Here is a 57,671-nt window from a genome sequence, read left to right as displayed (position 1 = left end):
CATTCACCAAAGTACCGGTATAATTGCCGTGACCGGGATGTACCACCAGCCCCGGCGGTTTGTTAATCACTAACAAAGCGTCGTCTTCATACACAATATTGAGCGGAATGTCTTCGGGAATGATGTGATTTTCAAACGGCGGATGCTCGAGCATCACACGCACCACATCAAACGGTTTTACCCGATAATTGGATTTCACCGGCACATCATTTACCCAAATGTTGCCTCTTTCGGCTGCTTGTTGGATTTTGTTTCGGGTGGCATTCTCTATGAGTTGCATTAAAAACTTGTCGACCCGCAAAAGCGATTGTCCTTTGGGCGAAACAAACCGATGGTGTTCGAACAACTCCTCTTCTAAATCGTTGATTTCATTACTGTTATTCATTTGGCATCACGATATCAGTAGAATCAACTGCGGTAGAATCGATGGTGGTATCGTCAAAAACCACTTTGCCGTCACCCAAAACCAAATCGATTTTAGAGGACTTCAACACCTTGTCTCCGGCTTTTATTTTTTTTCCGTTCATACGCATCTCCAACACCATATCTTTTCCCAAATACGGTTTGTAGGTAATGGTACCTTCTTTTAATCCCACGGCTTCAAGCGTCGGCACCGCCTGACGATACGTCTTCTCAATCAAATCGGGAACAGCGACCATGGTATAGGTGGATGCATTTATTTTGATATAAATCTTACGGCCTTCTTTTACCTTAGCACCGGCTTTGGGCTCCTGCTCTACTATACTGAGTTTGGGAAACTCCGGTCGGAAATCGACGGTATCTAAAATGATGTAATCCAAGTCTAAGGCCTCTAATTTTTCCTCGGCTTGCTCGGCAGAGAGTTTGGCCAAATCGGGCACTGTAATTTCCTGACCGTGGTGCGTGGTGTAGGTAATCCAGTGGAAGAACAAATAGGCCAAGGCGGTAAAAATAGCCATGGCGGCTAGAATTTGGGCAAAGAAAACCCGACTGGTTAAATAGTGTCGTAGGCTCATAAAAATTAATTTGAGCAAAGATATAAAAAAGATGCGCTTCGCTCTTAGATTTTTAGACACGCCTTTTTAGACTTTTAGAGTCGCTTTGCTTTTAGATTGTTAGATAGGCTTCGGTTTTAGAGAATTAGAAAGCACACGAAACCTAACAATCTAAAAGCCGCAGGCAAGTCTAACCTTCTAAGAAGTCTAAAAATCGAAACCACATAGTCGTATCTCAATAAAAAATAATAATTTTGTTTCATCAGAGACCAACCTAACTCCATCTACCAATGAAAAAAGTAGCCATCATCATGGGCGGATATTCGAGCGAATATCAAATTTCACTTAAAAGCGGCAATGTAGTCTATCAGTTTTTAGACAAAACCAAATACCAAGGCTACCGCATTCACATCTTTAAAGAAAAATGGGTGTATGTGGATGACCAAGAGAACGAATTTCCTATCGATCGCAACGATTTCTCGGTGATGGTGAATGGTGAAAAAATAAACTTCGATGTGGTGTTTAACGCCATACACGGGACGCCGGGCGAAGACGGTTTGATGCAAGCGTATTTTGAATTGTTGGGCATCCCGCAGAGCTCGTGCGATTACTACCAAGCAGCACTTACCTTCAACAAAAGAGATTTGCTATCGGTGTTAAAACCTTATGGTATTAAAACAGCCACTTCTTACTATTTAAATCAAGGCGACGAAATTGATGAAGAGGCCATCCTCAAAACCGTTGGCTTGCCTTGTTTTGTAAAACCCAACAAATCGGGTTCGAGTTTCGGAATCTCTAAAGTAAAAACGGCTGCCGAACTCGACTACGCCATTGTGAATGCTTATAAAGAAGACAACGAAATCATCATTGAAAGTTTCCTAGACGGTACCGAAGTGTCGGTTGGGGTGATTAATTATAAAGGAACCGTAACTGTGTTGCCGATAACGGAAATCGTTTCGGAAAATGATTTCTTTGATTACGAAGCCAAGTATTTAGGTAAATCTCAAGAAATTACGCCGGCCCGAATTTCACCCGAAATGACGGAGAAGGTTTCGGCTGTAGCCAAAAAAGCGTATGAAGTACTCAAGATGTCGGGCTTTTCGAGAAGCGAATTTATCATTGTGAACGGCGAACCGCATATGTTGGAAATGAATACCATTCCGGGCTTAACCACCGAAAGTTTGATTCCGCAACAAGCCAAGGAAGCCGGGATTTCACTGACGGATTTGTTTACTAATGCCTTGGAATTGGCGTTAAAAAAATAATGTTCAAAAGTTCCGTGTTTCGAGTTTCGAGTTATAAAACGTTAACTTTAAACCCGAAACGCGTAACGTTAAAACTAAAACATGAAAAGAAAAGCAGTATTTCCCGGTTCGTTTGACCCCATCACTTTGGGCCACTACGATATTATTAAAAGAGGCGTTTCCCTTTTTGATGAAGTGGTGGTAGCCATTGGTATCAATGCCGATAAAAAATACATGTTTTCTTTAGAAGACCGACAGCGCTTTATCGAAGATGCCTTTAAAGACGAACCTAAAGTTACGGTGATTACCTATGAAGGGCTGACCATCGATTTGTGTCGAAAATTAGGAGCCGATTTTATCCTGCGCGGATTGCGCAATCCGGCCGACTTTGAATTCGAAAAAGCCATTGCCCATACCAATCGGAAATTGTCCCAAATTGAAACGGTATTCCTGTTGACTGCCTCTAAGACCTCCTATATCAGTTCGAGCATCGTACGCGATGTCATCCGAAACGGTGGCGATTATACGGTTTTGGTACCCGAGAGCGTGGTCGTAAAGAAAGAAAAATAGGCTAGTTTTTCAATAGTTTCTCCTCCTCAAAAAGCAATTTGATATTCTCATACGAATTCTTCAACGCTTCTTTGATTTGTTCGGGGTTGAGCCAAGCCACTTTTTCGATGCCTTCGTTGGCCTGCGGATGCAATGCCCCTTCAAAATTGGTTCTCATCTCAAACCAATGGGTCACTTTTAATTTATATTTTCCGCTGCGCTTAAAAACGTGATAGGTTTTTTGCAACTTTTGGGTAATCAGCAAGCCGTTTACGCCGGTTTCTTCTTCAACTTCGCGCAAGGCGGTATTTTCGATGGCTTCATTTTTTTCAATGCCGCCTTTGGGCAAATCCCATTTTCCGTTTCTGAAGATGAAAAGCACCTCTCCTTTTTTGTTATACACCAATCCGCCGCCGGCTTTGCACACCGGAATTTTTTCTTTTACCTTTTTCAGAATGGCTTTTTCATCCGGATAGTACAAATAGGCTTTTTGAATTTTATTTTGGAACATTTTGATGATGACTTGCTCAATATCAACACTTTCCAGCAAAAACAACTGAAAATCGGTTTCCTTAGCCACCTCATTGGTTAAAAAAAGAGGTTTATCGTTGACAAAAACTTTATACATTTGTACTATGATTTTTAATAAAGATACAGCCGAAAAAACAGCCGAATTGCTTTTACAAATAAATGCAATTAAATTGAATCCAAAAAATCCTTTTACCTGGGCTTCGGGTTGGCACTCTCCTATTTATTGCGATAACCGATTAATCTTGTCGTTTCCGGCGATACGAAATTTTGTGCGCGAAGAATTTGCCAAGCATATCGAAAAAGAATTCGGGAAACCCGACGTTATTGCCGGAGTGGCCACGGGTGCCATTGGTATCGGAATGTTAGTGGCCGAATACATGGGCTTGCCGTTTGTGTATGTGCGTCCCGAACCCAAAAAACACGGACGTCAAAATCAGGTGGAAGGCTTTTTGCAAAAAGGACAAAACGTGGTCGTGGTAGAAGACTTAATCAGTACCGGCAACAGCAGTTTGTTGGCCGTTGACGCCCTAAAAGCCGCCGGTGCACATGTGAAAGGAATGGTCGCTATTTTTACCTATGGGTTTGACGTGTCGACGGAAAACTTTAAAAAAGCCAATGTCGACTTACACACTTTGGCCGATTATGAGCATTTATTGCATTTGGCCGTAGCCAAAAACTACATCACCGAAAAAGAATTGACCACTTTACAAGAATGGCGCAAGAGTCCTTCTACGTGGCATATATAATGGCGAGTACCGGGTTACGCGTGCAACCCAAAACCTTAAACCCAAAACCTTAAACCCGAAACCTTAAAACCTGAAGCATGAATTTAGAAAGCCCGAAAGTAACTGTAGCACAATCTGCCGAGTACCTGTACAACGCCTTGTGTGATGTAAAAAATTACGAAAAATTGATGCCCGAAAACATTGCCAAGTTTGAGGTGTTGGGCGATGATATCTTTAATTTCGGATTAAAAGGCATGCCCGAAATCAAATTGCGATTAAAAGAAGGCGTACCGCATTCCCAAGTCAATTTGGCTGCTGCCAGCGATAAAATCCCTTTTACGCTGACCGCCCATTTAGATTCGGTTGCCGATAACGCCACCTCGGTGCATTTGATTTTTGAAGGCGAATTCAACCCTATGATGGCCATGATGATTAAAGGCCCGATTACCAAATTTATTGAAACGTTAGCGCAGAATATGTCTAAGTTGTAAGAAACAAGAGCATTGTCATTGCCGCGAGGGCGGCAATCCAAATAATAAAAAAGCGACTTTTCAGTCGCTTTTTTATTTTGAATGTATTTGTCATTTCGAACGTAGTGAGAAATCTCATGACTAATTCAAAAATGATAAAAAAATTATGTGATTTCTCCCGTTGGTCGAAATGACAATTCAGACGCTATTTCACTGTCGTCAATCGTTTATCGATAACGCGTTCCATATAATCTTGTATAAACGCCTTGCAATACAGCTCAATCTTATCCATTTCGGCATTGCGTTGGCCAATCAAATTGCGGGTCATACCCTTGTCGTTTTTATCATAAAACCCCACGGCTTTCTTTCCGTCAAACGTACAAATGTAATTACCGCACATAAACTGGTACACATTGGCACTGTATTTTACCACAAAAGGTGGCACCGTTTTGTCACTAATCAAACTTCGGCCCCAACTTCGGAAAGGTTTTTGGTAGCCCATCATGTCCAATAAGGTCGGATAAATATCGATTTGTTGCGCCCATTCGTCATTCACCCCGGTATACTTTTGATTCGGACTGAAAAATAAGATGGGAACGGTATGTTTGTTAAACTCTTTGCGATACTCATCGTAGGCGATGGTATTGCCATGATCGGCTACCAAAACAAAAATGGTATTGGCGTACCAAGGCTGCTTTTGGGCCTCCGCAAAAAAACGTTTCAACGCATAATCGGTATACCCGATACATTGGTTGATATTGACCTTTCCTTTCGGAAATTTTCCTTCATACTTTTCGGGTACTTTGTAGGGTTCGTGCGAAGAAACCGAAAACATCGTCGCCATAAAAGGCGGCTTCTTTTGGGTCAGGGTTTTGTTAAAATACTGAAAGAACGGTTCGTCCCAAATACCCCAAACCCCGTCAAAGTCGGCATCGTTATTATACTCGGTTTTCCCGTAATAATGGTCGTACCCCAATATATTGGCAAAGCCTAAAAATCCCATAGAGCCATTGGGGGCTCCATGAAAAAAGGAGGTATCATAGCCTTCGCTTTTTAAGGTCGACACCAAGGATTCTATTTTTTGTTTCGGATACGGCGACGAGGTAAACGCATCCTTAAACGACGGGATGCCGGCAATCACCGAAGACACGCCGTGTATCGATTTCCAACCGTTGGCGTACGCATTGGTGAAAATCAAACTGTGCTGTGCCAGTGAATCCACAAAAGGCGTGTATCCCTCATAATCGGGAATGGTGGTGTTTTTATTAAACGCACCGCTGTACTCCCGGGCAAAACTTTCTAAAATAAAAATCACAATATTCGGCTTAGTAGGCGGATTGTTGCGGTATTGCTTAATGGGAACCAATAAGCGGTCTACGGTGGCTTTAGGTACCAAATTGACCTTTTTAAAGGTATTGGTATTCCAGGTACGGATGATGGCAAAGGGCGTATTCAAAACCACATCGGCCTGACCCGCATTTTTAACATACCGACTCGCATCCAACAAATTAATGGGACGGGTACTCTTTTTAAAATCGCCGCGAATTCCGCCCACGCACAACGTTACAATCAGCAAAAGACTGGCCGTAGAGGTTGCAAAATACTTTAGCGAAGGCTTTTCGGTATGAGGCGTGATTTTTATTCTTTTGTAGGCTAAAATCCAAATGTAGGCCAGCGCAAAAAACAACAAAAACACATGCCAGTAATTGAGCAGGAAGTTAAAAAACAAAGCCGCTTTGTTGCTCTCGTGCTCTAACGTATCCAGCGAGGCTCTGGTACTTCGGCTGAAGGTGTAGCGGTAATAAATAAAGTCGATAAAATTAGCCGAATACACCAAAAGATTGGTGGCGAAATACACATAAAACAAGACTTTCTGATACGCCTTTTTCGTATTGATGAGTAGCGGAAAAACAGACAACAGGATAAACAACCCGTTGGTATACAAAATGGTCGTGGTATCAAACGCCAAACCGTGATAGCAGAGCGCCACAAAATCAAAAAAACCGTCTACGGCGATAAGATTTCGGTTGTAAACATAAAATAAGATACGGGCGACAAAATAGAAAATATACGCCAGTAAAATTCTGGCTCCTAAAACCTTGTATTCGTTAATACGCGGGTATTTTTTCATAAAAAACAATATCTGTGTTGCAAAACTACATATTTACCTACTATCTTTTTAAATTAATATTGTATGTGATGCTAATATTATTTAATTTGCGTAAAAATATGACTCATGACGCCTATCACCCGACTTTTTGACTTTCCGTATTACCAACTTTCCAAAAACAATCTCGAAGCCTGTTTGGTAACCAAATACAACGGGGTTTGGGTAAAAACCTCTACGCAGGAATACCTCGATAAAGCCAATGCGATATCCCGGGCGTTGTTGCGTTTGCAGGTTCAGAAAAACGATAAAATTGCGATTATCTCTTCCAACAACCGCACCGAGTGGAACATTATGGATATCGGGGCTTTACAGGTTGGCGCGCAAACCGTGCCTATTTATCCAACCATAGCCTCCGAAGATTACGCCTATATTTTGAACCACTCCGAGTCGAAGTATTGCTTTGTTTCAGACGAGGTGGTTTATGAAAAGCTCATGGCCGTTAAAAATGAAATTCCGTTGCTGGAAGAAGTATACAGCTTTAACGACATCGAGGGATGTAAAAATTGGAAACGTTTATTGGAGTTGGGCGAAGACCAAAGCAATCAGGATGTGGTGGAAGACCGAAAAAACAATGTAAAGCCCGAAGAATTGGCGACTATCATTTACACTTCGGGCACCACCGGAAAACCCAAAGGTGTGATGCTTTCACACCACAACATTGTGTCGAATGTGCTAGACAGTTCCCCGCGTATTCCGTTTGAAGAAGCCACCAGTGTAGCCTTGAGTTTTTTACCCATCTGCCACATCTTCGAAAGAGTGATTTTATACATTTACCAATACTATTCGGTCTCCATCTATTTTGCCGAATCCATCGAAAAACTCTCCGACAACATCAAAGAAGTAAAGCCTACCGTGTTCTCGGTAGTACCGCGTTTGTTAGAAAAAGTATACGATAAAATCATCGCCAAAGGCGAAGAACTCACCGGCATAAAAAAGAAATTGTTCTTTTGGGCCATCGATTTGGGCTTGCGTTACGAACCCTACGGGGCCAACGGTTGGTGGTACGAATGGCAGCTCAACCTGGCGCGCAAACTCATTTTCAGTAAATGGCGAGACGGTTTGGGCGGCAACCTTAACGTTATGGTCTCGGGGAGTGCCGCTTTACAACACCGCCTGATACGCATATTTGCCGCAGCCGGTATGCCGGTCATGGAAGGCTACGGACTAACCGAAACCTCGCCCGTGATTGCCGTTAACGATCAACGAAACGGCGGGTTCCGCATCGGGACCGTGGGTCGGGTAATTCAAAATGTAGAAGTCAAAATAGCCGAAGACGGCGAAATCTTGTGCAAAGGCCCTAATGTCATGATGGGCTATTACAAAGACCAACAACTCACCGATGAAGTCATCCAAAACGGGTATTTTCATACGGGAGACATTGGCGAACTGGATGCAGACGGTTTTCTGAAAATTACCGACCGTAAAAAAGAAATGTTCAAAACCTCAGGCGGCAAGTATATTGCGCCGCAGCTCATCGAAAACGCCATGAAACAGTCGTTGTTCATCGAACAAATCATGGTAATCGGGGCCGGCGAAAAAATGCCCGGTGCTTTTATTCAACCCAGCTTTGACTTCATCAAAGAATGGGCAAAGCGAAAAAACCTCCAAATTGGCGATACTCCGTCCGAAATAGCTTCGAATCCGTTGGTCGTGGCCCGCATCGAAAAAGAGGTGGAAAAAATTAATGACAAATTCGGAAATTGGGAAAAAATCAAACGCTTTGAACTCACCCCTGAGGTGTGGTCTATTGATGGCGGACACCTCACGCCTACCCTTAAACTGAAGCGTAAAATAGTCATGGAAAAATACAAAGACCTGTATCAAAAAATCTATGGTTAACCGTGTTTTTACACGTTTCTTCACCCCGTTACCCGGCCTGGCCGCATACCTTTTTCAGCGCTGATTTTAGGAATTATGTTATCAACAATTGCATTTATTAAATAGTTGATAATTAATTTCTTAATAAATTATTACATTCTCAATATAATGGTATTTTTATACTATTAACCAATAACTATAAATTATGAATGTAAAAAACTTTATTGTTGGAGGTATCGTGGGTGGTATCACTGATTTTTTAATGGGCTGGCTTCTGTACGGAATGCTGTTAAAAGATTATTTTCCCAAGCCGGAAGGCGCCGGAGAAGAAAACCTTGTTTTTATCTTTTTAGGTTGCATGAGCTTTGGTTTTATGTTGTCGTTTATCTTTAACCAAGGCGAAGGCATCAGCAAATGTGTTCCGGGTGTAAAGTTAGCAGCCGGTATTGCCTTGTTTATGTCGCTTTGCAATAACTTCTTTTACAACATGTACAACGCCACCATTAACTGGTCTATGCTAGCCACCGATGTGGTCGTATCAATTGTTATCGCTTCTGTAGTGGGAGCCGTTATCGCTGTGGTAAATGGCAAGATGAAGTAAAGTATTCGATTTTCATAGTGTGAAAGCGTCCGAAAGTGATTTCGGGCGCTTTTTCATTAGTTCCTACTCCAAAATGTGAATTTTGAAAACATATCGTGTTATTATGTAACAAAAACAAAAGGGGTAGTACCGAAATTTGTGATATAAATCCATTGAAACTAAAAACACTTTAACTATGAAAAAAATCATTCTAACAGTAGCGGTAGCCATCCTTTTATTTGGTCTACCATCGTGCAGTAGCGACAATGCTGCTTCAGGAAATTATTCGTACAAAGTGCGATTGACCGACGACCCGGGTCCGTATAGCGAAGTTAATGTGGATATTCAGGCGGTTGAAGTAACCGGAGGAAACGGACAAACGGTAACGTTAAATACCAATGCCGGGATATATAATTTGTTAGATTTTACCAACGGTGTAGATACCCTTATTGCCACCAGCACTTTAACCGACTCCAGAGTCAACCAAATTCGTTTGATATTGGGGACCAACAACACCATCGTGGCGAACGGAGTTACCTACCCGCTGAGTACGCCCAGTGCCGAACAATCGGGGCTTAAATTATTGGTGAATCAAACCCTGCAAGCCGATATCGACAACAGTATCTTGATTGACTTTGATGCCAATGCCTCGGTGGTGCAAACCGGCAACGGCACTTATAAATTAAAACCGGTGTTGCGTACCGTAGTAGCCGCCATCTCCGGAAACATTACCGGCAGCATCACCCCGGCCGGTGCCTTGGTAACCGTAAGTGCTACTTCAAACACCACCGGACTGATTTACACCAGTAATGTAGATGCCGAGGGTAATTTTACCATTACCGGGCTGCCTCCGGGAAGTTACAGCGTTACACTTACACCGCTGTTGCCATTGCTTCCGGTAACCCAAACCGATGTGGTGGTACAAGCCGGTGTGAATACCAGCATAGGCGTCATCGCCTTTTAGCATTATACTGTACAGTATAATATTCTTGAATTTTTTGAAAAGAGATTGCTTGTGGGTTAGTGCATCATTATCGGCTACCATATTGTCCTCAAAATAATGTCATTCCGATAAGCGAAGTTGGTTTATTCAAACGATGCGACGGCAATCTCTTTTCATCATTCAAAACACAAAAACCACTCGCCTACTCGAGTGGTTTTTTGTTGCCCTTCCGCTTAATTGTTAAAATAGTTCCCTTTTTTGAATTCGTCGTAGGAGTAATAAAAACAATTGCTATATTTACTTCCCTGAATCTCATTTAAATGACGGATTACCCCACCCTAACGGATCAATACAAAACGGAAGTTTTTTTTGATATCTCTGCCGACCTTTTTTTTATTGCCGGTTACGATGGCTATTTTAAAAAAGTAAATCCTGCGGTATGCCACCTATTGGGCTATACCGAAGCTGAATTGTTGGCCCAACCCATTAATGCTTTTATCCATCCCGACGACCTGGAGCGGACCTCTCAGGCCCGAGAATCGGTCAAAAAAGGCAATCCGTTACTGCATTTTGAAAATCGCTACCTTACCAAGAGCGGGGATGTGGTTTGGCTGTCCTGGACCTCTACGCCCCACCAAGCGCACGGTTTGGTGTATGCCATTGCCAAAGAAGTCACCCAGCGCAAACAGCTCGAGGAAGAGCGCAATAAGCTATTAACTACTATTCGCAAAATCAATCACGACTTAAAGAAAATTACCTATACCGCCTCGCACGATTTGCGTTCCCCGGTGAATAACTTACTGTCGGTTTTTGAATTGCTCGATGTGAGCAAAATTGAAGACCCCGAAACGCTGGATCTTATCAACATCCTTAAACTCACCACCACCAGTTTAAAAGAAACGCTCAACGACTACGTCAGTAACATCAGCCATCAGGATGATTTGACTGTCAGCGTCGAAAAATTGTCGTTGACTGAGGTGGCTCAAAAAGTACTGCAATTCATTCCGCTGCAAAGCAACGGAACCAAAGTAACCGTAGACCTCAACTTTGACGCCTTCGATACCGTATCGTTCAACAAAGTGTATCTCGAGAGTATTTTTATCAACCTTATCACCAACGCCGTCAAGTATACCCAACCGGGGGTGCCTTTGGTGATTACCCTAAAAACCCAAATGGAAAACGGTGTACACCAATTGGTCATTGCCGACAACGGTTGCGGGTTTGACATCGAAAAAGTAAAAGACAAAATATTCGGGCTTCATCAAAAATTTCACCAACACGAAGACAGCCATGGTATCGGACTCTACTTGGTGTACAACCACGTGACCGATATGGGCGGACAAATAGCCGTAAGCAGCGAAATCGGCAAAGGCACTACGTTTACCATAACTTTTAAGTAGACCATTCGTGTGGCTCGTAGAGCGCTTCTCGATACTATTTTACAACCTAAAAACTACCGTTTTTAGATTGCAAAATCACTCGAAGTGACGCATCTAGTAGTAAAAAAAACAGGGTCGTCAGTTCGAGTGTTGCGAAGCAACGTATCGAGAACCAACCCTTCGATACTCCCGATACTTCGGGGTTGGCTTCGCCAAAATACTCCCGGTGACCTCCTGCAATATAGACGTCAGTTCGAGTAGCCCGAAGGGCGTATCGAGAACCAGGAGCCAACAGCTATTTCCCAAAATCTTTTTTTGCCAAATTGGGCAAGGCATCGAAGTCCCCATTAATCAGCGCCTTCTTTTTGGCTTTAGACCATTTTTTAATTTGTTTTTCTTTTTCAATGGCAATACAGATATTGGTAAATTCCGCATAAAAGACCAAAGAGACCGGTCTTCTTGTAACAGTATAGCACGTAGGATAAAACCCGGTTTCATGTCGAAAAAGTCTTTTCGTTAGGTTACTCGTGACACCGGTGTAATACGTGCCATCTGCGCATTCCAGGATATAAACATACGATAGTTTCATAGTGTAAAAGTAGGAAACTTCTTGATACTATTTATAAATCACTCGAAGTGAAGGCTTCTCGATACCATTTTACAACCTAAAAACTACCGTTTTTAGATTGCAAAATCACTCGAAGTGACGCGTCTAGTAGTAAAAAAAACAGGGTCGTCAGTTCGACCCTTCGATACGTTTTGGCTTCGCCAAAACACTCAGGGTGACGTTGTTCACTGTAGTCGTCAGTTCGAGTGTTGCGAAGCAACGTATCGAGAACCCATTTTGACTACATCAAAACACACTAAACCACTCTAAATGAGCCGTATACTACAGAGCCTCCATCGCTGTTAAACGTTCTCGGGTCTCACTTTTCTACTTTTCAACCCCCATTTTAGGTTGTTCATCTAAAATATTTTCATTTTCCCTCCAAAAGTGAGAGCTTTAACTACCATTTCACAACGCTATCCCTCCCCATTTATAGCGCAACACTAGTGTGAATCCAACGCCCCAAAAATACCAACGGTAACGCTTAACCTATGTTATAGGTTGTTACAACCGTTTAGGTGGTAATACCGTGGCATTCGAAATAACCTTTAAACCAATACAAATATGAAAACAAGAATTCTTTTACTGTCCTTTGTAGCCCTCTTTTTCCTGAGCTGCAGCCAATCGGAAAACACCTCAGACGATGCGGCCCAAAAAGCCGTTTTTAAAAAACAAGTGCAGGAGCTTCTCCGCAATCCGGAGTTTAGAAACACCGTTACCCAACAGTATCATTCGGCTACCCTACGCGATGGCAACCCCAACCAAGGAGCCTTTACGGTGAGCAACAATCAATTGTTCCTCTTTTTCTTTTACCTCCCTAACGATCAAATTTTGTTATGTGGCGGCATGGAAGATTACGGTACCATAACCGTGTTGCCCAACGGCACAGCCCGTTTTAACATTAACAGCCGCGAACCCTATGCCGCCATACTCGATGTGAATACGTTTGCCTATGTCTGGTCTAATGAAGCCGATGCCTACAAAACCGGTTCCTTATACACCAATTTTGTGAGCGAATACGAACTGGTAAACTTTGGGTTTGGCGATATGTACTTCCCGGGCGCGCCGCAAGCGGCTTCGGTATTCCGCATGCAAACCTCGGTGAGTGATGCCCAACCGTTGTACGACGAGAACTTTAATTTTATCGGCTTTTCTCCTGAAACAGCCCGTAAAAACTTAACCGTACGCAGTGTTACAGTTCCCAACAGCAATAGCGATGGCCATTTTGACATTCGATTAAACTAATACGGCGGTCGTTTTCCTATAGCACACCTTTTACTCCTAAAAGGTGTGTTTTTTTTTAGGGGGTCTCATGCTCTTTTGCATTCCCGTTAACCGTCAGTTCAAGTAGCCCGAAGGGCGCTTCTCGATACTATTTACAGCTACAAAAATGCCAATTTTTGTAGCTGTAAATCACTCGAAGTGACGCTGCTGGAATTTATCACGTGACAAATTAAAACGACTCTCGTCAGTTCGAGTGATTTTCACGAAGTGAAAATTGTATCGAGAACCGACCGTTCGAGTAGCCCGCAGGGCGTATCGAGAACCCCCAAAAAAAAAAGTTGCCCATCGGACAACTTCTCTCTCATAAAAAGGCAGCCTTTATAACGCTGCTTTCCTTGCCTCTACGGCGATCACAAAGGCATCAACCTCGGCCATTTCCCGTTCTACACGTCCCAGCTCCGATTCTTTCTGCAGCAAGGCTACCGTGCCGTAATTCTCTTTGCGGTTCTCCAATACAAACTTGCGGTACTCGAGTGTGGTTTTTTTGTCCATCGCGGCTTCCTTAGAAGGCCCTTCGGGCAAGGCGGCAATGATGGTCTCGGTGGCGGCAATCTCGGCAATAACCCCCAGGATTTCGGCATCCAGCCCCTCCGAAGTCTCGGCGTACTTTTGGGTCACGCGCTCGTTGGTGATTTTTTTGTAATTCAGGTCGGCTCTTTCTCGGGCCGCCCAGGCTAATAACGCGTTACAATCGGTAACCTGCGTTAAATTGGAAATTGAATACTCCATGATTAAAAGTTTTTTAAATTAATGATGGAGTGCCATGGACGAACACTGTGCCGAAAAATCTATTTTAAGAAAACTTTAGTATTATTTTGATACAATTTTAACAAAATGCATGACGAAATCACAATATAAACACAGCTATGATGCCTTATTCGCATTGGGCTTCCCGGCCATTTGGTGCCGTTTGCGCTCCAGCAGCATTTTTTGGTACACCAATAAATCGACCTGCAATTCCAATTCCAGGACCGCGGCCTTCCCTTGCTTTTGCAGCGTAGCCGCTACCCTACGCTCCAACATTTGCAACACCTCCGGGGCTACTTCGGGCAACACCTCGGCGTGTTCTTTCAAGAAATACAGGAGCTTCGCGGCTTTTTCCGCATGCGAATAGCGGGTCTGTGCCTTGTGCAACAGGCGGCTCAGCCGCTCGTATTGGTATTCGTTTTCTTTAATCAGTTTCTCCAATTTCTCGGCCTGCTGTACCTCTTGCTCCTGCAGCATAGCGGGCCGGTCGGCCGCGGCTTCGGGCGATTGGATGTAAGTGAGCATGGCGCCCAGCAGTACCGTGGCATGGTGTGGAAAATGTCCTTTCCCCGACTCAAAACGGGATACCGAACAGCGGTGCAAATTTAAAAGCTTGGCCATTTCGTCTTGGGAAAACCCCAGCAAGCCCTTTATTTCCTCAGATTTTCTTCTCATATCATACAAATTTAAACCTTGTATATCAATCTGTTACAAGGTAAGTGCATGACTATTAAAACGAAAAAACAAGCGAAAATATTGTGCACATGTTTTTCAAAACTAAAAAGTATGTGCATGGTTTGTGCGCATGTTTTTTAAATCTAAAAAGTATGTGCAAGGTTTGTGCGCATGTTTTTCAAAAAAAAATAGGATGTGCACGTTTTGCATACCTATTTTGCAAAAACAAAATGTGGGCACCAAGGGATGCCTTCGTTTCCCGAAGCTACGGAACCGGGTAAACGATTTTGGGGTGGTGACGCTGCTTTTATCGATAAACCGCCCGCGAAAATCGCTAAAGTGTAAAATTCCGTCGGCATTATACCTCCGTAGCCTCGGTTTGCGTATCTTTAAAAACGTCTTTACGATGTTTAAATACCACACGATATAGGAAAGAGACCAACGGGTATTCTTTGGGAATACTCCCGGCACTGTAACTTTTAAAACGATAATAGGTATGAGAACACGATTACTAATATTTTATTTATTAACGAATTGTTTAATTGGATACTGTCAGGAAAAAAAATCAATAAGTGTTAAAAAACCACTAAGCACTACTGCTTTTGATTCTCTTATTATTGGTGAATTAAATTTTATGGTCCTAGGAGACGATAACGTCAAGCAAGGTATTAGTTATGAGTATAAAGAGGACAACACAGAGCTCAATGCAAGTGGAAAACTTTATAGTAAAAATTCGTTTATCATGACTTTAGATGGAAAGTTTTCTGTTAATAGTGGTGCTTTTATTTTTGATGAAAGTGATGGTAGTAAAAAGGGTAAATTAACCACAAATTTCTTCTTCAGTTTAGGCGGGAACTCTAAGTTTTTCAGTGTTGAGCATTTAGATATTCCAAATGATATTGATACACAAAGAGCACTGATACAAAACAAAATTCAAAGCAGAGCATTGGCGGACAGTGTTTATTATGGAATAATGGAAGCCGAAATCATTATGGAATTGTTTGATTTACCGCACGTTTCAATTGATAAAGATTCCTTTCGAAAACAAAAAGACTTATTGAATAAAATTGCAGAAATCAAGACTTATGAATTTAATACTACAGCCTTTACCACAAAAAATAAAGACCGCTTACTGAAAAAATTGCGTAAGTATTATAAGATGAAACCTGAAATAGTAGACTATGACGCTTTAGTTAATATTCTTAATAAAGAAAATAAAGTAAAATATGACCTTATCATTGAAAAGAATCATGTTGAAAAAATTATAAAAACCTGCGACATACCCGAAAATTTCAAAATTGAAAAACTTTTAACTGATTATGAAGTAGCTTATTCTAAACTCGAAAATTACGAAAGTGAGAACAACAAACTAGAAATTGCAACATTTAAAAAATATTGGACAGCATCACAGACCAACTATTTTGGGGTAAGCCCTTTTTATGAAAGACAAAGTTTTGACATTTACAATCAAAATGCAGAAAACACAATAAGCTTTAAGAATCGATTTCAAGAAATACGAAGTGATTTGTTTGGTATAAACATAGGATGGAATTATCTTTTCTTGTGGAAAAATAAATCTTTTGTGTTAATCAGACCTTCTATTGGCTTAGGAAGATCAAATAATTTTGTTGAATATGATAAAAATGATTATAGTTTCACGTATTCATCCGAAAATGTGAATGGTGTTCCGATTGAAGTTAATAAAACCAGAACGGGGTACATTAATAAGAATAATCGAAATTATGAGTATGGAACATTTACCAATTTTAATTTAGAATTATATTACGCACCTATTAATATCGCAGGACTATTCACAAAGATTGGATATTCCAAAAACGATGCATTGTTAAATAAGGAGGCTTACCCGCTGGAAAGCGGAATATTAATTAATTTAAAATCAAAAGACAAAAAGAATATTGTTGCCATACAATTATTTATGAGTAGACTTAATTTAAATGAGCACCCTGATGATGATATGAATTTCGGGCTTAAGATTGGATTACCAATTAATATTTCGAAGAATTAAATAGTCGAAAATACCTACTACTATTGATTGCATGAGTGAGAGATTTTTGGTATGTTTGGTGATACTCCTATCCAACTTATGATTACTACTAAACATCAAATTATACGCTACAACAAACTTGATCGCTGTTTTCAAAATTATGGAAAAGAATACAGTATAGATGACCTGCTTGTAGCGGTTAATGATGCTATATTGGAATATGACCCTAAAAGCTCCGGAGTTGAAATACGAACTTTGCGCAAAGACATAAGTTTTATGCGAAGCGAATCGGGGTATAATGCTCCCATTGAAACTTACAAAGGGGCTAACGGTTTTTATTATCGTTATGCTGATAAAAACTTCTCTATTAATAAGAGTCCGCTGAACGATACTGAAGCGGAACAATTGAAAAATGCCATTGCCATACTGCAACGTTTTGAAGGCAGTCCTGAATTTGAATGGATTAATGAATTAGGGCCCTTATTGAATGATAAGTTTGGACTGGTGAACCACGAACAAAAAGTAATTTCACTTGAGACCAATATTGATTATAAAGGGTATGAATATATTACCCCGCTCTTTAATGCGATAGTTAATAAAACGGTTTTAAAGATTACCTATGCACCCTTTGGCAAAGCGGAATATGAAATTTACTTCCACCCCTATTTTTTGAAGCAATACAACAACCGTTGGTTTGTTTTTGGTTACAATGAATATAATGACGTTCCTCAATGGAATTTGGCACTCGATAGAATAAAGAACATTGAAAAAGCCAATCATTTGTACAAAAAGGATGAAACCGATTGGTTTGAGTTTTTTGACGAAATCATTGGGGTTTCCAAAGAACCGGGAAAGGAGGCAGAAAAAGTAGTGCTGCACTTTGACAAAGAACAGGCTCCTTATGTGCAGACAAAACCCTTACACGGCAGTCAGAAATCAAAAGTGCTAGGAGATGGCTCCTTAGAGGTTACAATTGAGGTTATTCTAAACTATGAACTTGAAATGCGATTACTGTCTTTTGGAGAGAAGGTCAGAATACTAAGCCCAGAGCAATTGGTTACCACAATTTCTAATCGAATAAAAAAATTAAATCAATTATATTAAGGAACTGTGCACTTATGCTGCATACTAAGATTGTAAATTTGCACAGTAATTAAAAAAGAAATGACTTTACACGAAGCTATAGAACAGGTGCTCCAAACAAATGGCAAACCCATGTCTACCAGTGAAATTGCGGAAGTAATAAACAGCCAGCAGCTTTATGTTCGTAAAGACAATGTGCCTATTCATGCCACTCAAATTGCTGCAAGAGTTGGAAATTATCCCAATTTATTTACGAGAGACAACGGGAAAGTTAACTTGGTTAAAAATGACCTCGCTACTCTTTTGTTTCAAAAAGTTAGGAATAATTTGGTTCATAATTACAGTAATAACAGCATAACAAATTCTATTTTGCCTTTTGAACCTTTAAAACAAGGCATTAATGAGTTGTTAGACAAACTGGACGACGAAAACCTTGTACAGGAACCTATAGCTGAGTATGGCGAAAGCAACAAATCTTACGAGGCAAAATTAGAGGCATTATATAAATTATGCCATTGGTATTTGTTACAGGAATCTCATTCCAAAAGAATCCATTACGGCATACTCAATGATGGATTTGTTGCCCTATTAGCCCAACTTACTTGTTTTAGCAAGCTTCATAATACTATCATCACTAACAGCTATTTTGCCAACTATTATTTACTTAAAATTCTTAAAGAAAATAGTAGTTCTTTGTTTCAAATATTGGATGATAGTGCCGACAGTTATATCTCCCGTGAGGTTAAAAACTTTAATGAGTTTCTTGCTACAGTATACAACAGTCATTTTATCAAAGAATCAAAGGTTACAGACGCACCTTTAAGAACCGAAATCATAATTCCACCATTAGGAATGCGATCGTTTGAACCGACACCTATTGAATTTACAGCAGTTTTAAATGAAATAACAACCAAACAAAAGAAACTGGATATTGCTGTGTTACTCGTTGCTGTAGGTAGTTTAACCTCTTCAAACAAGCGCCACATAGAAGCAAGAAGAATCATTACAGAGTCTAATTTTTTGGATACTGTAGTAGAATTACCAACAGGTATCATTGAAAATACCGGTGTAAAAATGGCTTTACTCCTTTTTGATTTTAGACGAACATCAAAAGACAAGCTATTTTTTGTGAATACTTCTCATCTTTCGCTACCTGAACTATCCACTGTAGCCAAAACAATTAATGATAAAAATGTTGTTCAAGAATATTCAATAGAGGTTAGTCCTGAAAACATAGTACCTGATTATTATAATTTACTGCCAACAAGTTATCTATTTACTAAGCCCTTTGAAAAAAAAGAAGGTTATGAAATTTATACTTTAGGACATCTGTTGTCAGATAAAAAGACGGGGAGAAATCTTAATTATAAAACGAGTAGTTTCTACTCCGGTGGTGAGTATAAATTAATTCGGAATAGCGATTTAAATAAAAACAGCATTTATTTTACACCGTCCGCAGACGCCATTGGTATTGATGCAGACCAATTAGCGCTTGAAAAATTGAGCCTTGTCAAAGGTGGCTTAGCACTAAGTGCCATCAATCAAAACGTTAAAGCCAATGTTTTACCCGAAAACGAAAATTTTGTAATAGGCAACTTTATTCATTGGCTTAAACCCAACCCATCCATTGTATTTGATGAATACTTAGCCCTAGAACTGTTGCAACCTTATGTATTAAAACAATTTAATCTCTATACCAGTGGTTCGTCTCAAGTTCCCTTATTACGTTTAAATGATTTACTCAAAATAGAGGTTCAAATACCTTCCTTGGAAATACAAAGGGAATTATTACTGCAGGAATTAAGAAATAATGAGGTCATACAAAGAAAGAACGAAGCTGTTTCAGACAGGGAACTTGACTTTATAAAAACATTAAAGCATTCCCTAAAACAACCTACCGCCGGTTTAGGAAATGATTTTGCGGCTTTAAAACACTTTTTAAACACTAAAATTACTACTCAGCAAACTTTAGATTTAGCCGAAACTATAGTGCCGATTTTTGAAGATGATGGTCCTGAAACTATTGAACGATACACTTTAGCAAGTACTTTGGCTCGTATGGAACGCTCTTTAACCGATATTGATTACATACTTGAACAAGCTATTCAATTGATCACAATTGCTAATCCCCATAAAAAAGAGGTTGATTTAAAAGCGATACTCAATCAAATAAAAGGGGAATACTCAAATGTAACCATAAAGGTATCGGGCGGAGTAACCAATTTAATTGCCGATGAGAGTCAGTTAAAAATTGTATTACACAATCTAATTGATAATGCCATTAAACATGGCTTTAAAGACCTGAAAATGAATCCAACTATTTGGCTTGAAATCCGTAAAAAGGATAAAAGTTTCATAGAACTGTCTGTTAGAAATAACGGAAAATCGCTACCTCCTCAATTTACAATCGAAGATTTTCTTGCCAAAGGAAAATCAACTAAAGCCGATGTTGGCAGTGGATTTGGTGGTTTTTTGATAGGACAAATCATAAAAAATCACAAAGGAAAAATCATGTTGAATAATAATGTTGGTAATGAAATTTTACCGCATAATGTAGAATTTATAATCTCTTTACCAAGATAATCATGGCAGCAATTATAAAGGTTTTATTAGTGGATGACAAAGAAGACTACTGTCAATCTCTAGTTGGCGTTGGAAGATTGAGCAATTTAAACATAGTGTACCGTTTGGATTGGGAGACCGGTTTTGAAGTGCTTACAAATAATCCTTCCATTGAGTTTGTTATTCTTGACGGAAAAGGAAAAATTGAAGAAGATCAAGAAGTTGAAAAAGATAATTTTGTTTTTAAAGCCATCAAAGATATTACGCAATGGTCGGAAAAAAACAAAAAGCACATCCCCTACTGTGTCAATACCGGTTTTATAGAACGATTTGAGGCATTAGACGGCAATGCCAGGATTTTTCAAAAGACTGAAAAAGACAGAGGAGTTATGTTTCAGTTTATTAAAGATGAAATAGCACAGTCTCATTACAGAACACTCAGAATGAGCTACGATGAAGCTTTTGCACCTTTCGATTTAAATATCATGGCCAAAACTCATGAGCCGTTGTTAATTGAGATTATTACCGTCTTGAACAATACTGATTATGCCAAAAAAAATCTCAATGTACAACGAGATTTATTAGAGGCTGTATTTAAGTCACTTAACAACCCTATCCCTTGTATTCCAACCGCTTTCTTTGATGCAACAAAGAAGAACAAACCCAATTTAGAATCGTGTACTCGTTTTATGGAAGACAGAGATACTAATGGACATAAATTAAACAAACCTGTACCTCAAAGTATTAAATCGGCTTTTAGAAAACTTAAAGAATCTACCAGCGAGTATTCCCATTTATCGGATGAGGCTACATTGAAACTCCCTTTTTTATCTAATACTTTTCTATTGATGGAAATATTAGAATGGTTGCCGGAGTTTGTTAAAAAGCATTATCCAAATTATATTTAACTGCACTATGCACTCAATCTGCACACTAACCTATTAATTTTACAATCAAGAAATACAACTTATGATTACAGGCGAATTAAAATCACAAATAGACAAAATCTGGAATGACTTCTGGACCGGCGGTATCTCTAACCCTCTTACGGTTATTGAGCAGTTTACTTACCTTATTTTCTTGAAGCAACTGGATGACAAACAAATCCTAATTGAAAAGGAAATTGCTATGTTGGGCGGTTCGAATAAAAAACCGATTTATGCCGAGAGTCAAAAAGAATTGCGCTGGTCGTACTTTAAAGATAAAGACCCCGAAACCATGTTTGACTTGTTCCGCAGACCACAACGTCATTTGAACGATTTGACCGTGTTTGACTTTATGAAGACTTTAGGTACTGATGGCGGAAAGTTTTCGGAATACATTAAAGGGGCGACTTTTATGATTGAGACGCCCAAGTTGTTGGACCGAGTGGTGCAGCAAATAGACAAGCTACCGCTGGACAATCGTGATACCAAAGGTGATTTATATGAATACATGTTGGGCAAAATAGCTGAAGCAGGTACCAACGGGCAGTTCCGAACCCCGCGCCATATCATCCGTATGATGGTAGAACTCACCCAACCTAAGAAAGATGATACCATCTGTGACCCTTCATTGGGAACGGCAGGTTTCTTAGTAGCCGCCGGACAGTATTTACAGGACACCCAACCCGATTGGTTTTTGGAAAAGGAGTTCAGAGACCATTTTAACAGCAGCATGTTTAACGGGTTAGAAATTGACCCTTCGATGATGCGTATTGCTTCTATGAACCTGCAATTGCATGGCATGGAAAACCCAAACCTCATTGGTGGTAGTGCTTTGGCCGAAAACAACGGTATTAGTGGACAGTTCTCATTGGTCTTAGCCAATCCTCCTTTTAAAGGAGCTTTGGATTATGATGAAGTAGAAAGCAGTCTGCTACAGGTTACCAAAACCAAAAAAACCGAATTGCTATTCTTAGCACTAATACTGAGAATGCTAAAATTAGGTGGCCGTGCCGCGGTGATTGTACCCGATGGAGTTTTGTTTGGCAGCAGTGGTGCTCATAAAAACATTCGTAAAGAGTTAGTAGAAAACCAACAATTGCAAGCTGTTATCTCTATGCCAAGTGGTGTGTTTAAACCTTATGCCGGAGTAAGCACTGCCATATTATTGTTTACCAAAACCAACAGTGGCGGTACCGATAACGTTTGGTTCTATGATATGCAGGCTGATGGCTATAGCCTGGATGACAAACGCAATTTACTGGTTACTGAAGCGGCTTTAGAGCAATGTTTTACCGAACCGGAATCTATTTTAGAAGAAGTAAAAGGCAAATGTGACATTCCTAACATATTGATGGATTGGCATACCATTAACCAAAAACATTCGGCTGAAGACTTTACCGATCGCACCCAAAAATCGTTCTTAATACCCAAAAGTGACATAGTAGCCAACGACTACGACTTGAGCATTAACCGCTATAAGGAAATAGTATACGACGAAGTGGTTTATGAAAAGCCACAAGTATTGTTAGCCGAGATTAAAGCCCTAGACCAAAAACGTCGAGAAGCTATGGAGGCATTGGAAAAGATGTTGGAATAGTTGCGGAGAAAGAGATTTGAAATTAAAAGGAGGAAGCCCAGTGGGCTTCAGGTACACGAACTTTAGTTCGTAAGGATTCTGCGGAGAAAGAGGGATTCTCACCCCCGGAGAATTCGCAGAGAGGAAGGGATTCGAAACCATGACCTCAGGGTTATGAATCCTATGGTTATGAAAAGGATGTGACCTCGACAGGATTACATATCCTGACAAAGCTCCGCTTTGAAAATCCTATAAAACAAAAAAAATGATCAAGCGAGCTAGTCATTTTTTTGATTTTATAGGATTTATTCGTGACCTCGACAGGATTCAAACCTGTGACCCTGGTTTGCAATCTCAGAAGGATTCGAACCTTCGATCTACTGGTTAGAAGGCAGCTTCTCAAGACCTCTGCTCTAAAAGAGCAATTGAATTAATAACTTAGACGAAAATACAAAAATAGATTAATGCAAAAAGTAAAGATTTCTGAAGTTTGTAAAATTACAAATGGTTATGCCTTCAAAAGTGATAATTATGTTACTAATGATGGCGCACGAGTAATTAGGATTACAAATGTTCAAAAAGGAAAAATTGTAGACAATGATCCTAAACTATACCCTTATTCAGAATTGTCTAATTTAGATAATTATAAGATTGATGAAAATGATATTTTGATGTCATTAACTGGCAATGTTGGGAGGGTTGGTAAATTTCCAAAAGAGTTATTACCGGCTTATATAAATCAACGTGTTTGCAGAATTAAGCCAAAATCAGATAACCTCTCAGATAATTATTTATATCATTTTCTAAATAGTGATATTTTTGAAAATGATGCTATAAGAAATTCAGCAGGTGCCGCTCAATTAAATCTATCAACCAATTGGGTACTTGATTATGAAATTCCTCTACCCGACCTCCCTACCCAACAAAAAATAGCCGCTATCCTGGACAAAGCTGATGAACTGCGCCAATACAATCAACAACTTATTGAAAAATATGATGCATTAACGCAAAGTTTGTTTTTGGAGATGTTTGGGGATCCTATAAATAATCCTAAAAAATGGAAAGTAAATAAATTAAAGGAAATTTCAACTAAAATCCATAGTGGAAACACACCGAAAGGAGGAAGTGAAGTATATGTTGATAAAGGAATTACATTTTTTAGAAGTCAAAATGTATGGAAAAATAAATTAGTATATGAAGACATAGCTTTTATAGATCAATTAACTCATGATAAAATGCTGAAAAGTAGTTTGAAGCACGGCGATATTTTAATGACTAAGACTGGAAGAATAAATACAGAAAACAGTAGTCTTGGCAGAGCTGCTATGTATCTAGGTGAAGATGATAAAGCTAATATCAATGGTCATGTTTATTTGATTAGACTTAAAAAAGACATTATCAATGAATTTGTTTTACATATTTTAACAACAAAAGAATACAGAGGTTATATAAGAAGTGTATGTGTTGGAGGTATTGACAAAAGACAACTCAATAAAGAACACATCGAAGAATTTCCAATTTTAAATCCACCCATTGAACTCCAAAACCAATTCGCAGAACGTATTCAAGTAATAGAAACTCAAAAACAAAAAGCCCAAGAAGCTTTAGCAAAAAGTGAAGCCTTGTTTCAGGGGTTGTTGCAACAGGCATTCAAGGGAGAGTTGCATTAATAAATAATATATGTTTGAGTATTTAAAAGGAGGGGCCATTATAGGAGCCATTATCGGCTTTTGGGATAAAATTAAATTGATAGGTTGGAAAATCCTGTCAATTGCTATTCAGCGTGTAGAGATTAAAACAGATGAGGCTCATAATGCCGTTATAGCTTACTTGGTTAGAAATTATGATAAATTTCAAACCTATGACAAAACTTATGGAGCCATAAACGAAACCTACAGAAATGGTAAGTATGGATTAGTCCCATTTGAAAAGTTTGGTTCTACTTCAATAATTTTCAAGTCAGACAAAAAGGTATTGTGGTTTTTTAGAATGCCTTTTCTTTTTAATCATACTGAAGATAGTGCTAAAGGAAATGAAGACAGGAGATACCATAATGAAGATGACAAAACGTACTCATCAATAACTTTCATTAGAGGCACTTTAGACATAGATAAAATTATTAAAGAAGCATCAGAATACAGGAATAGCATATCATGGCAAATTGATGATGCTGAAGAGGCAACCACTAGATTTGACATATTCTATCTACCTAATAAAGACAATAACAACCACGCCTATTTTTCAAAAGAAACAATTGGATATGCCTGGTACAAACAAAACCAATATCGTTTGCTTGGTGTTGAACCCAACGATTTGGGAAGACAAATGACTACAAACGGTAAAGCCTTAGATAACTTATTCTTTCCAAAAGAAGTTAAAGAACTCATTGAGATTATTTCGCTTTGGGTAAAAAGTAAAGATTGGTACAAAGAAAAGAACATACCTTGGAAAAGAGGCTGGTTATTGTATGGACCTCCCGGAACCGGAAAAACTGCATTGGTCAGGGCATTTGCAGAAGACCTAAATATGCCAATTTATGTGTTTTCATTATCTCAAATGTCAAATAATGACTTGATGAGTTCATGGAAAAACATGCAATTAAATGTTCCATGCATTGCTCTAATTGAAGATATTGATAATGTATTTCATGGTAGAAAAAACATCTGTCAAAGCAATGCCATGTTTAGCAGATTGTTAACCGATGATGACAATAATCAAGACGGTGATGACGCCGGTTCAAAATTTACTCCTCTTACTTTTGATTGTTTATTAAATTGTATTGATGGCGTTGATAAATCTGATGGTGTATTTACCATCATTACTACAAATGATATTGATAAAATTGATTCAGCTATTGGACATCCTATTGAAAAAGATGGTAAAAAAATGTTTGTATCTTCAAGACCCGGAAGAATTGACAAAGCCATTGAATTAACGTATATGCAAAAAGAAAATAAAGTTCAAATGGCACATAAAATACTTGATGAATTTCCCGAAAAGTTGCAAGAAGTATTAAGCTATATTGAACAGGATAATGAAGAAACCCCAGCTCAATTTCAAGAATATTGCGCACAAATTGCCATACAAGAATATTGGAAGCAGAGAGTAAATGAATTTCAGGTAAATTAAGAATTAATGAATAATAATATTACATTAAAGGCTATAGGTGAAAAGGATTTTTTAAACAATCACTTTTTTATCCCTTACTATCAAAGAGGCTATCGCTGGACGGATAAGGAGATAACCGATTTACTCAATGACATTTATGAGTTTCAAAACAAACGCGGCAAAGAGGAAGGCGAATTTTATTGCCTACAACCTATAGTGGTTATTAATAAAAATGGTATTTGGGAAGTGATTGACGGACAGCAACGATTAACTACCATTTTTATCCTATTGACCTATCTGAAAGATGCGAGGGAAATAAATTTCAGTTCTAGTAATTTATATACTATTGAATATGAGACTCGAGAAAAAGAAGGGGTCAGCAGCAAACAGTTCTTAAATAACTTGCATAACATCACAGCTATTGATAAGACTAATGCTGATTTTTACCACATGAGTTGGGCCTATATAACTATCAAAAATTGGTTTATAGAAAATCAGATTAATAAAGGTAAGTTTTTGAGCACTTTGCTCGATACAAATAAGCAAAATGATGTAGACCTTGAAAATAACATCCGGTTTATTTGGTATGAAGTTACTGAAGAAACAGACAATCCTATAGAGATTTTCACGCGTCTTAATATGGGTAAAATTCCACTAACCAATGCTGAGTTGGTTAAAGCTCTATTTTTTATTACGGATAAAAATCATGATAACAAAAAAAGGTATCAACTCCAAATGGGTTTTGAATGGGACCAAATGGAAAATGCTTTACAAAACAAAAACTTTTGGCGTTTTTTAACGACAAAGCCTTTTAAAGGTTCAAATCATATTGAATTAATATTTGATATTATTGCTGAAAAATATGCCCATTTAACCTCAATAGACCTAAAACATAAAAATGATAAACTCTACACCTTTTATGTTTTCAACGATTTAATCCAATCCAAATTAGTTCCTCAAAATGAAGTCAATTCATCCGAAAAAACAAAAGCGTTTCTTTGGGACGAAATCAAAAGTTATTACCGACAGTTTATTGATTTTTACAACGATAATGTGTACTACCATTTAATAGGTTATCTTATTAATTCAAACCAAAGTAATTTTACTATAGCTGAAATTGTAAACTTGGCAAAGAATAATACAAAAGATGATTTTAAAACAGTACTTCAAAATAAAATAGCTTCTCAATTTAAAACTGAGTTAAACGAATTATCCTATCTTGAAAGTTATGAGGAAACAAATAATGCGTTGTTTCTCTTTAATGTACTTACAACCATGGAAAGTAATTACATAAAATTTCCGTTTGAAAAATTTACTGAAGAAAATTGGAGCCTTGAACACATACATGCTCAAAATTCGGAAGATTTAAAAACCGATACCCAGAGAAGATTGGTACTGGAAGAACAGAAAAAATACTTTGAAAACAGAAACGTTGAGCTTTACAATAAAATAGATGAATTATTGGAAACAAAAACAATAAATGAGTTTCATTTTTCAGACCTTCAAAACTTAATCTTCAATGAGTATACCAACGGAAGTGTTGAACACTCCATTCAAAACATGGCTTTATTAAGCAGAACCGACAACTCGTCATTGAATAACAGCATCTTCCCTATTAAAAAAGACAAAATAAAAGAACTGGATGAAAAAGGATCCTTTATACCAATAGGTACCAAAAATGTATTCTTGAAATATTATTCAAAAAATTCGGAACAAAACGTACAATGGAACATTGAAGACCAGGAAGCGTATTTCAATGCACTACAAAGTACCTTAAAGGATTATTTACCAAAAGCACAAAATAATGAAAACTAATTTTTGGAGAATTGTTGAGCAGACTAAAATAGAAATACCAATAATCCAAAGGGATTATGCTCAAGGAAGGGCTGAAGAAAACAGAATTGCCCGAAATTTTATAGGTAAAATTAAAAGCAAACTACTACTGCAGGAAAAACTGAATCTTGATTTTGTTTATGGCAAAACCGAAAATAAGGAATTGATTCCGTTAGATGGGCAACAAAGATTAACCACCTTATTTTTGTTGCACTGGTACATAGCAACTAAAGAAGGACAAATGACCGAAGAAGTAAAACAAACACTTTCTAATTTCAGCTATGAAACCAGACCCAGTTCTCAAGATTTTTGTAAAAAGTTGGTTTTGGAAGGGGTGTCAAAAATAAAAAACGATCAGCTTTTAAGTAAGTGTATCGAAAACGAAAAATGGTTTTCCTTATCTTGGAAGTCTGATCCAACGATAAAGGCAATTCTCAACATGCTGAATATCATCCAGGAGGCATTTTCCGATTTAGAGGAACCGCTGTTTGACAAACTCATAAGTGATGACAGTTTGATTACTTTCAATTATTTACCGCTAGACAAATTCAAATTAACAGATGAACTGTATATAAAAATGAATTCCAGAGGAAAACCGTTAACAGAGTTTGAAAACTTCAAAGCTAATTTTTCAAGTTTCCTCAAAGAAACCGAAAAATCAAAACTCGATAATGAATGGTATGATATTTTTTGGAAGTTAGAAACCGGAAAAGACAAACTTGAAATTAAAAATATTGATGAGCAGTTTTATAATTTCTTCTCCAATATAACGCTTAATCTATATGTAGAAAAAAAGGACATAGACAAGGGCTTCATAGATGGTTATTATCTTTTTAATCAATATGAAGAAGTTTATAAAGATTTTGATAAATCGGTAGAACAGATTAAATCGATATTAGATGCTTTGCAAGCTTATCCAGATGAATCAGGTTATTTTAAGGATTTTATAAAATCAACATCGATTACCTATTGGGAAAGAGTTAGGTTTTATGCCGTAACTAAATTTTTTATCAAAATAGGCGAAATTAATCAAGCTAACAAACCAGTATATGATAATTGGATTCGGGTTTGCCGTAATTTAATTAATAACACTTTGATTCAAAGTCCGGTTGAGTTTTATGCTGCAATAAGAGCAATAAATCAATTGAGTGAGGGTTTGGAGGATATTCACAATTACATCATTACTAGTGATATACTTTCAGGCCTCATAACAGCCCAACAGGAAGAAGAAAAAATAAAGGCTAACTTAATTTTAACTTCAGAAGATTGGGAAAAACAAATTAAGACAATTGAAAACCATCATTATTTTGACGGACAGATAGGTTTTATTTTAAACTTCTCAAAAGAAAACAATGACTACATACTTAACTCATTTACTAATTATTCCATTCTTTTAAATGAACTTTTTTTAGAATTTAAATCAAGTCGAACCTTTTTGTTTCAAAGAGCATTACTGACCGAAGGATATTATTTGATTGACATAAGTAACAGTAAAACATTTTGCAATTTTGAAACCGGACTTCGAGCAAAAATGGATAATTGGAGAAAAGTCTTTAATGACGAAAAGAAAAGTATTGTTTTAAAAAGTATGTTGGATAAACTACATTATGAATCTTTAGAAAGTGATTTAAATGCTTTAATTGCTAATTATACCGAAAACGATTGGAAAGGACTATTCATAAAAAACAAACTTATTTTACCTCATTGCTGTAACTTTCAGATTAAAAAAAATGGTGATAAAATATACCTTTCTCGAAGCAATGCAGGAAATTGGAAAAGAAAGGCTGAATTATACACTTATGACTTATTTACAACAAAACTTTTCGGGAAATCAATATACCCTTTCACTCGTTCAGATTATTATGAAACAATAGACGAACCATGTGCTTTTATTGACAACTGGTATTATGGCGATAATAGCTTTGCAATTGATATTTTCTTTAACAAAGGTTTTGTTTTAAGTTTTTTTGACAGGAAGGAAAATAAAATACCTGCAATAATAGTTGATACTTTGGAGCAGTCACAATTTGTAAAAGAGGATAACCGTTATAATTTAGTTACAGATTTATATCATAAAGAAGAAGTTTTCGAAATTTTAATATCAGTTTGTAATAAGTTAGAGTCTGTATTATAAATTTACATGTCTATCAAAAAGTCAAAAGAAAAGCCAATTGCTGACAGTTATCAAATAAAATATTATTTTAGTAGCATTAACTGACATCTATGCCAAGTAACTTTATCTTCCTTAAAGCAGAATTTCCTGAAATTTACAGGGAAATAACCGAGGCCGAAAAGCACACTTTCACAGCCCCTCGCTATGCTGCTTTATTGTGCAGGAGTACTTTGGAGAAAACCATTTTTTGGTTGTATCAAAATGATGATGATCTTGAATTACCTTACGACACCAAACTAGGGGCTTTACTTCACAATGACAGTTTTAAAGCCATTTTAAAACCCAGTATGTTGGTGGAAATGGATGTGGTTAGATTGTATGGAAACAATGCAGCACATGGTAAAAATGTGCGGCAGTTAGAAGCCCTGCAATCCTTAAAAAACACCTTTCGATTTCTCTCTTGGTTAAGTAAATACTACAGCGAGAAAAATCCTGAAATACCCGCTTTCTCGGAAAGTTATATTCCTTACGGAGATACTAAAGACAAAAGTCAGAAGCAACTACAAGAATTAGCTTCCTCTATTGAAAAAGAAAGAGAAGAAGCCAAAAAGCTGGAAAAAAAACAATTGCTTTTAGCCGAAGAAAACGAACTACTAAAGAAACAACTTGAGGCACAAAAACAAATTATTGCTGAGCGAAAAGAATTCCGCCGCCAAGAGTTTACTTATGAGCAAGCCGTTCCGGAGCTTACCTCAGAACATCAAACTCGAAAAGTACTAATTGATTTATTACTCAAAGAAGCCGGATGGGACAACCTCAGAGAAGGCAAAGAAATTGAGTATGAAGTTACCGGAATGCCTTTAAGTACCAATCCTACAGGTATGGGCTATGTAGACTATGTATTGTGGGATGATAATGGTAAACCCTTGGCTGTAGTTGAAGCCAAAAGTACCCTACATGATGCCCGAAAAGGAAAACATCAGGCTACATTATATGCCGACTGCTTGGAAAAAATGACCGGACAACGTCCTGTAATTTTTTACACTAATGGTTTTCAAACCCATCTTTGGGATGACCAATTTTATCCTGACCGATTAGTTCAAGGTTTTTATACCAAAGAGGAATTACAAGTACTGATAAGACGCCGTTATGAACGCCTGGATTTAAGAAATTTTGTAGTTAATACTGCTATAATTGAGAGAGATTACCAACTAGAAGCGGTAAAACGCGTAGCAGAAGCACTCGTTACCACCCAAAACAATACCCTGAGAGGAAAACATAGAAAAGCACTGCTGGTAATGGCTACAGGCAGTGGTAAAACCCGAACAGCTGCGGCTATAGTAGATATGTTTACTAAATGCAATTGGGCTAAAAGAATTTTGTTTTTGGCAGACCGAAATGCTTTGGTAACCCAAGCTAAAAATGCCTTCAAGGAGCACTTGCCTAATCTATCGGCTATAGATTTAACCAAAGAAAAGGAAGATGTGGGTACACGAGTTGTCTTTTCCACCTACCCCACTATATTGAATAAAATTGATTCTTTAAAAAATGAAGAAGAACGTTTTTATGGGATTGGTCATTTTGACGTTATAATAATAGACGAAGCCCATCGCTCAGTCTATCAAAAATATCAGGCTATATTTGATTATTTTGACTCCATCTTGATAGGACTAACAGCCACACCAAAAAAAGATATCGATAAAAACACTTACAGCTTATTTGAAATTGAAGACGATGTGCCCACCTTTGCTTATGAGCTTGACAGAGCGGTAGCCGAAAAACATTTGGTTCCCCCAAAAGCTTATAAAGTTCCGGTAAAATTTCCGCGCAAAGGGGTTAAATATGCTGAACTAAGCGAACGTGATAAAAGAAGGTATGAAGAACTCTTTGGGGTACCGGGAGATGAAAAAGATACCGGCATAACCGAGATATCGAAAACACAAGTCAATAGCTTTCTTTTTAACAACGACACTGTTGACACCGTATTAGATTACCTGATGCGCTATGGTCAACGTGTGGAAAGTGGTGATAAGTTAGGGAAAACTATCATTTTTGCCAAGAACCATACCCATGCTGTATTTATAGAAGAACGTTTCAATAAAAACTACCCTGAATATGGAGGAGGTTTTCTTCGTGTAATAGACAACTACGAGGACAAAGCACAAGATTTATTAGAAAAGTTCTGTTTCTTCAAAGGTGATGATAAGGATCCTCAGATTGCTGTTTCGGTTGATATGATGGACACCGGCGTAGATGCCCCAAGAGTCTTAAACTTGATTTTTTTCAAAGAAGTGAAGTCTTATGCCAAATATTGGCAGATGATTGGTCGAGGTACCCGAAAATGTCCTGATATTTTTGGAAAAGGACAAGACAAAGAATTCTTTCTGATATTTGACATTTGCGGCAACTTTGAATTTTTTGAAGAATTTCCCAACGGCTATGAGGGTAACACATCAAAGCCCCTATCGCAACAACTGTTTGAGGGTCAATTGGAAATTATTACCACGATACAAAACAATCAGGAAGTTAACGAATCAGATGAAAACCTGGCCAAAGCCTATACCGACAAGCTACACCTAAAAATAGCTGCACTAGACCATAGTAGGTTTGAAGTAAAAAAACATCTGGAGTATGTTATCAAATATAGTAAAAGGGAAAACTGGAATAGTCTAAATCAATCGGACATACTGGACATTCAAACCCATTTATCCCATCTTGTAGCTTACACTGATGATAAAGATGAATTTGCCAAACAATTTGATCGATTAATTTATCAGTTGCAACTGGCTATTTTAAAGCAAGCCAAAAAGCAGGTGACTCTTATTCAAAATATAACAAACATTGGAGAACTTCTTTTTACAAAAAGAAATATTCCGGCTGTTGGGCAACATCTTGAAATAATTACTAAAATCAAAACATCAGACTACTGGGAAACAATATCTTTAGAAAAACTTGAATCCTTGAGGGAAGAATTAAGGAGTTTGATACAGTTTCTAAAAGACGATAATAAAGTTGCTCCTATTTATTCTGATTTTGATGATGAATTGATAGAGGCAAATGTAAAGGAAGCTGATGTAATGGGTAGTTATACAAAACTACAAAGTTATAAGGACCGGGTAGAATCTTTTATCCGTAAAAACAGAACTCATTTGGTTATTGACAAACTATATAAAAATATACCTATTACGCCGGGAGAGTTAGAACAGTTGGAACAGTTTTTAATGCAAGAAGCCGAAAGCAAAGAGCGTTTGTTTACTGAGTATGATGAACAGCCATTAGGTATGTTTGTTCGAAAGATTTTAGGATTAGATATTGAAGCAGCCCATCAACATTTTGCAACATTCATACAAGAAGAAAATCTGAATGCTAACCAAATTACGTTTGTAAAGACGATTATAGATTACCTCAATAAAAACGGCATCTTAGATAAAAAGATGCTAACTCAGAGTCCGTTTAATGCTCAAAATGACAATGGTATCTTTGGTGTTTTTCAAGATGAAGAAGACAAACTTATTAAGGTAATCCAATTGGTTGAAAAATTAAATCAAAATGCATTAATAGGCTAATTATTTTTTTTTTGCAAAACACCTGTGTACTTATTTTGCACAGTCCGTTCTGAATTTTGTTGTGTTAATTAAAACTACTAAAATGACACTTCAAACAGAACAAGAAAAAAAGAGTAGACCTGAGAAAGAGCATCTTTGTCATTTTGACATTGCCGGGTTTACTTATTATGATGGACCGGAAGCCTTTGAAAAACTGAAAATTGGAACTATTCTTCAATTAAAAATCGACACTGATAATAAATTTGATGCTCGAGCCGTTGCAATTTACTTTAATGAATTCAAGTTAGGTTTCATTCCACGTAATGAGAACAGAATAATTTTTAAATTATTAAAAGTAAAATTCACAGGTTTAGAAACAAGAATTCAGCGAATTGACCCTTGTGCTCATCCGGAAAATCAGGTTGGTGTTATTGTTCATTTGAAATCAACGATTTAACAAAGAGGTTCAGGGTAAACTCAGCTAAGTCTAACAATATACACTAGATTGTGAGTTGCTTTGTTAAGGCACTTAGGTACTGAAAGTCTTAGTTTTGTTTTGTGGTTAATTAGGTCCCTTGATTTTTTGGTATGCTCAGGATGATAGGTGTAATTGATTTGTAATTGACTCACAAAGAAGCTAAGGTTGCGGGTGCCCTTCGACCCTTTCCTTCCCTTCCCTTCCCTTCCCTTCGGCAAGCTCAGGGTAAACTCAGCTCAGGGTAAACTCAGCTCAGGGTAAACTCAGCTCAGGGTAAACTAGGCTTAGTTATTCGACCCTTCGACTGCGCTCAGGGCAGGCTCAGCTCAGCCCTTCGACAAGCTCAGGGTGACAATGGAGTTGACGATTGGGTTTTGTGGTTAGTGAGGGTAATTTTTACTTTCGAAAATAAAACGAAGGCCGTTTTATTGAAAATTTACTTTCGATTGTGTTTAGCATATTTTATATGGATGCAAAAAGTCATTCTTTATAGTACTTAAACAATCAAAAAAGCAACACTATTGCATATTGTAATACGCACTATTTTACAATACCGCTTTGCTTTTCGACTTTGTATGCTGTTTATATAAACTTAATATACTATTCTTATTGAATTTTTAGGTGTTGTGAAAGGTCATGAAAATACTTTGGTGACCAAATATCTAAAATGGAAACGTCTTTAATAAATCGCGACGCATCAGCTTTGACATAGTTAAAATTCACCATGTCAATTTTAGCCGACAGTAGTTCTCTGAATTCTGCTTCACTTATTGTTTCCTTAACCCAGTCTTTGCTGTCCTGCGCCCGTAATAAAAAATGATTGAGATCAAGCGGAGTACCTTTCTTAATATACCATTCCATATCATACCAGTCACGTCCCTTAACATTATTTTTCCATTTTCGGAACAATAATGCATGCATCTTACCTGCAAAAAGGTCCGGCAGCACGAAGCACTTTACGTAGAATGAAAAAGGTTTTAGCAATAGTTTCTCTTCAGTGGCAAATCCCAATGGCGGCTCTCTGTCGACTTCAATTTTAATTTTAACATTGGCAATATGGTCAATACCGTTTTGTGGTATAATCCCCTCCAAAATAAGCTCACGCCAAATGGTTTGTGATTTTAAGAAAGCCGAATTGATATTACTTTCTACCGCTTTTTGCTTTTCTGAAACGCTTACCTGCATGCCAAGTGCTGCAAATTCAGTAACAATACCCTCTTGGTATTTTTGGAGAGAAAAATTAGAGTCGGGTACCAATAATGAAAAATCAAGGTCTTCAGAAAAGCGATCCAGTCCGTAAAATATTCTTAGAGCCGTTCCTCCATAAAAGGCAGCTTTTTCAAAAAAACCGGCTCGGTAAAGCCCAGCCAGCGCAATTTCCTGCATAATCTCACGCAGGGCATGTACTGCCTCTTCCTTATTTTGAGGGTTATAACTGTTTAGCCATTCTTTAATCATAATTTGTGTATTGTTTTTATTAGTATTTCGAGGCTGTCTTTCTTAGGTGCATGCGGTAACCATGTGGTCATGGCGGTGGTATCAAAATTTTTCAGATCAGATAATTCTATTCTTAAATCCTCCGTAAGGTAATTCTTTGTGCTACTCATACTGCGTAGTATGATACCCGGTGTTGTGGCAATCTTGTCAGCTAGTGCTTTTTCAGGAGTTGCCATTATTACCTGCTGGTTGGTATTTACTATAGCTGTCTCCAATCCAAAGGAATAATAAGGCAAAGGAAGTGAGGTATAGGTATAAAGCCCCAAAGGGGTTCTGAACGATTTAGAGGACTTAGTAGTCATAGATGTTATGCCATAAACGCGTTCCGGTATTAGTCCGTAGTGCATCAGTGCTGCTTCCATAGACACATAACTGGGGCCGTAGAGGTGGTTCGCGATTAAAGTCCGCTCAGGTCTTGCAATATTTGTGGCACTGCCGGCTATGTAAAAACCACGTTTAACGGATTGCAGTATGCCTTCATCCTTCAACATCTTTATTTTATCATTAGGTCGACTGTATTCCTTTAATAAAGCTACCAGCATCTGATGCGTAATCAGTTGCCCTCGGTATTCTGATAATTGTTGCTTAATATCCATGCCCACTATAATTAATTATGTAAAATTATCATCTAATAATCGAAATATATCCGATTATGTATTCTCAAAAATACATATTTATTTTAATTTATGCAAAAATAAATACAGATAATCTAAAAAAATCCGATTGTATGGTTTATTTTTTACATATTATACTGATAATTGTATTTCGTGCTGGGTCTAACCGTCGAGACTTCTTATTCCTTCCCTTCCCTTCCCTTCGGCAGGCTCAGGGTAAACTCGCTCAGGGTAAACTCGCTCAGGGTAAACTCGGCTCAGGGTAAACTCGCTCAGGGTAAACTCGGTTCAGAGCAGGCTCAGCTCAGCCCTTCGACAAGCTCAGGGTGACAGTAGAGTTATTGATTGGGTTTGGTGGTAGAGAGGCCCTTCGACCCTTCGACTGCGCTCAGTGCAGGCTCAGCTCAGCCCTTAGACAAGCTCAGGGTGACAATAGTGTGAAAAATTGAGCTAAAGTTAAACTTTATGTCATTGCTAAACCATAACATCATAATTATCAAAAAGTGTTCTTTGGTACACATCCCCATTAAACTTATTGATCAATTCCCTTATAAATTCATAATGCTTAACGTATTGATTAGGTATTAAAAGTATTTCCAAGTTTTTACTACGAACTAAATTCATTTTTACAGTATCGGATTTCATAGTCTTTTTATTGTGGTAATGCTCTGCGCCGTTGATTTCAAAGATGACTCTGGGCTCATTGTTTTCAAAAAGAACGCCATCAAACTCTTTTTTGTTTACTAACGGATTGTCACGCTCTTCCTGAAATACTTCAACAACTTTTACATTTCTTCGGAATCGGGTTTCTTTTAACGAGCAGTAATGTTGCATGGTTTTATAGAACTCATCTTCGAACTTGGAATTGTTTGAAAATCCAATGGTCAGCTTATTGACTTCACTTTGGGCGATTTCAGTAGTGCCATTATGATAGGCATAAGCAATCAAGGCATATAAATCGTCGTCTTTTTGGGATAAGGTTTTTATAGCGTCAAAGTCGGTTACTACAATTAAATTTTCTTTGGCTCTGGTGACACCAACGTTTAATAGTTCGCTGTTGTTTTTAATCCAATCATAGGTTTTGGGTGAAGTTTTGGTAGACAAGGCTGTGGAGATGATGATGGTTTTGTTTTCTTGTCCTTGCACTTTGTGTATGGTTCCACAACTTACAGCATTGTCGATGGCTCCTGCTTTTTTGGCTTCATTCAAATAATGATTGATAACTTCTTCCTGATTCCTGAAGGGCGTTAAAATAAAAACATCGGATAAGTAGTTGTCTTTAATGTACTCTACAATAGCCATCGCCTCCTCCAATTGTCCATTCTTATTTTTTTGATTGGCATTGGTTACCGCGAGTAACTTTACATTACCATCCGTTCCCACCGCTTTTAAGTTTAATCGTTTATCGTAAAAACGTTTGTTGGAATAATCAATAATTTTCTTCCCGCAACGGTAATGGTAACTCAAGAGAATTTCTCGCGAAATGGTATCTATTTTTTTATAGGCAGAAAGTATGGAGTTGTTGTAATAATCATACTCGTCACTGATTTGAAACTGGTTCATTAGCTTTATATTCTTCTCTTTGTCAAAAACAATAATAGGCTTTAACTGGTTGGTATCACCAATCAAGACCATGTTTTTACATTTGGAGATGGGAATCAAACTGGTGGGGATTTCGCATTGCCCGGCTTCATCCATGGTCAACAAATCAAACTTAAAGCGTTGTCCTAACCGTCGGCAAGAAATATTAGTAGTGAGAATAATAGGGAATACTTTGGTGAACTTTTCCAGGTTTTTATCATTACTCATCCAAGTATTGAACTCTTTTACTTGCTCGCTCTCATCCAGAATATTTACTATTTCAATTAGTTCCAGGTACTCTTTCCCTTTTAATCGTTTGATGTATTTTAAGGACTCGAAATAAAAAAACTGTAGTAATTTATAATTGTCCTTAATGATTTCGAAGATACCTTTTACATCCTCATCAGTGGTTATCGGTATCGAATTGATTTTGTTAACTAGTTTGTCCCGCTCCTGCTCCAATAACCAGTACTTACCTTTGGAAAGCAATCCTTCAATAAACCCTAAATTTTGTTCTAAATCGGCCCGTTCTTCGTAATGCTGTAATTTAAGTAGCAATTGTTTGTTTTTCTCTCGGGAGTTTTCCTTTAGACTGTGTAAAAGCGCTTCTTTTGGTACATCGTTGGTTTTGTATTCATACAATTTTTTAATGGTCTTTAGGGCTTCTAGGGTGCATTGTCTGTTCCCTAAGCGAATAAAAGGCACTAAAATCTCTTTATTGTTATACGTTCCCAAATTCAATTTTTCCTTAATCCCATCAATAGGAATATTGTTATTGGAAGAGATGAGCACGGTTTTGTTATTGGTCAGACAGTTTACCACTATATTTAAAATGGTTTGTGTTTTTCCGGTACCCGGTGGTCCCTGCACATAGGTTACGGGATATTTCAAAGAATTATAAATGGTTCGCAACTGATCGATATTCACATTATTGTCATACAAAACAATATGAGGTTCTGCTCTGTTTTTACGGTCTAATAGTGAGGAATTTTTAAAAAATGCTTTTAACGGAATTTCCATTGTTTGATTTTCGTGTTCGGCATTTATGCCTTCAAAAATGGGCGCTAAATCAATTTTGGAATAGCCTAATACCACAATTTCGGGTCTGGTATTGGGTTGTTCACCTAATTTGAAATTATCCGATAATAGATTTATAAGCTCGGTCTTGTCTTTTATATACTCTTCTTCAAAATCAGAAGGACTGAAATCGGTATAATAAGACAAGGAATGTTTGACGTCTTTAATGTAAAAATTGGGATTGAACTGGGGAGCTTTCCCTATCAGCATCGTTTTCTTAACCGGGTCGTAAGTCAGTTCGCGATAGGCCACAACAAACTTGCCTCTGGAGTCTAGATCAATAGAAAACTCACTTAGGGCGAGTTTATAATCATAATACTTGTTGTAATCGTTATGGTATATTTCTTTGATTATTTGTTTTTGTTGCTCATTTGATAGTTGGTAAGGGTTTTGTTCCTGAAGCTCTTGCAAATCAATTTCAGGTATCAAATGTGTTTTGTGAAGAAATGGGTCGTTATTGGCTTTATGACATTCTAAATAATAATTCAATATATTATTGTTGTATCTGTCAAATTCATAAACTTCTAAACTCTCATCTTCTTCTAATTTTTGAATTAACGTAGGTGGCACATCGTAATGGGAAAACTTGAGTATTTCAGCGGATTGGATGCCGGAAATTGAAATAGTCTTTTTGAATAATGGCTCGTCTTTCATGACATTGAACATGTCAACCACTATCTTATCATTGCCTGTTATATCTAAGACGGAAATCCAAAAATGGTTAACCTTTTCTTCTTTATTTTTATAGGTTATGCTTAGGTATTTACCTCCCCTTATGGCTTCTCCAATGGCAACTGTAATATTCTTATGGTTCATGTCAATACGTTTGCTATACCTTTTGGATATAGAGACAATTTATTAAGTATTATCAAATATAGTAAGTTTACCTATTATTTTAGCTAGGAATTGAAAAACGGAAAAACTCAATTCTAGACCATAAATGTCCGCAATGTGGTAGTGATTTGATATGGAGAAAGGGTAAATTCGGAGATTTTTTTGGGGTGTCACTCATATTCTAAATGTAAATTTATTCATCTCAACTTCGCCCTACACGCCTCACAAAACCACACTTTCTCCAAATCTACTTGCTTGATGGTGCCTTGAGCGGCTTGCATCATGCAGTGTTTGTTGAGGGTGCAATGCGGTAAGCCTAAGTTGTGCCCTATTTCGTGCAGGGCTACTTTTTCTAAGCGCTCCAACATTTTGGCGCGACTTACATGCCGCTGCAATCGAAAGGTAGATACCACACAGGTTGTCCCCGGGCGATAGTCCAACCCAAAAATACCGTATTCAGGTTGGGTGGCGCTCTTGCGGTGCGCGATGTCTTGGGTGGTAACCAGCAACAGGTTTTGCCGGCTGTTATATTTAAGGAGTATTTTGCTCGCTTCGTAACGGGTTTGGCTGGCGGCCAGCAGATTTGGCGTTAAAGGAACGGCAGGTTTGACCACACATTGATACCCATAAAAACTATGAACCGATTGTTGGAGAAAAGTCAAATATTCCGGGGGCACGTTACCTAAAGGCTGTATATAGATTACCTTTTGAGGATGAGGTTGAGGTTGAGGATGAGATTGAGGTTGAGGATAAGGATGAGGTTTTGCCAAAATGGAAACGGTAAGCACAGTGGCAACCACTAATAAAAATAGCGCGAACAGGAGTTGTTTTCTTGTAACCCTCATAAAGGTGTGTTTGCCCCTAACCCACACAAACTATGCCGTTGTTGGGGTGAAACCCGCGTCAGTTCGAGTAGCATGTAGGGCGTACTTCTCGATACGAATTATAGCTACAAAAATTGGCATTTTTGTAGCTATAAATCACTCGAAGTGACGCTGCTGTTCGTTTAAAAAAGTGAAGGACGTCAGTTCGACCCTTCGATATATTTTGGCTTCGCCAAAATACTCAGGGAAACGTTGTTCACTGTAGCCGTCAGTTCGAGTGATTTTCACGAAGTGAAAATTGTATCGAGAACCTGTCAGTTCGAGTGATTTTCACGAAGTGAAAATTGTATCGAGAACCCATTAAAAGCAAACTTAAATGCAGGCCCTATCTGTGTAAGCGCTTGTTGCCTCATTTTTGATTATATAAAATGATAAACCGTTTAAAAACAGCAGTTCGTCATTAAAACAGCTTAGTTGGTGTAAAACTTTTTCGGATTATGAAATGGTAAAATAATTTTGCCTCGTAAACCTTCAGTAACAACTTATTACATTGGTAATCATGATAAAAAAGTTTCTAAAAAAAGCCCTGTTAGTGGGTATCGTAATTGTTCACAGTCCCGTAAAAAGTCAAGCTAAGTATGATGTATACGATAATATAGCAAAGGAAGTCTTTCAAAACAACCCACCCGGTGGTGTCGTTTTAATAGCTGAGAAAGGAAAAATAACGTATGAAAAAGCATTTGGGTTAGCCCAAATAGAGCTCAATGTTCCCATGAAAACCGATATGGTATTTGAAATCGGGTCAATCACAAAACAATTTACCGCTGTAGCCCTATTACAACTGGTAGAACAGCATAAAATTCAGCTTAACGATCCCATAATAAAATATTTTCCCGATTTTCCTAATCATTGTAAAGACATCACTATTCATCACCTGTTAAACCATACCTCGGGATTAAATAACTTCACCAGTGAAGACAGTTGGTCTGATGTATGGCGATTGGATTTACCACTATCAAAAACAATCGACCTTTTTATCAATAAACCTCTGGCGTTTCAACCGGGAGAAAAATTTAGCTATTGCAACTCCGGCTATATAATATTGGGTGCCCTAATTGAAAAGATTTCCGGTGAGTCTTATGCAAACTATCTTCAAAAAAATATTTTTGATCCCCTGGAAATGAAAGACACCTATTTTGGGAGCAGAAGCAAACTAATCAAAAACAGGGCTCATGGGTATCAAAAAAACAAAGAGTATATCAATGCAGAGTATGTTACATTTTCACAAACCCATGCGGCCGGAGCTCTAATGAGTACAACGCATGACCTGCTTAAATGGTATACCGCACTATACAACCACAAAGTAATTACACCAAAATCCCTCGCATTAGCAACCACTAATTACAAAACCAATACAGGGGAACCCACCTATTACGGATACGGATGGTTTATTAATGAAATTAACGGGCTTCAGACGGTAGAGCATGGAGGCGGAATATTTGGTTTCCTTACCTATGCCATGTACCTGCCAACAGAAGGTATTTTAATTATAGTGCTCACCAATTATGACCTTTACAATCCGGAAGCTCTTACCGTTAAATTAGCGGCTTTGGCTACCAACCAATACCAAAAAGCAATACAACCCATAAAGCTTAGCCCAAAAAAAGGAAGAAGTTGGGTAGGCAACTATGAGTTTGAAGACGGCATCACCAGAAGCATCCTTTTGGAGAACAACATACTTTACAGTCAAATACCGGGGAGAGATAAAATTGCTTTAATTCCGGTTTCCGACAACGAATTTTATTTTGAAGGAATAGCAGAAGCTAAAATAGAATTCAGCACCGAAAAAACTATGGTAAAAGCTTTGCTGAAAAATCGGATGGTGACCAAAACAGGATGGAAAAAAACAAAAAAAGACCAAACCAAAACGATAACACTGAACGAAGAGCAGCTACAAAGATTGGTCGGAGAATACAAAATTCCGCCATCACTTACCTTTACACTGACTGCAATAAACAAAAGTTTAATTGTAAACTTCCCGGGGCAATCGGCCTTAGAATTATGGGCCAGCGATGAAACCCATTTTTTTAATAAAACAGTCGGAGTTGAGTTTATATTTGATAAAAATGAAAACAACAATGTGACTGCAGTAACAATAGTACAAAATGGTCAAAAAATAATAGCTAAAAAGAGCATTTTATGAAATCAATTAAAACACACTGCATTATAAATGCCCCAATAGAAAAAGTTTGGGACACTTTGATGGATTTTGAAAGCCATTCGAAATGGAATCCTTTCATCAAAGAAATTAACGGTAAACCCGAAGTAGGGACAACGCTCACCGTAACCATAACAACACCTGATGGAAAAAAAATGACATTCAAACCCGTTGTGCTATCCCACATCCCCTATAACGAATTTCGTTGGAAAGGAAAGCTTGGGATAAGAGGAATCTTTGATGGTGAACACTATTTTAATCTGGAACGTATTGACCAAAACACTACTGCAATTCACCAAGGAGAACACTTTAGCGGTGTCTTAGTAGGGTTTTTGGCCGGGGTACTTAACCAAACAAAAATAGGATTTGAAAGAATGAATAAAGCTTTAAAAATAGAAAGTGAAAGCAGACACACCCAATCATAACGGTCTTAAAACACTGCGAACTTCAGGTTTAGTCGTAATCAAAAACAATAAAGTATTACTAACCTTTAGTAAAAATAAAAAAGCCTGGTACTTACCGGGCGGTAAAATTGAGTTGAACGAGACCGCTGTTGAGGCGCTAATCAGGGAGAGTAAGGAAGAGTTAAACTTAACCCTCCAACCAAGTGAACTGCACTTTTTAACAACCATCAAAGCAAGGGCTTTTGGCGAAGAAAATGTCATAATGATACAAGATTGTTTTATGCATAATTTGCAGCAACCCATACAACCCTTGGCAGAAATAGCAGCAATAAAATATTTTGACTACCACGCTTACCGCAAAGAACCCCAACAAGTAGAAGGCGTTATTAAAATTATGGAATGGCTGAAATTGTTAAAGTAAATTCACTAATTTTAGAATTAAAGTAGTCGCATTATGGAAAACAAAGCGCGCATCAACTACATTGACAACAACAAAATAGCCATTACCTTTTTGGTGGTGGCGCATCATGCCGGACAAGCCTATGGAAACACCGGCGGGGTATGGCTCTTGGAAGATTCCCCTAAATTGGAGTGGTTGTCCTCGTTCTTTTTTATCAATGCCGCTTATATGATGGGGTTTTTCTTTTTTGTCTCCGGTTACTTCATGTATTTTTCCGTATCTCGAAAAAGTACGGCCGTATTTCTTAAAGACCGATTCCGTCGCTTAGGCATCATATCAGCGGCGGGACTGACATATTTCTTAAAGAAAAACAGAACCATAAATACAATTGTATAACGAAATAAAAAAAATTAGAGCTTATTGTTATGAAATATTATATTAAAAACATGGTATGCCAACGATGCGTCATGGCGGTGGAGAATATTGTAAAAGAACTGGATATCAATTACTATAGTATTACTCTAGGGGAAATCTCTTCCGAGCCCATTGTTGAAAAGAAATTAAATGAATTGTCTGCCAAACTAAATGCCATCGGATTCGAGTTGATGGATGACAAGAAGAAACAATTAATTGAAAAAATTAAAAGTTTAATTATTTCTTACGTTCATTTTGATCCGGAACTTCAAAAATTTACCATGTCCGATTATCTGAGTCGCGAATTACCTTACGAATACAACTACATCAGTAATGTTTTCTCAGAGGTAGAGGGAACGACTATTGAAAAATATGTAATTACACAAAAAATTGAAAAAGTAAAAGAACTTATCGTGTATGATGAGTTATCACTGCAACAAATTGCCGATCAATTGGGCTACAGTAGTGTTGCCTATTTGAGTAATCAATTCAAAAAAGTTACCGGGTTGACCCCCTCGCATTTTAAGAAGATCAGAGAGAGCAAAAGAAAACCTTTAGACCATCTGTAAAAGTTACAACTTTAACCGCAAAAAAGTGTAATCCATTATTTCTCATTATAATAGAACTTTGTCCTATCAAAAATTAGAAATATGGAAACTACAGTAAAAACAATTAAAGTAGGGTTAGAAAATGTTCACAGTGAACATTGCGCACTAATTGTCGACAACGCCATTGACAAATTGGAGGGTGTTGTCGGTCATCAGGTAGAGTTAAACAATAGTTTAGCCAAAATTGAACTGGACGAATCAAAATTTAAGTATGCGGTTTTAGTCTCCACTATTAAAGACTTGGGATACCAAGTCACTACTTTAAAGAAAAACTACCCCATTACAGGAATGACCTGTGCTTCTTGTGCAGTAAGTGTAGAAAGCATTTTAAGTTTTGAACCCGGTGTAATCAAAGCTGAGGTTAATTATGCCAATAGTACGGCAAGTATCGAATTTTTGCCGGGGGTGGCAAAGCCGGAAAACTTTAAGAAAGCCATACAAAGTATAGGCTACGACATACTAATTGATAAAAATCTTGATACCCAACAAGAAGTTGAAAACCAAAAAAACAATCATTACCAAAAATTAAGAAAACGCACTTGGGGCGCTACCCTCTTTACGCTTCCGGTTTTTATAATAGGAATGTTTTTTATGGATATGCCTTACGCCAATGAAATAATGTGGGCTTTCTCAACCCCGGTATTGTTATTTTATGGAAGAAGCTTTTTTATCAATGCTTGGAAACAAACAAAGCACAAAACGGCAAACATGGACACCTTGGTGGCTTTGAGCACAGGTATTGCTTATGTGTTTAGTGTTTTTAACACCCTGCTTCCCGAGTTTTGGCATAACAGAGGGCTACACGCACATGTTTATTTTGAAGCTGCTGCGGTGGTAATCACATTTATTCTTCTTGGAAAACTTTTAGAGGAAAAAGCCAAAGGCAATACGGCAACTGCCCTCAAAAAATTAATAGGATTACAACCCAAAACAGTAACTAAAATTAATGCGGACAAAAGCCAATCAGAAGTTGCTATTGATACAATCATAACAGGTGATTTATTACTGGCAAAACCCGGTGAAAAAATAGCCGTTGATGGCAAAGTAATTGCCGGTAATTCTTATGTAGATGAAAGCATGATTTCAGGGGAGCCTGTACCTGTTTTAAAAAGTGAAGGTGAAATGGTTTATGCCGGCACCATCAATCAAAAAGGGTCTTTGCATTACACCGCAGTAAAAATTGGAAGTGATACATTGTTAGCACAAATCATAAACATGGTTCAAAACGCTCAAGGGAGCAAGGCACCGGTACAAAAACTAGTAGATAAAGTGGCCGGATTTTTTGTACCCGTGGTTATTGGCTTTGCTCTTTTAACATTTTTGGCGTGGATTGTATTAGGAGGTGAAAACGGCATCACACAAGGACTATTAGCGATGGTTACCGTTTTAGTTATTGCTTGTCCATGTGCTTTAGGATTAGCGACACCAACAGCCATTATGGTAGGCGTGGGAAAAGCTGCCGAAAATGGAATATTAATAAAGGATGCTGAAAGCTTGGAGTTGGCAAAGAAAATCGATCTTGTCATTTTAGATAAAACAGGAACCATCACCGAAGGCAAACCATCACTGGTAAATCAATATTGGGAACAAGAAACACCAATTCTAAAAGATATATTATTCAGTATAGAATCGCATTCGCAACACCCATTAGCCAACGCTATCGTTAAAGGGTTTTCACAAGGTAAAATGCAAGTCGTTTCAGATTTTCATGAAATAACAGGTTTGGGGGTTAAAGCAGTGGTAAATGAGCATACGTATTTCATTGGAAATAAAAAGTTGATGAGGATGAATAGCCTTGACTTTTCGGAAGCTATAGAAAAATTTACCGCCCAAGAGGAAACTAAATCCCATACAATTATCTATTTCGCAAATGAAAATCAAGTAATTGCGGCTTTAGCTGTAGCAGACAAAATCAAAGCCTCATCCGTAGAAGCCATTGCCCAATTACAAGCTATGGGCATAGAAACCATAATGCTAACGGGGGATCATGAAAACACTGCTGTTACCGTTGCTAAAGCGGTAGGAATTAAGCACTTCCTTTCGGGTGTCATGCCCGAAGAAAAACTAAATGTAGTGAAGGCCTGGCAAGAAAAAGGCAAAATCGTTGCCATGGTGGGTGACGGTATCAACGATAGTGCCGCCTTAGCTCAAGCCAATGTAAGTATTGCCATGGGCAAAGGTTCTGATATTGCTATGGATGTAGCCCACATGACCATAATTAACTCGGATTTGACTAAAGTTTCGCAAGCCATCATGGTATCAAAGCAAACTGTAAAAACAATACACCAAAACTTATTTTGGGCTTTTATTTATAACATCATCGGTATCCCTATAGCTGCCGGGATACTCTATCCTATTAATGGCTTCTTACTCAATCCTATGATAGCAGGGGCTGCTATGGCACTAAGTTCAGTAAGTGTGGTGGCAAACAGCTTGTGGTTAAAATTGAAAAAGTAATCTGTAAAAGTTACAAATCACAAAAGAAGTATCACAATAAAAACACGACAGACCTGTCAGAACTTTGTACCAGTAATAATTAAAAAATAAACACAATGAAAACAAAGCAATTTAAAACCAACATTAATTGTATGGGATGTGTAACTAAAATAACTCCTATATTAAATGAAGTAATCGGTGAAAATCAATGGGAAGTTAATATCCGTCATAAAGACAAGATTTTAACAGTTCCAACAACAAACCTAAACACAGAAAAATTAGTAAACGACCTAAAAAGTTCCGGTTTCAAAGTAGAAAGCTTAAATTAAAAGTATAATCTAAATAGAAGCAATATGAAAACTAAAACTATTGTAAAGACCATATTGATACTATTATTGAGTAGCAGAAGTCTTGCTCAAATAGATCTTAATTTCCCGGTAATCAAAGCGCCAGACTCCACTGCATTACGAAATAATGATAATCCGATAATTAAAACGAGTTTGAATGGTATCATCACGGCTTCCGGTTTTTATCAAGACGGCACTTTTGGTATGGGTGATGGTGCCATAACCATGTGGGCCAATCCAATCCAGCCCAAAGAAAAACAAAACCAATTTGGCGGTGATTTGAGAAAAACATGGATTATTTTAAAAGCAACCGCATTTAATTTACCGGATAACTGGACCGCAACCGGTAGAGTTGAACTGGATTTTTTAGGTGGGATGGCTGGTCAAGGCGGATTTGCGGACGAAAATCCTACCCCGCGTCTAAGAATCGGATATGTTGAACTATATAAAAACAGTACACGAATTCGTATTGGACAAGCTTGGACTCCTATGGTTGCCAATTTTCCTGTTTCAGTTACTCATTTTGCTATGGGCTATGGCGCCGCGGGCGGCATTGGCTTTAGAAATCCGGGACTCTTTCTTTATCAAAACCTAAACAGAAAAAATGCCAATACAAAATGGCGTTTAGATGCCGCAGTCTTTAGAGGCAGTTGGACGGGTGGTGCCGGGGAACCTGGCGGTAGAGATGCAGGTGAAATTGGAATACCACAATCAGAGGTTGGTCTTTTTCTGGAGAATAATACTAAAAAAATCAAATGGGAAATCAACGCTGTAGCACATTATGATGAAAAAGAAATTTATAATGTAGCTACCGAAACATACAGTACCTTAAGAGGAAGAGCCGTTCAAATTGGAACCAAAGTAACTTATGAAAAGTTTTCGCTTCAAGCCAATAGCTATTGGGGACAAGCCATAGCACAATCTTGGGGTAATCTGTTGCAATTCGGAGATATTCAAGGCAATGGGGCTTGGGGTCAAATCGGTTACAAATTCAACAAAAGATTAAGTACCTGGTTTATGTATGGGTATGATAATCCTAATGACAGGGATGTTGTTGAAGCAATTCAAGGCAATTCAAGGCTCAAAAACCAAATTTATGTCCCCATGATTAAATATGACTTAGGACCATTAAGTCTGGCTTTGGAATGGTTTAGAGCAGAAACCAAATGGAATGTTGTCTCAAATGGAATGACTACTATTAAAAATACCAGCGCTAATCAGTTGGCGTTAGGAGCAAATTTTATCTTTTAAATATAAATCACTATGAAAAATTCAAAAACAAACACCATTTTTACAGTGGCACGTGCACTAATGGGAATCACTTTCTTAATTGCCGGATTACATAAAATAATGGCCTGGGAAGGTCCTGCAGCATGGATGGCTTCAAAAGGAATACCTATGGTAACAATTTTATTAGGAATGGCAACCTTTATAGAAATTGTAGGTGCATTATTATTATTAGTTAACCAAAAAGTAAAATGGACCTCCTTGATACTTGCAATATTCCTTTTGGTGGTCACCGTTTCCATGCATACTTTTTGGAATATGGATGGTATGATGTTTCAAGCCGCCTTCCTTGATTTTATTCAAAACATAGCGATAATTGGTGGATTATTAGGATTAGCAGTGGCTGACCAAAAAATCACAAAAAGCAACTAAAATTAAGGCTGTATCAGAGATGCAGCCTTTTGTTTTTTTACTAAATAATTAAATTAATATGTCAAACAATCAAAACAGCATGAATGCTTTACAGTTTTCAGAAACCGGTACACCCGATACTGTTTTACAACTAACCAAAATCAGCATTCCTGAACCCGGACCCAACGAAATCAGGATAAAAGTTAGGGCAAGTCCAATCAATCCGGCCGACCTATTATTCATTCAAGGAACATACCGTCAAAAACCAGTTTTTCCGCAAACAGCAGGCTTGGAAGGTACCGGTATTATAGATAAAGTAGGTCCTGGTGTAGCACGCGCCAAAGGGCAATTAGTGGCTTTCCGACACAAAGGTGCTTGGGCAGAATATGTTATTTTACCACTTGACAAAATTATTGAATTACCGGGGGATTTCCCTCTTGAAAAAGCCTGTCAAATGGCGTTAAACCCCATTACTGCCTACGCGCTTTTAAAAGAAACAAAACTGAAGCGAAATGATTGGTTAGTCGTAACAGCCGGAAACTCAGCTATTGCTCAAATAATAGTTCAATTAGCTCAATTAAAAAAGATAAACACCATTTTGGTAGTTAGAAGTTGGAGTCAAAATGATGACGAATATCTAAAAAAATTAGGCGCTAAAGCTGTTTTAGAGAGCAACTCTAAAGACTTAGCAGACAGAATAGTAAAACTCACCAATGCAGAAGGAATTAATTCCATTGTGGATGCTGTAGGCGGTGATATCACAAATATATTATTAAATACCCTAAAACCAGGAGGGATGATGATAACTTATGGCTTATTAAGTAATGAGAAAGTGTCCTTTCACAATTCGGAAATTATTTTTAAAAACATAACCATCAAAGGATTTGGAGTAGACTACTGGCTAAATACTTTAACAACAAAGGAGTTGTTAAAAATGCATTCTTTTTTAACAACAACCATAGGGAAACCCAATTTTATAATGCCGGCTGTAAAAAAATATAATGCAAAAAAAATCCAATCCGCCTTACAAGACTATAAAACGCACAGGAATGGAAAAATTGTTTTGACACAATTCCAATAAAAGTATTATTGCATGTAATCAACTAACTTTGGCTTGTAAACAAAAACTGCCCCTCGCGGGGCAGCTCCTTTCAAAACCTAACTAACGCTTTACTAACGTAACCGTCCGGGATCTATTATCGGTCGAAAGATAATATACGCCGGCCGGTAGGCTACTAAGGTCAACCGTAACTGTTGTGTTGTTTATCGGTAAAGTTTTGATTGTTTGTCCCAATGTATTGTGTACCGTTACCGTGGTGCCCACCAAATCGGCGGTTACCTCCAAAGTCGCTACATCATATACCGGATTCGGATACAATGCCAAAGAAGGAACGGTAGCAGTGTCGGGGGTGCCCAATGCAATATTGCAATTGGTTTCGGGCGCCTCCGGCCAAGTGTCCCAAACATGAAATTCGGAACGATTAAACAAAGAGGCACTACAATTTTGATCAACCGCATAAATCCACTGAATCATATTGTCGCAACCATCACCGCAATCCGACCATTCGTGAATAAAAGAAAGGTAAGACTGATTGCCGTCTTGGTAAAAAAACAACCGTCCGGCTCCTCCGTAGGTAATATTTTGCTCAGCGGTCAAAACACCTTCTTGCGCCTTAAACCAATTAACAACGCCTCGGGCATTAACCACGATTGGGGACGCTATGGTAACATAGTGTCTTCCGTAAGACGACTCATACGGCAATTCGACATGATCAATAACCGTAAAATTATGAGCACTCATAAAATTGTCAATAGTAGGATTCCCGGTAATTTGCAATTCATTCATCCAAGCGTGGGTCCAGGTTTGGGTACTGTCTATAAAAACAATAAATTGTTTTAACTCGGGAATTTCGCGTACGTCATGCACACAGTACTTGTTAAAAACAGAATCGGTCTCCGCCGTATTCAATTCCATAACGGCAGATAGTTTTGACGCAATAAAATCAAAATGCTGCTGCGGAATTTGGATGGCGGTAGTATCCTGCTGCGTTTGCCACATATACTCATGAGCCAGCGACCGAATGTCTTCGGTATAGTACTGCAACGCCAAAGGATTGGTACTGCAGTTGTTGGTTTGCGCGGTTAAGGTATGTACTACCAAACAGCAAAGACTTAGGGTAATTTTTTTAAACATAAAATAAATAAATTAATTAATAAACTCTACTCTCTTGGCTTTTCGATTACGCCCCGTTTAGATGGTTCGGCTCCATATACTATACAGATTTTTTTTTTTACCAATCATTATGTTCCCCCGGACCTGTTCCCACCCAACACCGTCCTAAGGTCATTCCGGGGACTTTAGGGGTAGCATCATTCCCACAGACCGCCACGTTTCGCCTTCAAAATCAACCCTTTTAAAAACGTTGGGCTGCATCACAAAACCCAGCTTGGTGTAGCAGGTCATAGCGGCTTTATTGTGCTCAAAAACATTTAGCACCACCCTCTTAGCATTGCATTGGGTACAGGCAAATTGCAATAGGCTTTGCAGCAGTGCTGTTCCGTTGCCCATGCCCCGGTACCGGGCTGCTATAAAAACACGGGCCACCTTCACGGTACTCTGGTCAAGGAAATAGCATTCGGCATAGCCAACCTTCTCCCCGGTATGAGAATCGACCGCCATAAAGGGATGCCGCCGGGTATCGCTCACATTCAAATCGAGTTGGGCTGCGGTAAGCGGATACGTAAAATGAGGACCCGCAAACTCCAGCAACACACGCGGGCTGTCAATCCAGGAAATCAAAACCGCATAATCGGCTTTCAAAAAAGGGTGTAAAACTATAGCAGCGGTACGCATGATTTGGTGTATTACTTTTTGTCTCGTATCCCCTTACTAAGGGTTAGTATTTGGGATGTGGTCACATTTTTAAAAACACCCCGCAAGAAGTCTTCTTGCTCCTTTGTACTGTAGAGCGCATCGGTAACCTGATACACCAACAAGGCATTCGCTTGCGCAAAGCGCCACACCAACTCCAAAATACGGTCTTCGGCCACGCCTACAATTACCATACGCGAAAAATGGTGTGCTGTTCTTTTTTGCTGTATCAAGTGTTCAAGGCTTTTCTCGGCTATGTTGGGCCTTAAAGGGGTTTGATTCTCTAAGAGGGTGCCCCCCATAGGGGGTTCCGGTTCTTTGTGAAGGCGAACTATAGTGTACCCATGCTGTTGCCACAAACGCGTTAAAATGCCTATATTCTCTTTAATAGGGTCTTGAATTTCCTGTAATTCAATAACAACCAGGGCAATATTTTCATTAACATCCATAACCTATTCTACCGTATGCGTAATGGTGGCGGTTTGCGAGAGACTAAAATAGCCCAAAGGGTAATTTTGTGCTTGGGTCACATTCAGCATATTCCCTTTGACCACCCCGGGTATTGGTTGAAACGGATTAGCTCCCGCGGCATTCAGTAGTTTAACCAGGTATTCATGATGCCGTTTTGATATGCCATATAGCGTAAAGGTCACGGCATCGGCCGGTGCTAAATCGGCATCACCAAAGGCATCAAAAACTTGATTGCCCTCAAAAAAAGTATCCGTAAAACTCGAATATTCGGGTATCACTTGGGTCGGAGCTACTTTTTTAGATAGGTAATAGTTGTCCTCGGCCAAAGGATCGGTAAAAAAAGCCTTCACCGTCACCTCATCACCGTTTATCCCGCCATCGTTGGTTTGCGAGGTCGAATCAAAATCGACTACCGGGTACAAAATTTCTTCACCTTGGTATACTGCTCCGTTGTACTGTACCTCCAGGAAATACTTTCGATGGAGCACCGGTACAAAGTTGTGACACACATAGGTGCCCGGTGTACCCTCTTGTAAAAAGGCATAACTGCCCCCCTGTTCGTCGGTTACTAATACGGTCGCATTGGTTACTTTAGGGACACTCGGCTCATAGTATGAGGCTGTCAAACTTAATTGAATGGACTGTTCATTGCCTGCGGTCCCTTTGGCCCATACCAAGGGGGCATTGATAACTAAGCGTGGTTTGGAAGCTTCCAAATCAACAATAACCTCTTTTTCACAACTGTAAAAACCACAACACAGCAGGAGCACAACTGTTTTTAAAACAAACTTTTTCATGATTAAAATTTAAAATTATAGGTCACCGAAGGGACCATTCCGAAAATGGACAACTGTATCGATTCATTAACACCGGTATCCGCATTTTGACGGAAATTGATGGAGTTGGCATTCATTTGATTGTACACATTGTATATACTAAACACCCATTCACTGGTAAAGCGCTTTTTACTATCGGGTTTTGGGGTGTAGGTAGCGGCCAAATCCAATCGGTGGTAGTGAGGCAATCGAGCGGCGTTACGGGCCTCATAACTCGGTACATTGATGCCGAGGTATTCGTAATAGCCATTGGGCTGGGTAGTAGCCCTTCCGGTTTGAAAGGTAAAATTAGAACCCAACGACCAGCGGCGGGATAGCTCATAGTTAGCCGTTACCGCCAAATTATGGGTTCGGTCGTGATTGGCATTGTACCATTTTCCATTATTAATACCGGGCTCCAAAGGGGTTCTTCCGGGCGTTCGCTGCTCGGCCTTGGATAACGTATACGAAAGCCAACCGGTTAATTTTCCGGTATTTTTACGCCCTAAAAATTCCACCCCGTAGGCACGCTCCTCGCCGTTGAGGAGCACCTGTTCAATGGCTTCATTGGCAATCAAATCGGCCCCGTCAATATAATTCATTCTATTTTTAACCTGCTTAAAATAGGCCTCCACCTCTACACTGTAGCGCTCCTCCTTGAGGGTAGTATAATACCCCAGTGTAAACTGGTCGGCCAACTGAGGCTTGATAAAGCGGTCGCTTGGTGTCCAAATATCCAAAGGTGTTGGGGTAAGCGTATTGGAAAGCAAATGAACGTACTGCGCCATACGGTTATACCCCAATTTAACGGCCTGTTCGCCCCACGTATAGCTCAAAGCAGCACGGGGTTCCCAGTTAAAAAAGTCGATAATTTTTTCATGGCGGCCATAGATTTTGGTCCCAATGGGGGTGGCTTTATAATAAATGTCATAAACCGCATCATACAACACGGCCAGGTTATCCTGGTACGTATTTACGGTTTGCTTTCCAAAACGCTGAAAGTAACTAAGCCTAAAGCCATAGTGTAATTGCAAACGATTGGTTAACTTTTGTTCTGTGTCAAAATAAGCCGCAACCTCTGTCGCATTTTTCTTTTGCAATTGCTTGTAATTTACCCCCGAATCCTCTGTGGTAGGCTTAATCTCACCGGGGTCAAACCGGTAGTTTATTTTATTTATTCCGAAATTGAATTTGAATTGCTCGGTAGCATAGTATTTAAAATCGTACTTCACATTCAGGTTCGATATTCCCGATTGCCACGCAAAGGCCGCCATCGGAATTTCCAGGCCGTAGTAGTAATCGCTGTAATTAACCGATAGGTTCGAAAACAATCGGTCGGAAAACAAATGATTCCAACGCAAATTCAATAAGGCATTCCCATACGTATTTTTAAAATCATCCCCGATGGCAAAATAGTCTCTGCCGAAATAACCCGATGCATACAACGTATTGGCTTCATTAAAACGATGGCTTACTTTTGTATTCAAATCGTAGAAATAGGCACTGTTTTTAGTATCGGACATGTTCATAAAGAGATGGGCATACGAGGCCCGACCTCCTAATAAAAAACTCGATTTACCTCTTACAATCGGCCCCTCTGCCAAAAGGCGGCTCGAGATGACCCCTATCCCACCGTTTAGGTGAAAAGACTCGGCATTCCCTTCCTTTTGATAAATATCCATCACCGATGATACCCTACCGCCAAATCGGGCCGGTATGGCGCCTTTGTATAGTTTAATATCTTTTACGGCATCGTTATTGAGCACCGAGAAAAAGCCGAATAAATGCGACGAATTATAAAGGGTAGCTTCATCCAACAACACCAAATTTTGATCTACAGATCCACCTCTGACGTGAAACCCCGAGCTTCCTTCGCCCGAATTGGTGATCCCCGGTAATTGCAAAATGGCTTTTAAAACATCCACCTCTCCAAACACCACAGGCGTTTTCTTTATAGTGGCTGCATCCATTTTAGCAATACTCATCTCCGGTCTTTTAAGTTGGGTGGCCAACCGATGGTTTTGAATGACTACCTCTTGCAAAACCTCTTCTGCTCTGGCTAATTCAATCGTCTGTACCACATCCCGATTCAAATTCACTTCAAAATGCAGGGTTTGATAGCCCACATAAGAAACCGTTACCGGATAGCTTCCCGGAGGTACGGATATGGAAAAGAAACCATATTCATTGGTATTAACCGCATACCCATTTCCCAAATCAATCGTAGCAAACAAAAGGGTTTCCTTCGATTGGCTGTCTTTTAAAGTACCACTAAAGGTTCTTTTTTCTTGTCCCGCTACGCTGTTTATATAAAATAAAGCCAACAGCATACACAGCATTGTTATTATATCTCGCATTTGTTTTTGTTTTAAAAACCATCACCGGGATGACACTTTACAAAGTGCCCTCCCTGTATGGCCCATCATGAAAAAATTATTGATTGTTGAGTACCCAGTGAATCGCATCGACTACCAGTTGGGGAGCCTCTTTTTGAATAAAGTGACCCGAATTATACGTTAATGTATGCTTTTGAGCACCGGTACATAACTCATTGAGCAAAGCATCCCGCAGTTGTTTGGCGGTAGCAATAGAGGCTTCAGACGCTCCATCGGTAACTTTCATACTACTGATAATTTGAACCGGTACAGCGGTGCTGTTGGTTAAGGCGCGGGCCTGTGTGTAGCACTCCTCAATGGCTTTGTATTCTTCTTTAACACCTCCTTCAGGCAATGAGGCCAACAGTTGGTTAAACTCTTGTTGCATGGCGTCTCTTGCCGGCTGTTGGTATTCCGGCGGTAATTGACCTATTAAGGTGTCTGTAAGGTCCTCCGGAGTCGGGTCTATCAAAACCAAACCACTCACTTTCTCCGGATATAGGGCTAAAAACGTTCGGGCATGCAATCCGCCGATAGAGTGTGCCACCAATATAAAAGGGGCTGTAATGTGCTTTTGAACCAGTAAGGCATTCAGCTCTCGGGCGATGGTTTCACTGTCTTTGGGCTTGTTTTGCCACGCAGAACGTCCTAATCCCTCACGGTCATAATTAATTACCGTACAAAAGCGCCCCAAACGTTGCTCTATGCTTTTAAAATCGTCGGTACTGCCGCCAATGCCTGTTATCAAAACCACTTGGGGCGTTGCGGTGCCAATGGTTCTGGTGTAAAGCTCATAATCCTGTACGGTGACCCATTCCTCCTGTACCGGCACTGTATTTTCGTCTTCGTTATGGCAAGCTGCTGCGCCTAATAGTAGTACACCCCATAACAGGCGTTGTCCTACGGCTACAATTGTCTTCTTCATCTGCTGTTCAATGTTGTTAATTAATATTTCTTATCCAGGTAATCATATCTGAAACTACGGCTTCATCTATGGTAATTTCAATGTCTTTATACTCTTCAGGCAAACCGGTATCCGCCGGTTGAAACAGGTGATTCAAACCGTCATACAAAATGGTTTTATGCTTGCTGTTGGAGCGCGCCGAGAGTACCTTTTCAATTATTTTTAAATTATCGGGAACCACTTGGGTATCCAGGTTGCCGTTGAGTGCCAACACCGGTATCGTGGTTTTGGCCAGGTCAACCGTACAGTCGTAAAACAAATCGATTTTCCAATTGGGTGTAAAAAAATGGTTGAATCCTTTGGTGGTGAGGGGCGACTCTAATTCGAGTATTTGCAATTCTTCTTTGGTTAACAAGGCGGCCTTAGGGTTTAATTTTTCCAACCCTTCTGTGAACTGCAGTTTGGCACTCACCAAATCGTCGTTGTTTTGAAGCGATTGAAACAGCAATTCCAACAAAGCTGTATTCAAATCTAAAGCAGCGGTACTCACTTTATTTTTATAAATCAGTTTGGTTTGTTCCAAAATGACTTCGGATAAGGGTTGCGCCCCGCCGGCCATCATTACAATAAAGTGTACTTTACGGTTTTTAGCGGCCACTACAGCGGCCAATTCGGCTCCCAAACTGTGTCCTATTAATCCAATCTTTTGGGCATTAATACCCGGATAAGCCGATAGGAAATCAACTGCTGCCGAAGCATCATCGGCCAAATCTAAAACAGAAGCTGAGGCAAAACTACCGCCCGATGCTCCTACGCCTCTGTCATCAACCCGCAATACGCCGATGCCGGCTTTAGTGAGAAAATCGGCCAAGACTAAAAAATTCTTATGTCCGAAAATGGAATGGTCTCTGTCATTAGGCCCCGATCCGGTTAATAATACTACTGTTGGAAAATCATTTTTGCCTTTAGGCAGGGTTAACGTTCCGGCCAACGTAATACCGGCTTTTGCATTTTCAAAACGAACCTCTTTTTCAAAGTAGGCAGGAATGCCTGTAGGTTCTTGGGGTCTGTATGGTTTTGCAAAAGGAAAGCGATTAACTTTATTGAAATTCAGCGTCCAGGGCGTATTGCTGCCTTGCTTTAATTCGCCTTTGATAAGGGTATCCTTAACAAAAACACCATGGTACGCTGCCATCAAAGAAGGAATGGTAAACCTGATTTCTTGATTGATGATGGAAACCTGGCTGACTTTAATATCAAAACTACTTTGCGTAACGCTGTGAAACTTAGCGGTAACGGGGGTCCCCGAAGCCGTATACTCTAACGCAACATCCAATTGCACCGCTTCGGATAATACCAATTTTCCTACCCAAAAATAAGCTCCTTTGGAATGAGCTGTCAAGTGTTGACTCATCAA

At 38.8% G+C, this 57,671-nt stretch carries 48 protein-coding genes (2 of these 48 cut by a window edge); 30 read left to right on the top strand and 18 right to left on the bottom strand.

Features of this window, described 5'->3' with window-relative positions:
• Both QHT84_RS12345 and QHT84_RS12340 read right to left on the bottom strand, forming a co-directional pair.
• On the bottom strand, positions 1-385 hold the start of the coding sequence (locus QHT84_RS12345; RefSeq protein ID WP_283239872.1) for an RluA family pseudouridine synthase. Its footprint begins 659 nt before the window's first position; only the first 385 of its 1,044 coding nucleotides appear in the window; the start codon lies at positions 383-385; its stop codon lies beyond the left edge, outside the window.
• A complete protein-coding gene (locus QHT84_RS12340) occupies positions 378-995 on the bottom strand; it encodes a PASTA domain-containing protein (protein ID WP_283239871.1) in 618 nt (205 codons plus the stop codon). Before QHT84_RS12340 ends, QHT84_RS12345 begins: the two co-directional genes overlap by 8 nt.
• A 269-nt stretch (positions 996-1,264) precedes the next feature.
• Here QHT84_RS12340 and QHT84_RS12335 point away from each other — a divergent pair, with 269 nt between their 5' ends.
• Both QHT84_RS12335 and coaD read left to right on the top strand, forming a co-directional pair.
• A complete protein-coding gene (locus QHT84_RS12335; RefSeq protein WP_283239870.1) occupies positions 1,265-2,239 on the top strand; it encodes a D-alanine--D-alanine ligase in 975 nt (324 codons plus the stop codon).
• A gap of 81 nt (positions 2,240-2,320) precedes the next feature.
• Entirely contained in the window at positions 2,321-2,788 is a 468-nt protein-coding gene (gene coaD, locus QHT84_RS12330) for a pantetheine-phosphate adenylyltransferase (protein WP_283239869.1), read from the top strand.
• Position 2,789: 1 nt separating this feature from the next.
• On the opposite strand, the gene QHT84_RS12325 is transcribed toward coaD, so the two are convergent.
• Positions 2,790-3,395: an NUDIX hydrolase gene (locus tag QHT84_RS12325; RefSeq protein WP_283239868.1), complete on the bottom strand. Its 606-nt coding sequence runs from the start codon at positions 3,393-3,395 to the stop codon at positions 2,790-2,792.
• Positions 3,396-3,402: 7 nt separating this feature from the next.
• On the opposite strand from QHT84_RS12325, the gene pyrE reads away from it, so the two are divergent.
• Together pyrE and QHT84_RS12315 are read left to right on the top strand one after the other, a co-directional pair.
• On the top strand, positions 3,403-4,044 hold the full coding sequence (gene pyrE / locus QHT84_RS12320) for an orotate phosphoribosyltransferase (RefSeq protein WP_283239867.1): 642 nt from the start codon (positions 3,403-3,405) through the stop codon (positions 4,042-4,044).
• 77 nt (positions 4,045-4,121) lie between these two features.
• Positions 4,122-4,514: an SRPBCC family protein gene (locus QHT84_RS12315; RefSeq protein WP_283239866.1), complete on the top strand. Its 393-nt coding sequence runs from the start codon at positions 4,122-4,124 to the stop codon at positions 4,512-4,514.
• A 184-nt stretch (positions 4,515-4,698) separates the two neighbouring features.
• On the opposite strand, the gene QHT84_RS12310 is transcribed toward QHT84_RS12315, so the two are convergent.
• A complete protein-coding gene (locus QHT84_RS12310; protein ID WP_283239865.1) occupies positions 4,699-6,624 on the bottom strand; it encodes an LTA synthase family protein in 1,926 nt (641 codons plus the stop codon).
• 105 nt (positions 6,625-6,729) lie between these two features.
• Here QHT84_RS12310 and QHT84_RS12305 point away from each other — a divergent pair, with 105 nt between their 5' ends.
• The 4 genes from QHT84_RS12305 (at position 6,730) to QHT84_RS12290 (ending at position 11,404) form a co-directional block, all read left to right on the top strand.
• Positions 6,730-8,502: an AMP-dependent synthetase/ligase gene (locus QHT84_RS12305; protein ID WP_283239864.1), complete on the top strand. Its 1,773-nt coding sequence runs from the start codon at positions 6,730-6,732 to the stop codon at positions 8,500-8,502.
• A 184-nt stretch (positions 8,503-8,686) separates the two neighbouring features.
• The gene (locus QHT84_RS12300; protein WP_283239863.1) at positions 8,687-9,082 is read left to right on the top strand and encodes a hypothetical protein; all 396 of its coding nucleotides are present in this window, start codon (positions 8,687-8,689) and stop codon (positions 9,080-9,082) included.
• A 175-nt stretch (positions 9,083-9,257) separates the two neighbouring features.
• Positions 9,258-10,025, top strand: coding sequence for a DUF4382 domain-containing protein (locus QHT84_RS12295; RefSeq protein ID WP_283239862.1), 768 nt, complete (start codon positions 9,258-9,260; stop codon positions 10,023-10,025).
• Positions 10,026-10,324: 299 nt separating this feature from the next.
• A complete protein-coding gene (locus tag QHT84_RS12290; RefSeq protein ID WP_283239861.1) occupies positions 10,325-11,404 on the top strand; it encodes a sensor histidine kinase in 1,080 nt (359 codons plus the stop codon).
• A 274-nt stretch (positions 11,405-11,678) separates the two neighbouring features.
• Here QHT84_RS12290 and QHT84_RS12285 read toward each other — a convergent pair whose 3' ends face one another.
• Positions 11,679-11,972, bottom strand: a complete 294-nt coding sequence (locus tag QHT84_RS12285; RefSeq protein WP_283239860.1) for a GIY-YIG nuclease family protein — start codon at positions 11,970-11,972, stop codon at positions 11,679-11,681.
• Between the two features lie 582 nt (positions 11,973-12,554).
• Here QHT84_RS12285 and QHT84_RS12280 point away from each other — a divergent pair.
• Positions 12,555-13,235 carry a hypothetical protein gene (locus QHT84_RS12280; protein ID WP_283239859.1) on the top strand — a complete coding sequence of 227 codons (681 nt, stop codon included), beginning with the start codon at positions 12,555-12,557 and terminating at the stop codon, positions 13,233-13,235.
• 357 nt (positions 13,236-13,592) lie between these two features.
• Here QHT84_RS12280 and QHT84_RS12275 read toward each other — a convergent pair whose 3' ends face one another.
• Both QHT84_RS12275 and QHT84_RS12270 read right to left on the bottom strand, forming a co-directional pair.
• A complete protein-coding gene (locus tag QHT84_RS12275; RefSeq protein ID WP_283239858.1) occupies positions 13,593-14,003 on the bottom strand; it encodes a hypothetical protein in 411 nt (136 codons plus the stop codon).
• Positions 14,004-14,138: 135 nt separating this feature from the next.
• On the bottom strand, positions 14,139-14,696 hold the full coding sequence (locus QHT84_RS12270; RefSeq protein ID WP_283239857.1) for a hypothetical protein: 558 nt from the start codon (positions 14,694-14,696) through the stop codon (positions 14,139-14,141).
• A 496-nt stretch (positions 14,697-15,192) separates the two neighbouring features.
• Between QHT84_RS12270 and QHT84_RS12265 the strand changes: the two genes are divergently transcribed.
• The 11 genes from QHT84_RS12265 to QHT84_RS12215 all read left to right on the top strand — a co-directional run bounded on the left by QHT84_RS12265 (position 15,193) and on the right by QHT84_RS12215 (position 33,904).
• Positions 15,193-16,722, top strand: a complete 1,530-nt coding sequence (locus QHT84_RS12265) for a hypothetical protein (RefSeq protein WP_283239856.1) — start codon at positions 15,193-15,195, stop codon at positions 16,720-16,722.
• A 51-nt stretch (positions 16,723-16,773) separates the two neighbouring features.
• Positions 16,774-17,805, top strand: a complete 1,032-nt coding sequence (locus tag QHT84_RS12260) for a helix-turn-helix transcriptional regulator (RefSeq protein WP_283239855.1) — start codon at positions 16,774-16,776, stop codon at positions 17,803-17,805.
• A gap of 60 nt (positions 17,806-17,865) precedes the next feature.
• A complete protein-coding gene (locus QHT84_RS12255; protein ID WP_283239854.1) occupies positions 17,866-20,367 on the top strand; it encodes an ATP-binding protein in 2,502 nt (833 codons plus the stop codon).
• Positions 20,368-20,369: 2 nt separating this feature from the next.
• Positions 20,370-21,254, top strand: a complete 885-nt coding sequence (locus QHT84_RS12250; protein WP_283239853.1) for a hypothetical protein — start codon at positions 20,370-20,372, stop codon at positions 21,252-21,254.
• Positions 21,255-21,315: 61 nt separating this feature from the next.
• Positions 21,316-22,869, top strand: coding sequence for a class I SAM-dependent DNA methyltransferase (locus tag QHT84_RS12245; protein ID WP_283239852.1), 1,554 nt, complete (start codon positions 21,316-21,318; stop codon positions 22,867-22,869).
• A 443-nt stretch (positions 22,870-23,312) separates the two neighbouring features.
• The gene (locus QHT84_RS12240; protein WP_283239851.1) at positions 23,313-24,518 is read left to right on the top strand and encodes a restriction endonuclease subunit S; all 1,206 of its coding nucleotides are present in this window, start codon (positions 23,313-23,315) and stop codon (positions 24,516-24,518) included.
• Positions 24,519-24,528: 10 nt separating this feature from the next.
• The gene (locus QHT84_RS12235) at positions 24,529-25,977 is read left to right on the top strand and encodes an AAA family ATPase (RefSeq protein ID WP_283239850.1); all 1,449 of its coding nucleotides are present in this window, start codon (positions 24,529-24,531) and stop codon (positions 25,975-25,977) included.
• Between the two features lie 6 nt (positions 25,978-25,983).
• Positions 25,984-27,771, top strand: a complete 1,788-nt coding sequence (locus QHT84_RS12230) for a DUF262 domain-containing protein (protein ID WP_283239849.1) — start codon at positions 25,984-25,986, stop codon at positions 27,769-27,771.
• On the top strand, positions 27,761-29,923 hold the full coding sequence (locus QHT84_RS12225; protein ID WP_283239848.1) for a DUF262 domain-containing protein: 2,163 nt from the start codon (positions 27,761-27,763) through the stop codon (positions 29,921-29,923). Before QHT84_RS12230 ends, QHT84_RS12225 begins: the two co-directional genes overlap by 11 nt.
• A gap of 89 nt (positions 29,924-30,012) precedes the next feature.
• Positions 30,013-33,468 (top strand): DEAD/DEAH box helicase family protein, encoded by a 3,456-nt coding sequence (locus tag QHT84_RS12220; RefSeq protein ID WP_283239847.1) that lies wholly within the window; start codon positions 30,013-30,015, stop codon positions 33,466-33,468.
• Between the two features lie 82 nt (positions 33,469-33,550).
• Positions 33,551-33,904 carry an HIRAN domain-containing protein gene (locus tag QHT84_RS12215; protein WP_283239846.1) on the top strand — a complete coding sequence of 118 codons (354 nt, stop codon included), beginning with the start codon at positions 33,551-33,553 and terminating at the stop codon, positions 33,902-33,904.
• Positions 33,905-34,531: 627 nt separating this feature from the next.
• Here the strand turns inward: QHT84_RS12215 and QHT84_RS12210 are convergent.
• The 4 genes from QHT84_RS12210 to QHT84_RS12195 form a co-directional block, all read right to left on the bottom strand.
• A complete protein-coding gene (locus QHT84_RS12210) occupies positions 34,532-35,383 on the bottom strand; it encodes a nucleotidyl transferase AbiEii/AbiGii toxin family protein (protein ID WP_283239845.1) in 852 nt (283 codons plus the stop codon).
• Positions 35,380-36,018 carry a type IV toxin-antitoxin system AbiEi family antitoxin domain-containing protein gene (locus tag QHT84_RS12205; protein ID WP_283239844.1) on the bottom strand — a complete coding sequence of 213 codons (639 nt, stop codon included), beginning with the start codon at positions 36,016-36,018 and terminating at the stop codon, positions 35,380-35,382. The genes QHT84_RS12210 and QHT84_RS12205 overlap by 4 nt, the downstream gene beginning before the upstream one ends.
• A 492-nt stretch (positions 36,019-36,510) precedes the next feature.
• On the bottom strand, positions 36,511-39,510 hold the full coding sequence (locus QHT84_RS12200) for a DEAD/DEAH box helicase (RefSeq protein WP_283239843.1): 3,000 nt from the start codon (positions 39,508-39,510) through the stop codon (positions 36,511-36,513).
• Positions 39,511-39,725: 215 nt separating this feature from the next.
• On the bottom strand, positions 39,726-40,190 hold the full coding sequence (locus QHT84_RS12195) for a matrixin family metalloprotease (RefSeq protein WP_283239842.1): 465 nt from the start codon (positions 40,188-40,190) through the stop codon (positions 39,726-39,728).
• A 721-nt stretch (positions 40,191-40,911) separates the two neighbouring features.
• Between QHT84_RS12195 and QHT84_RS12190 the strand changes: the two genes are divergently transcribed.
• The 10 genes from QHT84_RS12190 (at position 40,912) to QHT84_RS12145 (ending at position 49,898) form a co-directional block, all read left to right on the top strand.
• A complete protein-coding gene (locus tag QHT84_RS12190; protein ID WP_283239841.1) occupies positions 40,912-42,555 on the top strand; it encodes a serine hydrolase domain-containing protein in 1,644 nt (547 codons plus the stop codon).
• A complete protein-coding gene (locus QHT84_RS12185; RefSeq protein ID WP_283239840.1) occupies positions 42,552-42,995 on the top strand; it encodes an SRPBCC domain-containing protein in 444 nt (147 codons plus the stop codon). Before QHT84_RS12190 ends, QHT84_RS12185 begins: the two co-directional genes overlap by 4 nt.
• The gene (locus tag QHT84_RS12180; RefSeq protein ID WP_283239839.1) at positions 42,970-43,395 is read left to right on the top strand and encodes an NUDIX hydrolase; all 426 of its coding nucleotides are present in this window, start codon (positions 42,970-42,972) and stop codon (positions 43,393-43,395) included. Before QHT84_RS12185 ends, QHT84_RS12180 begins: the two co-directional genes overlap by 26 nt.
• 33 nt (positions 43,396-43,428) lie before the next feature.
• The gene (locus QHT84_RS12175; protein ID WP_283239838.1) at positions 43,429-43,770 is read left to right on the top strand and encodes an acyltransferase family protein; all 342 of its coding nucleotides are present in this window, start codon (positions 43,429-43,431) and stop codon (positions 43,768-43,770) included.
• A gap of 29 nt (positions 43,771-43,799) precedes the next feature.
• The gene (locus QHT84_RS12170) at positions 43,800-44,357 is read left to right on the top strand and encodes a helix-turn-helix domain-containing protein (protein WP_283239837.1); all 558 of its coding nucleotides are present in this window, start codon (positions 43,800-43,802) and stop codon (positions 44,355-44,357) included.
• Positions 44,358-44,438: 81 nt separating this feature from the next.
• Complete coding sequence (locus QHT84_RS12165; RefSeq protein ID WP_283239836.1) at positions 44,439-46,853, top strand: heavy metal translocating P-type ATPase; 2,415 nt, start codon at positions 44,439-44,441, stop codon at positions 46,851-46,853.
• A gap of 95 nt (positions 46,854-46,948) precedes the next feature.
• Complete coding sequence (locus QHT84_RS12160) at positions 46,949-47,161, top strand: heavy-metal-associated domain-containing protein (protein WP_283239835.1); 213 nt, start codon at positions 46,949-46,951, stop codon at positions 47,159-47,161.
• A gap of 24 nt (positions 47,162-47,185) precedes the next feature.
• A complete protein-coding gene (locus tag QHT84_RS12155; protein ID WP_283239834.1) occupies positions 47,186-48,430 on the top strand; it encodes a hypothetical protein in 1,245 nt (414 codons plus the stop codon).
• 12 nt (positions 48,431-48,442) lie between these two features.
• A complete protein-coding gene (locus QHT84_RS12150) occupies positions 48,443-48,838 on the top strand; it encodes a DoxX family protein (RefSeq protein ID WP_283239833.1) in 396 nt (131 codons plus the stop codon).
• 58 nt (positions 48,839-48,896) lie between these two features.
• Positions 48,897-49,898 carry a zinc-dependent alcohol dehydrogenase family protein gene (locus tag QHT84_RS12145; protein WP_321169620.1) on the top strand — a complete coding sequence of 334 codons (1,002 nt, stop codon included), beginning with the start codon at positions 48,897-48,899 and terminating at the stop codon, positions 49,896-49,898.
• A gap of 81 nt (positions 49,899-49,979) precedes the next feature.
• Here the strand turns inward: QHT84_RS12145 and QHT84_RS12140 are convergent, their stop codons facing one another.
• The 7 genes from QHT84_RS12140 to QHT84_RS12110 all read right to left on the bottom strand — a co-directional run.
• A complete protein-coding gene (locus QHT84_RS12140; RefSeq protein ID WP_283239832.1) occupies positions 49,980-51,011 on the bottom strand; it encodes a T9SS type A sorting domain-containing protein in 1,032 nt (343 codons plus the stop codon).
• 150 nt (positions 51,012-51,161) lie between these two features.
• Entirely contained in the window at positions 51,162-51,671 is a 510-nt protein-coding gene (locus tag QHT84_RS12135) for a GNAT family N-acetyltransferase (RefSeq protein WP_283239831.1), read from the bottom strand.
• An 11-nt stretch (positions 51,672-51,682) separates the two neighbouring features.
• The gene (locus tag QHT84_RS12130) at positions 51,683-52,138 is read right to left on the bottom strand and encodes a hypothetical protein (RefSeq protein ID WP_283239830.1); all 456 of its coding nucleotides are present in this window, start codon (positions 52,136-52,138) and stop codon (positions 51,683-51,685) included.
• Between the two features lie 3 nt (positions 52,139-52,141).
• Entirely contained in the window at positions 52,142-52,957 is an 816-nt protein-coding gene (locus QHT84_RS12125; protein WP_283239829.1) for a DUF4249 domain-containing protein, read from the bottom strand.
• A 2-nt stretch (positions 52,958-52,959) separates the two neighbouring features.
• Positions 52,960-55,332, bottom strand: a complete 2,373-nt coding sequence (locus tag QHT84_RS12120; RefSeq protein WP_283239828.1) for a TonB-dependent receptor — start codon at positions 55,330-55,332, stop codon at positions 52,960-52,962.
• 76 nt (positions 55,333-55,408) lie between these two features.
• On the bottom strand, positions 55,409-56,275 hold the full coding sequence (locus QHT84_RS12115; RefSeq protein WP_283239827.1) for an alpha/beta fold hydrolase: 867 nt from the start codon (positions 56,273-56,275) through the stop codon (positions 55,409-55,411).
• 16 nt (positions 56,276-56,291) lie between these two features.
• Positions 56,292-57,671 carry the 3' portion of an alpha/beta fold hydrolase gene (locus QHT84_RS12110; RefSeq protein ID WP_283239826.1) on the bottom strand. 48 nt of this gene lie beyond the right edge of the window, so the window shows 1,380 of its 1,428 coding nt (coding positions 49-1,428); its start codon lies beyond the right edge, outside the window; it ends in the stop codon at positions 56,292-56,294.

It is taken from the genome of Flavobacterium sedimenticola (assembly GCF_030053345.1).
Taxonomy (GTDB): Bacteria; Bacteroidota; Bacteroidia; order Flavobacteriales; family Flavobacteriaceae; genus Flavobacterium; species Flavobacterium sedimenticola.
Note: the sequence above shows the minus strand (reverse complement) of the source record. Positions and strands in the feature narration are given on the sequence as shown.

Bases quoted from the DNA above. Each gene is read 5' to 3' on its own strand.
- QHT84_RS12340 (WP_283239871.1), bottom strand. From the start codon at position 995: ATGAGCCTACGACACTATTTAACCAGTCGGGTTTTCTTTGCCCAAATT.
- QHT84_RS12335 (WP_283239870.1), top strand. From the start codon at position 1,265: ATGAAAAAAGTAGCCATCATCATGGGCGGATATTCGAGCGAATATCAA.
- coaD (WP_283239869.1), top strand. From the start codon at position 2,321: ATGAAAAGAAAAGCAGTATTTCCCGGTTCGTTTGACCCCATCACTTTG.
- QHT84_RS12325 (WP_283239868.1), bottom strand. From the start codon at position 3,395: ATGTATAAAGTTTTTGTCAACGATAAACCTCTTTTTTTAACCAATGAG.
- pyrE (WP_283239867.1), top strand. From the start codon at position 3,403: ATGATTTTTAATAAAGATACAGCCGAAAAAACAGCCGAATTGCTTTTA.
- QHT84_RS12315 (WP_283239866.1), top strand. From the start codon at position 4,122: ATGAATTTAGAAAGCCCGAAAGTAACTGTAGCACAATCTGCCGAGTAC.
- QHT84_RS12310 (WP_283239865.1), bottom strand. From the start codon at position 6,624: ATGAAAAAATACCCGCGTATTAACGAATACAAGGTTTTAGGAGCCAGA.
- QHT84_RS12305 (WP_283239864.1), top strand. From the start codon at position 6,730: ATGACGCCTATCACCCGACTTTTTGACTTTCCGTATTACCAACTTTCC.
- QHT84_RS12300 (WP_283239863.1), top strand. From the start codon at position 8,687: ATGAATGTAAAAAACTTTATTGTTGGAGGTATCGTGGGTGGTATCACT.
- QHT84_RS12295 (WP_283239862.1), top strand. From the start codon at position 9,258: ATGAAAAAAATCATTCTAACAGTAGCGGTAGCCATCCTTTTATTTGGT.
- QHT84_RS12290 (WP_283239861.1), top strand. From the start codon at position 10,325: ATGACGGATTACCCCACCCTAACGGATCAATACAAAACGGAAGTTTTT.
- QHT84_RS12285 (WP_283239860.1), bottom strand. From the start codon at position 11,972: ATGAAACTATCGTATGTTTATATCCTGGAATGCGCAGATGGCACGTAT.
- QHT84_RS12280 (WP_283239859.1), top strand. From the start codon at position 12,555: ATGAAAACAAGAATTCTTTTACTGTCCTTTGTAGCCCTCTTTTTCCTG.
- QHT84_RS12275 (WP_283239858.1), bottom strand. From the start codon at position 14,003: ATGGAGTATTCAATTTCCAATTTAACGCAGGTTACCGATTGTAACGCG.
- QHT84_RS12270 (WP_283239857.1), bottom strand. From the start codon at position 14,696: ATGAGAAGAAAATCTGAGGAAATAAAGGGCTTGCTGGGGTTTTCCCAA.
- QHT84_RS12265 (WP_283239856.1), top strand. From the start codon at position 15,193: ATGAGAACACGATTACTAATATTTTATTTATTAACGAATTGTTTAATT.
- QHT84_RS12260 (WP_283239855.1), top strand. From the start codon at position 16,774: ATGTTTGGTGATACTCCTATCCAACTTATGATTACTACTAAACATCAA.
- QHT84_RS12255 (WP_283239854.1), top strand. From the start codon at position 17,866: ATGACTTTACACGAAGCTATAGAACAGGTGCTCCAAACAAATGGCAAA.
- QHT84_RS12250 (WP_283239853.1), top strand. From the start codon at position 20,370: ATGGCAGCAATTATAAAGGTTTTATTAGTGGATGACAAAGAAGACTAC.
- QHT84_RS12245 (WP_283239852.1), top strand. From the start codon at position 21,316: ATGATTACAGGCGAATTAAAATCACAAATAGACAAAATCTGGAATGAC.
- QHT84_RS12240 (WP_283239851.1), top strand. From the start codon at position 23,313: ATGCAAAAAGTAAAGATTTCTGAAGTTTGTAAAATTACAAATGGTTAT.
- QHT84_RS12235 (WP_283239850.1), top strand. From the start codon at position 24,529: ATGTTTGAGTATTTAAAAGGAGGGGCCATTATAGGAGCCATTATCGGC.
- QHT84_RS12230 (WP_283239849.1), top strand. From the start codon at position 25,984: ATGAATAATAATATTACATTAAAGGCTATAGGTGAAAAGGATTTTTTA.
- QHT84_RS12225 (WP_283239848.1), top strand. From the start codon at position 27,761: ATGAAAACTAATTTTTGGAGAATTGTTGAGCAGACTAAAATAGAAATA.
- QHT84_RS12220 (WP_283239847.1), top strand. From the start codon at position 30,013: ATGCCAAGTAACTTTATCTTCCTTAAAGCAGAATTTCCTGAAATTTAC.
- QHT84_RS12215 (WP_283239846.1), top strand. From the start codon at position 33,551: ATGACACTTCAAACAGAACAAGAAAAAAAGAGTAGACCTGAGAAAGAG.
- QHT84_RS12210 (WP_283239845.1), bottom strand. From the start codon at position 35,383: ATGATTAAAGAATGGCTAAACAGTTATAACCCTCAAAATAAGGAAGAG.
- QHT84_RS12205 (WP_283239844.1), bottom strand. From the start codon at position 36,018: ATGGATATTAAGCAACAATTATCAGAATACCGAGGGCAACTGATTACG.
- QHT84_RS12200 (WP_283239843.1), bottom strand. From the start codon at position 39,510: ATGAACCATAAGAATATTACAGTTGCCATTGGAGAAGCCATAAGGGGA.
- QHT84_RS12190 (WP_283239841.1), top strand. From the start codon at position 40,912: ATGATAAAAAAGTTTCTAAAAAAAGCCCTGTTAGTGGGTATCGTAATT.
- QHT84_RS12185 (WP_283239840.1), top strand. From the start codon at position 42,552: ATGAAATCAATTAAAACACACTGCATTATAAATGCCCCAATAGAAAAA.
- QHT84_RS12175 (WP_283239838.1), top strand. From the start codon at position 43,429: ATGGAAAACAAAGCGCGCATCAACTACATTGACAACAACAAAATAGCC.
- QHT84_RS12170 (WP_283239837.1), top strand. From the start codon at position 43,800: ATGAAATATTATATTAAAAACATGGTATGCCAACGATGCGTCATGGCG.
- QHT84_RS12165 (WP_283239836.1), top strand. From the start codon at position 44,439: ATGGAAACTACAGTAAAAACAATTAAAGTAGGGTTAGAAAATGTTCAC.
- QHT84_RS12160 (WP_283239835.1), top strand. From the start codon at position 46,949: ATGAAAACAAAGCAATTTAAAACCAACATTAATTGTATGGGATGTGTA.
- QHT84_RS12155 (WP_283239834.1), top strand. From the start codon at position 47,186: ATGAAAACTAAAACTATTGTAAAGACCATATTGATACTATTATTGAGT.
- QHT84_RS12150 (WP_283239833.1), top strand. From the start codon at position 48,443: ATGAAAAATTCAAAAACAAACACCATTTTTACAGTGGCACGTGCACTA.
- QHT84_RS12145 (WP_321169620.1), top strand. From the start codon at position 48,897: ATGTCAAACAATCAAAACAGCATGAATGCTTTACAGTTTTCAGAAACC.
- QHT84_RS12140 (WP_283239832.1), bottom strand. From the start codon at position 51,011: ATGTTTAAAAAAATTACCCTAAGTCTTTGCTGTTTGGTAGTACATACC.
- QHT84_RS12135 (WP_283239831.1), bottom strand. From the start codon at position 51,671: ATGCGTACCGCTGCTATAGTTTTACACCCTTTTTTGAAAGCCGATTAT.
- QHT84_RS12130 (WP_283239830.1), bottom strand. From the start codon at position 52,138: ATGGATGTTAATGAAAATATTGCCCTGGTTGTTATTGAATTACAGGAA.
- QHT84_RS12125 (WP_283239829.1), bottom strand. From the start codon at position 52,957: ATGAAAAAGTTTGTTTTAAAAACAGTTGTGCTCCTGCTGTGTTGTGGT.
- QHT84_RS12120 (WP_283239828.1), bottom strand. From the start codon at position 55,332: ATGCGAGATATAATAACAATGCTGTGTATGCTGTTGGCTTTATTTTAT.
- QHT84_RS12115 (WP_283239827.1), bottom strand. From the start codon at position 56,275: ATGAAGAAGACAATTGTAGCCGTAGGACAACGCCTGTTATGGGGTGTA.